59 protein-coding genes, 1 tRNA gene and 1 pseudogene (2 of these 61 running past the window's edge) are annotated in these 56973 nt (G+C 45.7%); 33 read left to right on the top strand and 28 right to left on the bottom strand.

Annotated elements, in window-relative coordinates; genetic code table 11:
- Together J7545_RS22895 and petJ are read left to right on the top strand one after the other, a co-directional pair.
- A protein-coding gene (locus tag J7545_RS22895; RefSeq protein WP_318698435.1) for a ribonuclease J crosses the window boundary here: on the top strand, positions 1-1303 show its 3' portion. 515 nt of this gene lie to the left of the window's left edge; the window shows 1303 of its 1818 coding nt (coding positions 516-1818); its start codon lies off the left edge, out of view; it ends in the stop codon at positions 1301-1303.
- A 107-nt stretch (positions 1304-1410) separates the two neighbouring features.
- Complete coding sequence (gene petJ / locus J7545_RS22900; RefSeq protein ID WP_318720163.1) at positions 1411-1743, top strand: cytochrome c6 PetJ; 333 nt, start codon at positions 1411-1413, stop codon at positions 1741-1743.
- 152 nt (positions 1744-1895) lie between these two features.
- Here the strand turns inward: petJ and J7545_RS22905 are convergent.
- The 4 genes from J7545_RS22905 to J7545_RS22920 form a co-directional block, all read right to left on the bottom strand.
- Positions 1896-1968, bottom strand: a tRNA-Glu gene (locus tag J7545_RS22905).
- Positions 1969-2132: 164 nt separating this feature from the next.
- On the bottom strand, positions 2133-2378 hold the full coding sequence (locus J7545_RS22910) for a hypothetical protein (RefSeq protein WP_318720164.1): 246 nt from the start codon (positions 2376-2378) through the stop codon (positions 2133-2135).
- A gap of 15 nt (positions 2379-2393) precedes the next feature.
- Positions 2394-3869, bottom strand: a complete 1476-nt coding sequence (locus J7545_RS22915; RefSeq protein ID WP_318720165.1) for a DUF4335 domain-containing protein — start codon at positions 3867-3869, stop codon at positions 2394-2396.
- On the bottom strand, positions 3866-4471 hold the full coding sequence (locus tag J7545_RS22920; protein WP_318698431.1) for a DUF3038 domain-containing protein: 606 nt from the start codon (positions 4469-4471) through the stop codon (positions 3866-3868). The genes J7545_RS22915 and J7545_RS22920 overlap by 4 nt, the downstream gene beginning before the upstream one ends.
- Before the next feature lie 327 nt (positions 4472-4798).
- Between J7545_RS22920 and J7545_RS22925 the strand changes: the two genes are divergently transcribed.
- The 3 genes from J7545_RS22925 (at position 4799) to J7545_RS22935 (ending at position 6799) form a co-directional block, all read left to right on the top strand.
- Complete coding sequence (locus J7545_RS22925) at positions 4799-5344, top strand: adenine phosphoribosyltransferase (RefSeq protein ID WP_318720166.1); 546 nt, start codon at positions 4799-4801, stop codon at positions 5342-5344.
- Positions 5345-5457: 113 nt separating this feature from the next.
- Positions 5458-6486, top strand: coding sequence for an ABC transporter permease (locus J7545_RS22930; protein WP_318720167.1), 1029 nt, complete (start codon positions 5458-5460; stop codon positions 6484-6486).
- 22 nt (positions 6487-6508) lie between these two features.
- Positions 6509-6799 carry a hypothetical protein gene (locus J7545_RS22935; protein ID WP_318701064.1) on the top strand — a complete coding sequence of 97 codons (291 nt, stop codon included), beginning with the start codon at positions 6509-6511 and terminating at the stop codon, positions 6797-6799.
- Here J7545_RS22935 and J7545_RS22940 read toward each other — a convergent pair.
- The 4 genes from J7545_RS22940 to J7545_RS22955 all read right to left on the bottom strand — a co-directional run bounded on the left by J7545_RS22940 (position 6796) and on the right by J7545_RS22955 (position 10454).
- Positions 6796-8001 (bottom strand): glutathione S-transferase family protein, encoded by a 1206-nt coding sequence (locus J7545_RS22940; RefSeq protein WP_318720168.1) that lies wholly within the window; start codon positions 7999-8001, stop codon positions 6796-6798. The two genes, J7545_RS22935 and J7545_RS22940, sit on opposite strands and share 4 nt — an antisense overlap.
- 65 nt (positions 8002-8066) lie before the next feature.
- Positions 8067-9002 (bottom strand): formylglycine-generating enzyme family protein, encoded by a 936-nt coding sequence (locus tag J7545_RS22945; protein WP_318720169.1) that lies wholly within the window; start codon positions 9000-9002, stop codon positions 8067-8069.
- 31 nt (positions 9003-9033) lie between these two features.
- Positions 9034-10056, bottom strand: coding sequence for an adenosyl-hopene transferase HpnH (gene hpnH / locus J7545_RS22950; protein ID WP_318720170.1), 1023 nt, complete (start codon positions 10054-10056; stop codon positions 9034-9036).
- Between the two features lie 119 nt (positions 10057-10175).
- Positions 10176-10454 carry a DUF3493 domain-containing protein gene (locus tag J7545_RS22955; protein WP_318720171.1) on the bottom strand — a complete coding sequence of 93 codons (279 nt, stop codon included), beginning with the start codon at positions 10452-10454 and terminating at the stop codon, positions 10176-10178.
- Between the two features lie 97 nt (positions 10455-10551).
- Here J7545_RS22955 and rnhA point away from each other — a divergent pair, with 97 nt between their 5' ends.
- Entirely contained in the window at positions 10552-11412 is an 861-nt protein-coding gene (gene rnhA, locus J7545_RS22960; RefSeq protein ID WP_271944209.1) for a ribonuclease HI, read from the top strand.
- A gap of 77 nt (positions 11413-11489) precedes the next feature.
- Here the strand turns inward: rnhA and J7545_RS22965 are convergent, their stop codons facing one another.
- Positions 11490-11762: a hypothetical protein gene (locus J7545_RS22965; RefSeq protein ID WP_318701070.1), complete on the bottom strand. Its 273-nt coding sequence runs from the start codon at positions 11760-11762 to the stop codon at positions 11490-11492.
- 116 nt (positions 11763-11878) lie between these two features.
- Between J7545_RS22965 and J7545_RS22970 the strand changes: the two genes are divergently transcribed.
- The gene (locus J7545_RS22970) at positions 11879-12808 is read left to right on the top strand and encodes an exopolyphosphatase (RefSeq protein ID WP_318701071.1); all 930 of its coding nucleotides are present in this window, start codon (positions 11879-11881) and stop codon (positions 12806-12808) included.
- 117 nt (positions 12809-12925) lie between these two features.
- On the opposite strand, the gene J7545_RS22975 is transcribed toward J7545_RS22970, so the two are convergent.
- The 3 genes from J7545_RS22975 to J7545_RS22985 all read right to left on the bottom strand — a co-directional run bounded on the left by J7545_RS22975 (position 12926) and on the right by J7545_RS22985 (position 13569).
- On the bottom strand, positions 12926-13054 hold the full coding sequence (locus tag J7545_RS22975; RefSeq protein WP_318720172.1) for a hypothetical protein: 129 nt from the start codon (positions 13052-13054) through the stop codon (positions 12926-12928).
- Positions 13038-13244 carry a hypothetical protein gene (locus J7545_RS22980; RefSeq protein WP_318701072.1) on the bottom strand — a complete coding sequence of 69 codons (207 nt, stop codon included), beginning with the start codon at positions 13242-13244 and terminating at the stop codon, positions 13038-13040. The genes J7545_RS22975 and J7545_RS22980 overlap by 17 nt, the downstream gene beginning before the upstream one ends.
- A 106-nt stretch (positions 13245-13350) precedes the next feature.
- Positions 13351-13569: a hypothetical protein gene (locus tag J7545_RS22985; protein ID WP_318701073.1), complete on the bottom strand. Its 219-nt coding sequence runs from the start codon at positions 13567-13569 to the stop codon at positions 13351-13353.
- A gap of 13 nt (positions 13570-13582) precedes the next feature.
- Between J7545_RS22985 and J7545_RS22990 the strand changes: the two genes are divergently transcribed.
- A complete protein-coding gene (locus J7545_RS22990) occupies positions 13583-13810 on the top strand; it encodes a hypothetical protein (protein ID WP_318701074.1) in 228 nt (75 codons plus the stop codon).
- Positions 13800-14213 carry a putative toxin-antitoxin system toxin component, PIN family gene (locus tag J7545_RS22995; RefSeq protein WP_318701076.1) on the top strand — a complete coding sequence of 138 codons (414 nt, stop codon included), beginning with the start codon at positions 13800-13802 and terminating at the stop codon, positions 14211-14213. Before J7545_RS22990 ends, J7545_RS22995 begins: the two co-directional genes overlap by 11 nt.
- Positions 14214-14244: 31 nt before the next feature.
- Here J7545_RS22995 and J7545_RS23000 read toward each other — a convergent pair whose 3' ends face one another.
- The 4 genes from J7545_RS23000 to J7545_RS23015 form a co-directional block, all read right to left on the bottom strand.
- Positions 14245-15666 carry a hypothetical protein gene (locus J7545_RS23000; protein WP_318720174.1) on the bottom strand — a complete coding sequence of 474 codons (1422 nt, stop codon included), beginning with the start codon at positions 15664-15666 and terminating at the stop codon, positions 14245-14247.
- 60 nt (positions 15667-15726) lie between these two features.
- Positions 15727-18456, bottom strand: coding sequence for an NACHT domain-containing protein (locus J7545_RS23005; RefSeq protein ID WP_413039011.1), 2730 nt, complete (start codon positions 18454-18456; stop codon positions 15727-15729).
- Positions 18457-18647: 191 nt separating this feature from the next.
- Positions 18648-21101, bottom strand: coding sequence for a pentapeptide repeat-containing protein (locus J7545_RS23010; protein ID WP_318720177.1), 2454 nt, complete (start codon positions 21099-21101; stop codon positions 18648-18650).
- A gap of 7 nt (positions 21102-21108) precedes the next feature.
- Positions 21109-22152, bottom strand: a complete 1044-nt coding sequence (locus J7545_RS23015) for a pentapeptide repeat-containing protein (RefSeq protein WP_318700534.1) — start codon at positions 22150-22152, stop codon at positions 21109-21111.
- A gap of 77 nt (positions 22153-22229) precedes the next feature.
- On the opposite strand from J7545_RS23015, the gene J7545_RS23020 reads away from it, so the two are divergent.
- From J7545_RS23020 to J7545_RS23060, 9 genes are all read left to right on the top strand, one after another.
- Positions 22230-22751: an SDR family oxidoreductase gene (locus tag J7545_RS23020; protein ID WP_318700535.1), complete on the top strand. Its 522-nt coding sequence runs from the start codon at positions 22230-22232 to the stop codon at positions 22749-22751.
- Between the two features lie 83 nt (positions 22752-22834).
- Positions 22835-23230, top strand: a complete 396-nt coding sequence (locus J7545_RS23025) for a sugar nucleotide-binding protein (protein WP_413038570.1) — start codon at positions 22835-22837, stop codon at positions 23228-23230.
- Between the two features lie 256 nt (positions 23231-23486).
- On the top strand, positions 23487-24800 hold the full coding sequence (locus J7545_RS23030; protein WP_318720178.1) for a Tudor-knot domain-containing protein: 1314 nt from the start codon (positions 23487-23489) through the stop codon (positions 24798-24800).
- A 50-nt stretch (positions 24801-24850) separates the two neighbouring features.
- On the top strand, positions 24851-25471 hold the full coding sequence (locus tag J7545_RS23035; RefSeq protein ID WP_318720179.1) for a restriction endonuclease subunit R: 621 nt from the start codon (positions 24851-24853) through the stop codon (positions 25469-25471).
- A 148-nt stretch (positions 25472-25619) separates the two neighbouring features.
- Complete coding sequence (locus tag J7545_RS23040) at positions 25620-25946, top strand: DUF6825 family protein (RefSeq protein ID WP_318701257.1); 327 nt, start codon at positions 25620-25622, stop codon at positions 25944-25946.
- Positions 25947-26059: 113 nt separating this feature from the next.
- Complete coding sequence (locus J7545_RS23045) at positions 26060-27745, top strand: ABC1 kinase family protein (RefSeq protein WP_413038573.1); 1686 nt, start codon at positions 26060-26062, stop codon at positions 27743-27745.
- A gap of 107 nt (positions 27746-27852) precedes the next feature.
- Complete coding sequence (locus J7545_RS23050) at positions 27853-28605, top strand: PP2C family protein-serine/threonine phosphatase (RefSeq protein ID WP_318720180.1); 753 nt, start codon at positions 27853-27855, stop codon at positions 28603-28605.
- A 376-nt stretch (positions 28606-28981) separates the two neighbouring features.
- Positions 28982-29161 carry an NblA/ycf18 family protein gene (locus tag J7545_RS23055; RefSeq protein ID WP_271944232.1) on the top strand — a complete coding sequence of 60 codons (180 nt, stop codon included), beginning with the start codon at positions 28982-28984 and terminating at the stop codon, positions 29159-29161.
- Positions 29162-29288: 127 nt separating this feature from the next.
- Positions 29289-30167 carry a universal stress protein gene (locus J7545_RS23060; RefSeq protein ID WP_318697973.1) on the top strand — a complete coding sequence of 293 codons (879 nt, stop codon included), beginning with the start codon at positions 29289-29291 and terminating at the stop codon, positions 30165-30167.
- 53 nt (positions 30168-30220) lie between these two features.
- On the opposite strand, the gene J7545_RS23065 is transcribed toward J7545_RS23060, so the two are convergent.
- The 4 genes from J7545_RS23065 to J7545_RS23080 all read right to left on the bottom strand — a co-directional run bounded on the left by J7545_RS23065 (position 30221) and on the right by J7545_RS23080 (position 34524).
- Positions 30221-31855 (bottom strand): serine/threonine protein kinase, encoded by a 1635-nt coding sequence (locus J7545_RS23065; protein WP_318697972.1) that lies wholly within the window; start codon positions 31853-31855, stop codon positions 30221-30223.
- Between the two features lie 267 nt (positions 31856-32122).
- A complete protein-coding gene (locus tag J7545_RS23070) occupies positions 32123-32575 on the bottom strand; it encodes a hypothetical protein (protein ID WP_318697971.1) in 453 nt (150 codons plus the stop codon).
- A gap of 74 nt (positions 32576-32649) precedes the next feature.
- Positions 32650-33804 (bottom strand): anhydro-N-acetylmuramic acid kinase, encoded by a 1155-nt coding sequence (locus J7545_RS23075; RefSeq protein WP_318697970.1) that lies wholly within the window; start codon positions 33802-33804, stop codon positions 32650-32652.
- A gap of 21 nt (positions 33805-33825) precedes the next feature.
- Positions 33826-34524 (bottom strand): TrkA family potassium uptake protein, encoded by a 699-nt coding sequence (locus J7545_RS23080; protein WP_318697969.1) that lies wholly within the window; start codon positions 34522-34524, stop codon positions 33826-33828.
- Between the two features lie 123 nt (positions 34525-34647).
- Between J7545_RS23080 and J7545_RS23085 the strand changes: the two genes are divergently transcribed.
- On the top strand, positions 34648-35877 hold the full coding sequence (locus J7545_RS23085; protein ID WP_318720181.1) for a nucleotidyltransferase family protein: 1230 nt from the start codon (positions 34648-34650) through the stop codon (positions 35875-35877).
- Here the strand turns inward: J7545_RS23085 and J7545_RS23090 are convergent.
- On the bottom strand, positions 35874-37673 hold the full coding sequence (locus J7545_RS23090; RefSeq protein WP_318697967.1) for an ABC transporter ATP-binding protein: 1800 nt from the start codon (positions 37671-37673) through the stop codon (positions 35874-35876). The genes J7545_RS23085 and J7545_RS23090 overlap by 4 nt on opposite strands.
- A 227-nt stretch (positions 37674-37900) precedes the next feature.
- Here J7545_RS23090 and J7545_RS23095 point away from each other — a divergent pair, with 227 nt between their 5' ends.
- The 11 genes from J7545_RS23095 to J7545_RS23145 all read left to right on the top strand — a co-directional run bounded on the left by J7545_RS23095 (position 37901) and on the right by J7545_RS23145 (position 46120).
- Positions 37901-38839 carry a hypothetical protein gene (locus J7545_RS23095; protein ID WP_318697966.1) on the top strand — a complete coding sequence of 313 codons (939 nt, stop codon included), beginning with the start codon at positions 37901-37903 and terminating at the stop codon, positions 38837-38839.
- A 45-nt stretch (positions 38840-38884) separates the two neighbouring features.
- Positions 38885-39181 (top strand): lasso peptide biosynthesis PqqD family chaperone, encoded by a 297-nt coding sequence (locus J7545_RS23100; protein ID WP_318697965.1) that lies wholly within the window; start codon positions 38885-38887, stop codon positions 39179-39181.
- Positions 39150-39611, top strand: a complete 462-nt coding sequence (locus J7545_RS23105) for a lasso peptide biosynthesis B2 protein (RefSeq protein ID WP_318697964.1) — start codon at positions 39150-39152, stop codon at positions 39609-39611. The genes J7545_RS23100 and J7545_RS23105 overlap by 32 nt, the downstream gene beginning before the upstream one ends.
- 163 nt (positions 39612-39774) lie before the next feature.
- A complete protein-coding gene (locus J7545_RS23110; RefSeq protein ID WP_318697963.1) occupies positions 39775-39972 on the top strand; it encodes a hypothetical protein in 198 nt (65 codons plus the stop codon).
- Between the two features lie 20 nt (positions 39973-39992).
- Positions 39993-40499: a hypothetical protein gene (locus J7545_RS23115; protein ID WP_318697962.1), complete on the top strand. Its 507-nt coding sequence runs from the start codon at positions 39993-39995 to the stop codon at positions 40497-40499.
- 35 nt (positions 40500-40534) lie between these two features.
- Positions 40535-42436: an asparagine synthase-related protein gene (locus J7545_RS23120; RefSeq protein ID WP_318720182.1), complete on the top strand. Its 1902-nt coding sequence runs from the start codon at positions 40535-40537 to the stop codon at positions 42434-42436.
- Between the two features lie 39 nt (positions 42437-42475).
- Positions 42476-42631, top strand: coding sequence for a hypothetical protein (locus J7545_RS23125; protein ID WP_318720183.1), 156 nt, complete (start codon positions 42476-42478; stop codon positions 42629-42631).
- 137 nt (positions 42632-42768) lie between these two features.
- Positions 42769-43101, top strand: a complete 333-nt coding sequence (locus J7545_RS23130; protein WP_318720184.1) for a hypothetical protein — start codon at positions 42769-42771, stop codon at positions 43099-43101.
- Complete coding sequence (locus tag J7545_RS23135; protein WP_318720185.1) at positions 43091-43474, top strand: DUF6516 family protein; 384 nt, start codon at positions 43091-43093, stop codon at positions 43472-43474. The genes J7545_RS23130 and J7545_RS23135 overlap by 11 nt, the downstream gene beginning before the upstream one ends.
- An 18-nt stretch (positions 43475-43492) precedes the next feature.
- The gene (locus tag J7545_RS23140; protein ID WP_318697957.1) at positions 43493-45142 is read left to right on the top strand and encodes a hypothetical protein; all 1650 of its coding nucleotides are present in this window, start codon (positions 43493-43495) and stop codon (positions 45140-45142) included.
- Positions 45143-45166: 24 nt separating this feature from the next.
- A complete protein-coding gene (locus J7545_RS23145) occupies positions 45167-46120 on the top strand; it encodes an NAD-dependent epimerase/dehydratase family protein (protein ID WP_318697956.1) in 954 nt (317 codons plus the stop codon).
- A gap of 236 nt (positions 46121-46356) precedes the next feature.
- On the opposite strand, the gene J7545_RS23150 is transcribed toward J7545_RS23145, so the two are convergent.
- From J7545_RS23150 to petB, 6 genes and pseudogenes are all read right to left on the bottom strand, one after another.
- Positions 46357-47712 carry a TrkH family potassium uptake protein gene (locus J7545_RS23150; protein WP_318697955.1) on the bottom strand — a complete coding sequence of 452 codons (1356 nt, stop codon included), beginning with the start codon at positions 47710-47712 and terminating at the stop codon, positions 46357-46359.
- A gap of 101 nt (positions 47713-47813) precedes the next feature.
- A complete protein-coding gene (locus J7545_RS23155; protein ID WP_413038572.1) occupies positions 47814-49655 on the bottom strand; it encodes an ABC transporter ATP-binding protein in 1842 nt (613 codons plus the stop codon).
- Positions 49656-49741: 86 nt separating this feature from the next.
- Positions 49742-50740 (bottom strand): tetratricopeptide repeat protein, encoded by a 999-nt coding sequence (locus J7545_RS23160; protein ID WP_318697953.1) that lies wholly within the window; start codon positions 50738-50740, stop codon positions 49742-49744.
- Between the two features lie 336 nt (positions 50741-51076).
- Positions 51077-51333: pseudogene (locus J7545_RS23165) on the bottom strand (hypothetical protein); the annotation flags it as partial.
- A 186-nt stretch (positions 51334-51519) separates the two neighbouring features.
- Positions 51520-52002, bottom strand: a complete 483-nt coding sequence (petD, locus tag J7545_RS23170; RefSeq protein ID WP_271944267.1) for a cytochrome b6-f complex subunit IV — start codon at positions 52000-52002, stop codon at positions 51520-51522.
- Positions 52003-52096: 94 nt separating this feature from the next.
- On the bottom strand, positions 52097-52765 hold the full coding sequence (gene petB / locus J7545_RS23175) for a cytochrome b6 (protein ID WP_271944269.1): 669 nt from the start codon (positions 52763-52765) through the stop codon (positions 52097-52099).
- 76 nt (positions 52766-52841) lie between these two features.
- Here petB and ctpA point away from each other — a divergent pair, with 76 nt between their 5' ends.
- The 3 genes from ctpA to J7545_RS23190 all read left to right on the top strand — a co-directional run bounded on the left by ctpA (position 52842) and on the right by J7545_RS23190 (position 56305).
- Entirely contained in the window at positions 52842-54074 is a 1233-nt protein-coding gene (ctpA, locus tag J7545_RS23180) for a carboxyl-terminal processing protease CtpA (protein WP_318697951.1), read from the top strand.
- A 56-nt stretch (positions 54075-54130) separates the two neighbouring features.
- Positions 54131-55084, top strand: coding sequence for a pentapeptide repeat-containing protein (locus tag J7545_RS23185; RefSeq protein WP_318697950.1), 954 nt, complete (start codon positions 54131-54133; stop codon positions 55082-55084).
- Positions 55085-55183: 99 nt separating this feature from the next.
- Entirely contained in the window at positions 55184-56305 is a 1122-nt protein-coding gene (locus J7545_RS23190; RefSeq protein ID WP_318697949.1) for a TRAP transporter substrate-binding protein, read from the top strand.
- Positions 56306-56558: 253 nt separating this feature from the next.
- On the opposite strand, the gene J7545_RS23195 is transcribed toward J7545_RS23190, so the two are convergent.
- A protein-coding gene (locus tag J7545_RS23195; protein ID WP_318697948.1) for an ROK family protein crosses the window boundary here: on the bottom strand, positions 56559-56973 show its 3' portion. The gene runs 494 nt beyond the window's last position; only the last 415 of its 909 coding nucleotides appear in the window; the start codon falls outside the window, past its right edge; its stop codon occupies positions 56559-56561.

A 56973-nucleotide genomic window follows, 5' to 3' on the forward strand; every position in this document is an offset into this window, starting at 1 on the left:
TACTCCTGTGGATGGAGAACTGTTTGACCTACAGAAACTGGCCGAACATGGGGAAAAAGGCGTATTGTGCCTCATGAGTGATTCCACGAACGCTGAAGTGCCCGGATTTACGGCATCAGAAAGTTCAACCATTCCCAACCTCGACCGGGTGTTTTCCCAAGCTGCAGGACGGATTTTAGTCACGACCTTTGCCTCCTCCGTGCATCGGGTGAATATTATCTTGCAACTGGCGCAAAAACATAATCGAGTGGTTTCAGTTTTAGGGCGCTCCATGCTGAATGTCATTGCCCATGCTCGCAACTTGGGATATGTAAAATGTCCCGATGAGCTGCTGCAACCCCTACATGCCATTCGCAACTTGCCAGATGAAAAAGTACTGATCCTGACTACTGGATCTCAGGGGGAACCCTTATCGGCATTAACTCGGATTGCTAAACAAGAACATCGACAAGTTAAAATTCGCCGGGGTGATACGGTGGTCTTCTCTGCTAACCCCATTCCGGGTAATACCATTGCCGTCGTGAACACCATTGACCAATTGATGAAACAAGGGGCGAATGTGGTCTATGGCAAAAATCAAGGTATTCATGTTTCCGGTCATGGCTGTCAAGAAGACCATAAGCTGATGTTAGCTTTAACTCGTCCGAAGTTCTTTATCCCGGTTCATGGGGAACACCGGATGTTGATTAAACACGGGCAAACGGCCAAAAGTATGGGCATTCCCGAAGAAAATATGGTGATTGTCGATAATGGCGATATGATTGAGCTGACCGAGAATTCCATTGAAATTGCCGGTAAAGTATCCTCTGGGGTGGCTTTGGTCGATAATGCGGGTATTCTCCATGAACAAGTTCTCAAAGAACGGCAACAGTTGGCCGAAGATGGGGTGATTACAGTAGCTGCTGGTGTGAATTGGGAAGGAAAATTAGCCAACTGTCCCATGGTGCATTTGCGGGGTGTGGTCACGTCTTTGAAACAACGGTATTTAGAGGATGCGATCGCCCAATCCATACAAACCACCTTAGATAATCGCTGGTCAGAGTTTGTGCGCTCTTTTGGCAAAGGACAGTTGGATGTCAGTTTCCATCGCTTGCAACAAGAGATCGAACACGATTTGAACCGACTTCTGAGAAGAGAATTACGGAGTAATCCGTTACTTGTCTTACTGATGCAAACCCCCGAAGATCCTCCTGGAGATCTCAAACCCCAAGAGAATGGTTCTAAAACTACTCCTCAAACTGATGGTGTACCCCTGAAAAATCGGCGTACCCGTCCCCGGCGATCGGCTCAAGTGGCTTCTTAAGCAAACGTAATCACCTGAAGCAAGAGGGGGTTTTACCAAACTCCCCTTTTGTCTTATAATGATACGGTTTATTCCCGATGCTGTTGGGTTTATTACTGGAGAACACTGTGAAAAAACTGCTATCTTGGATTATTGCGGCGATCGCAATCCTTTCCTTTTCTCTGTCCACACCTGCCCTCGCTGGTGATGCAGGGGCTGGCGCAGGCGTATTTTCTGCCAATTGTGCTGCTTGTCATGCGGGTGGAAAAAACTTGGTTAACCCTACTAAAACTTTGAGTAAAGCCGATTTAGAGAAATATGGAATGAATACTCTAGAGGCAATTGTTACTCAGGTAAGCAAGGGGAAAGCTGCTATGCCTCGTTTCTTGGGTAAATTGAATGACCAGCAAATTGAAGATGTGTCAGCTTATGTTTTAGAGCAAGCTGAAAAAGGCTGGTAACCACTCCCAACAGGGTGTTGATTGAGATCGCATCCTGTTTTTAGAAACTCATTAAAAGAATACATCAATCAGTTTTAGTCTATAACTTGTTTTTAAACACTTATAGGAGTTGAGAAACTAGCTCCTCAACTCCTATAAGTGTTTAATTAATATACCCCCAAGGGAATTCGAATCCCTGTCGCCTCCGTGAAAGGGAGGTGTCCTAGGCCTCTAGACGATGGGGGCTTGATTTACTCACCTTAATTATCTTAACTAAGGTTTTTCGATATGTCAACCCTCAGTAAAAACTTTTTTGAGAATTCGTGAAGATGGGGGGGAAACTGGGGATACAGGGACATGGAAATGAATAATTAGCCCTCTTCTGTCACTTGAAACAAAAATTCTTCTCTTCAGACAAAAGTAAAATGGTCACCCATGAAGATCATTTGACCTTGACGGAAGAAAAAACTCGCTTCTCTGCCAACAGTAGAAGTAAAAATGTAGACTTGGTGACTGGCGACACTATTGTAATACTCTTCCAAGCGCCCATAAGCCTTTAGCCATGTAAGCATCTCCTCTTCTGTAAACCCCTGGAGATACTCTCTAACTGCTTCTCGTTGCCCAACTAGATCGATTAAGTGGAAGTTGTTAGCCATACCAACATCATGGACTCAGTTGACCCCATAATATCCCCGCCAAGGACTCACCTGTAAAATGCCCTCCGGAGTAAACACCACCTTAAACTGGGCTAAAGATTCGTCAGAACTTTCTGGCTCTTCAGAACGGCTGTTTTGGGTGACCTCTAATAAACTCGGTAGAGGAGTCCGATCTAAATAATCAAATGCCGCTTGATTCAGGGCTTCATAATCAGCAATCTCACCGTCTGGTTGCACAGCTACTCGATAATTGAGTTCTATGGGGAAATCGGCTTCCCGAATCCGCACCCGATCGATTTGGTTATAGAGTTCCTGATTCAAATTTTCTAGTAAAAACGGATCGGTAATTTCCGGGCCTAAACTTTGAGATCCGGGCGGAAAGCCATTCCAAGGACTGACCTCAACTACCCCTTTTTGGCGAAAGACAACCTTAAACTCAGCAATCGACTCCGCTTCTGCTCCTCCTTCATCGGTCGGAATATAAGCTAACTCTAACAAGGGAGTCAGTTGGTCATCTTGGGGAATCATACCCTCATCTGTCCCTCGATATCCCAAAATTGCCCCATCTTGCCCTACGGCCACTCGATAGGTTAAATCTCTTTCTAGATCTTCGCGACTTTGCCAAGCCCGGTCAATATCTTCATGCAATCTTCGATTTAAAGTCCCGATTTCTGTTGCATCGGTAATTGAGGGTTGGCGTTCGACTAAAGTATCGATATCTTCAATCGTCGGCCGTGAAGAAGTCCGCCCAGTAGTTAAAGGATTAGCGGTAGTCGAGTCGGAAACCGTCAGGGCTGCCTCTCCATTAGGTTCTCGATCGCTTCGATCGGTATTTGGGGAAGGAGAGGGAGGTTCACCGGAGTCTTCAGACTCGGAGGCACCATGGGGTTCGACTTCCTCCAGGGTCTCCGGCCGTTCAATGTTGGGTACGGGCATCATCAGAAATAAGCCAGCTACAACCGCCAAACCGACGACTCCTAGGGCAGCGGGAGCAGCTCGTTGAGGTCCTGGAATAGTGGCTTGTACATAGCGCTTAGGAGTAGGAGCTAGAGACCAGGAAAGGCTCGGCAAGGTTTGGGTATCGGCAAAAAATTGATCGACGGCTTCTACTAGGTCAAAGAGTTGGACATCACTTAATTTAACTTCTGGAGGGTTGGGAGAGGTCGCAGCCGGATCGGGAGTATTCGTATTAATGCACAGGCGATGGTAATGGCCGTTGAGTTTTTCTAAGTGTATCCATTTTGGCCCGGGAAGATGCTCTTGGGGATAGGACACCCCACTGAGGACTTCTTGGGCATAGTGGCTAACTGCCCACACAAGGCTTTCAAAAAATTCTTTTCCCCCAGTTAATTTTACTCCAGCAATTTGGCATTCCACATTACTTAACATAGAAAGGGGCTGAAAATCTAAGGAACTGCCCTCATTAGCCTCACTCCATCCCCAAAGGGTTAAATTGCAGTTGGGTAAATTGTATTGACGTTCGATACTCATACCACTTCTCCATCAAATAGGCTAATCCACAATCGTTGCATTCCTTTGGTTCCGGTACAAAATAGGAGTTGGCTTAGTAGGGATATACCGAGTTCATTTAAGGCTCGATCGTTTTGGTATGGGGTGAGGGCAGAGCGTTGGAGGTTCATGCGCGAGCGGAAATGGGCCCGGAAGCGATCGAGGTATTCGGAGAGCCGAAAATGGTGTTCTACGGAAAGGTGTCTTTCTTGCAGTTGCTCGTAGGCAACGAGCAGTTGACGGATGAGGACCGTGCGTTTGCGGGCGAGGGTAGCGGCGATCGCCACCAATGCCTTAGCTTCTTCTATACTCAGAGAACGACGCATATGGGCACGGCGAAAGGGATTAGTGCTGCGTAAGCGCCATAGGCTAACACGATTTTGAATGATCTCTTGAAGTTGGAGGGTTTTGGAGGCAGCGAGCATAGCTTCTGATCCCCCTAAATCTAGAGCTTCGAGAGCTAGTAGAATCAGATCGAGATGCCAGCGAGTACGACGGGGACATTCTGGGGAATTGAGAGGGGGATCGACCAAGTTCTCCAGAATTAAGGGAGTGGTATTGAGAGGTGGACTGTTGGTTTGCATAATGTTCTCAAGAAACATTCAAATCGTGTTAGATACTGCCCTTGTGGTGAACTGTTCAACTTCAAGGACGCACGATCAGGATCTCTGATGACGAATGAACTGGGTAAAAGAGGACAGGGGTTAATCAGACCATCAAAGGGGAACACGATCGCTAATACTCATATGAGTCAATCTGGGATGCTAAGTGTATATTACCGGATCGCTCACCCTTTGTTCTAGATTAACCTTTAGAGGCGATCGCTGTCTTCTCCCTTGTTCTAGGAATCAGGTAGGATTGGGAAGCATCGGTTCTGATAACCTGATAATCACAGAAATAGTATTTAGATCATGGATATTCAAGAGATTCGGACTCTGATTCGGGATATTCCCGATTTTCCTAAACCGGGGATTTTGTTTCGCGATATTACCACGCTGTTGAAGCACCCCGAAGGGTTTCGCTCAACGATTGATTTATTGGCTCAACGCTGTGGTGAACTCTCGCCGGACTACATCCTGGGAATGGAGTCACGGGGATTTATCTTTGGCACAGCAGTGGCGTATCAATTGAATTGTGGTTTTATTCCAGTCCGCAAGCCGAAAAAGCTACCCGCTCCGGTTTATCAAGTCAGTTACGATCTCGAATATGGTCAAGATCAGTTGGAGATGCATCAAGATGCCCTGCAAGGGGGCGATAATACTCCGCATCGCTGTCGCGATCGCGTCGTCATCGTTGATGATTTAATTGCTACTGGGGGAACCGCGCAAGCCACTGCAAAACTGGTAGAGCAAGCCGGAGCAGTCTTAGCCGGATTTGTCTTTGTGATTGAATTAGAAGCTCTCGAAGGACGCAAACACCTCCCCAATGTCCCAATTTCTAGCTTAATCCAATACTAATTGGGTAATAGGGAATAGGGAATAGGAGATCTCCCCATCCCCCCATCTCCCGATCTCCCTATCCCCCCATCCCCCTATCTCCCCATCTCCCGATCCCCCTATCTCCCCATCCCATGAACTCTACCCTTTCCTACAATCTCCGGGGACTTTTTGGTAATGAAGTCTTCCTCTACATCAGCAAACGGGTATTACAAGGCTTAATCACCCTTTTATTAGCCTCTGCCTTAAGCTTTACCATTATTCAACTTGCCCCTGGCAACTATATCGATACCCTGCGCCAAAATCCCCAAATTTCCCCCGAAACCCTGGAACAACTCTCCCAACAATTTGGCTTAGATAAACCCGCCTATCAGCAGTATTTTCGCTGGATTTGGAGTATTCTTAGATACGGAGATTTTGGTCAGAGTTTTGTCTATCAGCGCTCTGTTGCCTCCTTGCTCTGGGAGCGCATGGCTAATACCCTATTGTTAGCCATTATATCTCTGGTGATTAACTGGGCGATCGCCCTTCCATTAGGTATTGTCGCTGCCCTCAAACAAAATACCAAACTCGATCAAAGTCTGCGAGTTCTCAGCTACATTGGCCAAGGATTTCCCAGCTTTATTACCGCCCTTGCTTTGCTCTTTTTTGCCCAAAGTGTTTCCCCTCTTTTACCCGTTGGAGACATGACGAGCATCTATTTTTCTGACTTAACTTTAGTGGGCAAAATTCTTGATATTGGTTGGCATATGATCTTACCCGTATTAGCCCTCAGTATTACCGGATTTGCTGGACTCCAGCGCCTCACCAGAGGACAATTTTTAGACGTTTTGCGCCAAGATTATATCCGCACTGCCCGCGCCAAAGGCTTACCGGAAAATCGCGTTATTTATGTTCATGCGCTCCGCAACGCCATTAATCCTCTGATCACTCTTTTAGGTTTTGAATTTGCCACCTTATTAAGTGGTTCTTTTATCACCGAATTTTTCTTTAACTGGCCGGGTTTAGGGCGCTTAATTCTCAGTGCTGTCCAATCCCAGGATTTGTACTTAATTATGGCCAGTCTGATGATGGGGGCAGTGATGCTCATTATTGGCAATTTAATTGCCGATCTGATGTTAAAGTTTGCCGATCCTCGCATTCGTTTAGAAGATCTCAAATAAATTATCCATCCTATGAATGCCTATGGCCTTTCAAACCTATTATCTGATTCGCTCTCAAAATGACGGTCAATATATCACGGCTCGTTTAGGAGATCAAAACTATCTGTTACTCTTCCAACAAGATTTTGAAGCCTACAGTTATCTCAATACCCATGCCCCCGATGTTGCCCATCAATTTGCCGTTGAATCGTTAGTTAGTTCCCAGCTAAACGCTCTACTCAATCGATGGGGCTATCGGGGCATTGGATTAGTTCAAGATCCCTTAATTCCTAGGGTAGAATTTATGGCACGAGAGTCTTCTATTGACGGTTAGCTTGTGGGGTTGAATTGAGTCGGGTCTTGATCTCGACGATCGCGCACCGAAAGGGGAGTCCCTTCGCCATCACCCACTAGCGCTGCGGTACTTTCTAAGGCTTCCCGTAACCGTTTAGCGGCATAAATCGACATATCCCTCGGAACACTAATGCGATCGCGCAAATAACGTAACCCGATATCCGATCCGGATGGTGGGGGACACTTCTCTCCCTTAATCAAGTAGGTTAAAGCACAACGCAGCGCTTCATCAAACAGGCGATCGTCGGCGGGATTCACTTGAATAATATTCTGACGATGCTTCAGCACTCGGTGAAGAGCTTCTTCACGGGAGGTTTCCGGCTCTGGATAGGTTACATCTGGCAATCCCAACCAAGGGCCACTATCCACCCGTTTCTGATTCTCCTGAGTTTCCAGTTCCTCATTTGGGTAACAACCGCCCATTTGTGGGGGTAAGTCATGGGCATGGGTGTGAAAATCGCTTTGGGTTCCTCGGTAGGTAGGGCGAGTTTCCATGGCATCAAACCAGTTGGAAAAATGGGGATTTTCCTTGCGCAGACAATACCCTTTGTAGTAGTACAAACTCGCGTTCATCCGCTCAACATAGGGTGTGAAAATGATATCTACTGTGCCAAAATCCTCGAGGAAATAGGGGCCAGGCATACGGCTCAGAGCCTGTTCTACGTCGGCAACTACGCTAATAAATTTTTCTTTGTGCCGTTGGTCGTCACGGGGCGATCGCCTCGGATAGCACAGCCAACTACACCAGGCCCGAAACAGTAACCGCTCTAGTCTACGCAGGGGAATCACCTGGGAATCCTCTATCCCTGCACCGTTTAGGGGGCCAAATGCCTGTTCTAAGGCGACTAAAATATCATCACTTTCGGTAATCAATTGGCCGTCCAACTCGATCGCCGGAAGCATTCCCGATCGCACTTTTTCTTTATACCACTGTTCTTTTTTGCCGTAGCAGAACATGGTCACCTTGCGGATACGATAAGGAATCTGTTTTTCCTCTAGCCATAACCATACCTTTTGGCAATAGGGACACCAAGCATGATGATCTCGATAGAGTGTAACCCGCACATCCGATTCCGAGTGACCAAATAGGCGTAAATTGGATTGGGCATTGGTCGGGCCATTGACTCGATCGATCGTAAAATGAGTGAGCGATTCTAGTTCTGTCCAGGTTAAGACACTCATGGGCGGATGATAAAAATAACAGGAAGGGTAATCCTATTCAATATAGCGCTGTTGTTTGTCAGCGATCAGAGACCCACGACCCGCACACCAATAGTATTGAGCCTAACTTCTGGTTTCGCTTCCATCGTATTACTACTCGACTCAGGTTGAACTTGGATGCTATTTTTGAACCCAAGCCATGACCATAGACGCGGCCATCTATTCTTTTTAAATTCTTGTTTAATGCCATAACTGGCATAATACAGTGGAGAAGAGCGACGATGGGCACTTCGACAAGCCCAAGGATAAATCATCCAAGACCCCCCACGTATGACGCGATCGCTACCCTTGGTGGGACAATCGAGATTGTTATCAAGATCATTATCATGCCAGATCTCGCTACACCACTCCCATAGGTTTCCATGCATATCGTACAACCCCCATCCATTGGCAGGAAAACTGCCGACGGGTAAGGTTTTATAAAGACATTGACCCTTGGGAGCTTCCCCGTAACTATAGCTGGCATCATAATTAGCCAGCTCGGCAGTCAGGGTTTCACCGCAATGAAATGGGGTCACTGTTCCTGCACGACAAGCATATTCCCATTCAGCTTCGGACGGTAAGCGATAGGATTTTCCAGTGTATTGGCACAGTCGGGCGCAAAATTCCTGACACTCTAACCAGGAAATATTTTCTACAGGTCGGTTTTCTCCTTTGAAACTGGAAGGATTCGGGTTGAGGGAGCGATGTATTGGGGGAAAGGAGGCTACCCGAAACCATTGGGCCTGGGTGACTTGAAATTTACTGATGTAGAATGGGGGGAGGCTGACGGAGTGCTGGAGTTTTTCCTGGTATCCCATGAGAAAGGTTCCACCCGCGATCGCCACCATATCCAAAAAGATGCCTTCTCCCAAATCTTCTCGGTAATACTTTGCGTGCCGAGTTTCCCGCTCAATAATTTCTCCCCGATGGTTCACCGTAACAGTTTCAAACTCAAATAAAGACAGTTGAGGTTCTACCAATGACTCATTACCTATGACCAGGACGTAGAACTTACCGGGCCATACCAAAGAGAGAACCAAAAGAGCGGCCCATATTCTTTGGATCTAAAGCATCAACGGCAGCAGTAGGCTCATAGCCACAATGTACCATGCAATCAGCACATTTCGGATTGCCACTGCGGTGACCATATTGGTCCCAATCTGTATTATCCAGTAATTCTTGGAAGCTTTGATAATAGCCTTCATTAAGCAAATAACAGGGCTTTTGCCAACCTAAAACGCTATAGCTGGGACTTCCCCAAGGGGTACAGTCATAGTCTTTTTCACCCAGGAGAAAATCTAAAAATAGGGGATTATGGTTAAAATTCCAGGCTTTTTGACCGGCATTGAACGGAGCGAGAATTTCCCGAAATAGCGCTCTCGTTTGTTCCCGTTTGAGGAAATGGTCTCGATCGGGGGCCCAGGCATAACTATAACCGGGAGAAATCATCATCCCATCAATGTTTAAGGTGGCAAGAAAGTCAAAGAATTTTTGCATCTCTTGGGGGTCAGCACCCTCAAAGACTGTGGTGTTTGTCGTGACGCGAAATCCTTTGGCTTTAGCCGCGCGAATGGCTTGTAAAGCTATATCAAACACGCCTTCACGGTCTACACAGCGATCGTGTTGTTCCTGTAAGCCATCAAGGTGAACGCTCAACGTTAAATAGGGGGAGGGCTGAAACCGGTTTAAATATTTCTCCAGTAATAATCCATTGGTGCATAAATAAATAAACTTTCTGCGCTCAATTAATCCCTTGACAATTTCCACAATTTGTGGGTGTAAGAGGGGTTCACCTCCAGGAATAGAAACTACGGGCGCACCACATTCTTCGACGGCAGCAAAGCATTCTTCTGGGGTCAGATGTTGTTTAAGAATTTCTTTAGGATGCTGTATTTTTCCACATCCAGAACAGGCTAAATTGCACCGAAATAGGGGTTCAAGCATTAAGATTAGGGGGAATTTTTTCCGTCCTAATAGTCTTTGGGTGACTAAATATTTGCCGACTTCAATGGCTTGTTGCAGGGCAATGGCCATAATCGCTCCTCTTACGGTAACGGGTTATCTGGGGATTTAGTATAGTTGAAAGTTCCTGATTTCTGCAATTTTCCTATTACCCATTACCCATTCCCCATTACCTATTACCGCGCGAAGCGCTATATTTTTCGATTTTCTAGACGAAAGAGCCACACCATGAGGGCAACTACACCAATTTGTAGAGCTAGGTTGCCTAAAGTGGTGCTGATATCTTCTCCTGAAGCGAGTTTAGCGAGGAAAATGAAGGCTCCGATTAAACCGGATGTGGCAAAGGTGGCGTAAATAAATTGACGTAATCCCCGATAAGGTGCTTTGGCTTCAGCTTTGAGGCGAGCATATTTTTCTGGACTCAGGGAAGATTTGCGGCTGCTTTTGGATCGAGGAGAATCGGACGGCATGGGTTTTGACGCTAAAAAGTCTGGGAAAATTCTACCATGGAGATGGCTTAGGGCCAGGAAAACCAGAGTATAGTAGAAAGTCTAGGTTTAAATCGAGATGTTTGAACAATTAATGGAATCTGAACGTAAAGTTAAGAGTGTTTACACCGATGGAGCATGTTTAGGAAATCCCGGGCCAGGAGGATGGGCTGTGCTGGTCAATTTTACGGATGGCTCCATTTATGAAATGGGGGGATCGGAGGCGGATACGACGAATAACCGGATGGAGTTGCAGGGAGCGATCGCCGGATTAAGGTTAGTGGTGGCTTCGGGACAAACCGAAGCTGTGACAGTATTTACGGATAGTGACTATGTGCGTAAGGGAATTACCCAATGGATTCGAGGCTGGAAAAATAAAGGCTGGAAAACGTCCCAAGGGAAACCCGTACAAAATCAGGATTTGTGGGAAAGTTTAGATCAGTTAAATTCTAAGATGGTGTTGTGGGAATATGTGCCAGCTCATACTGGCGATCGCGATAATGAACGTTGTGATGAGATCGCTAAAGCCTTTGCCACAGGTCGCTCTCCCGCCTTAAAACAAGCTTTAGAAACCCAAAAGCGATCGAGTCTTTCCCCCCTAAATGGGCAGAACGCGCTACAATCCACGGATGTTGCTTTAAACGGTAGCATGACAGATGTAAATGCCCCTTCCAATCCTACGTCCTCCGAAAACACGGAGAATTTACCCCGTGATGTACGGGTTGGACAACTGCGAAACCTAATCGAAACCTTACGCATTGCTGACGAAATTGCCAGTCACGCTTATTTAATTACTAGCTCGGAGTTGGCAGACTTAATGGATGTCAACGCTAGTGCGGTTACCAGTCGCGGCGATCACTGGGTTTGGCGAAACTGGGTGGTTTCCAGGGTTCGACGTGAGGGAAATCAAATCCTATGGCAACTTGAGAGAGTGGATTAGATTCTGAGGCCATGTCTCAATGAAGATGCCCTTGACAAGGGGCCTCCAGCCCCTTGCCTCCCCTCTGTCGTATCCCCCTAACCCCTTATCCCCCCATCCGGCGGTGAGTCAACTACTTCGTAGCTCGTAACATCGATTGCATCAATGGCTTCCGTGGGTTCCGATGAGACGGTTTCTGGTTGAGGAATCTGCTTTTGAGTCCATTGACGTACTTGCTCAAAATTAGAGGCAATAGCCAATAGCCCCCCCGCAACAATAAAGACAGGAAGGGGAACCGATAGTGCTTTGAGCTGTTGAAAGATTTCAGCTAACACTAATAGAAGAACAAAACAGCTAATCCAGAGTCTCATGGGTTTCTGATTGGGTTGATAGCACAGCTATTGACTATACTATACTCGACTATACTTGATGATTATCCCAGAGTCCCTGGTGGATGAAAGCTTGTTGTTGAATGAAGAGGTTGATCATGGTTGATGCACAATACCGGTTAGTTACTCGCAGTGATTTTGATGGGTTGGTCTGTGGGGTTCTCCTCAAAGAGCTAAATTTGATTGATGAGATTAAGTTTGTCCATCCTAAAGATATGCAGGATGGCAAAGTCGAGATTAGCGATCGCGATATTACCACCAATTTACCCTATGTTCCAGGAGCGCACTTGGTTTTCGATCACCATTTGAGTGAAACCATACGCAATACCTCTAAACCGGAGAATTATATTATCGATCCCGATGCCCCTTCGGCCTCACGAGTGGTCTATAACTATTATGGCGGAAAAGACAAGTTTACTGATATTTCTGAAGAGATGATGACGGCAGTGGATAAAGCCGACTCTGCCCAGTTTTCTGCCTCAGAAATTCTCGATCCTACCGATTGGGTTCTGCTCAATTTTATCATGGATGCCCGCACCGGTTTAGGCAGATTTAAGGAGTTTAGAATCTCCAATTATCAATTGATGATGGAGTTAATTGATTATTGTAAATCCCATACTATTGAGGAAATTTTAGCCCTGCCCGATGTGCAAGAGCGCGTCAACCTGTACCAACATCAGCAGGAACAATTTAAGCAACAATTAAAACGTTGTTCCCAAGCTTATGGTAAATTAGTAGCGATCGATTTGCGTAAAGAAGAAACCATTTATGCCGGAAATCGATTTATGATTTATGCCCAGCATCCTGACTGTAATATTTCCATGCATATTATGTGGGGATTGAAACAGCAAAATACAGTATTTGCGGTGGGTAAATCCATTCTGAATAAAACCTCTACAGTCAATATTGGCGAGTTGATGCTACAACATGGAGGGGGAGGCCATGCGAATGCTGGGACTTGTCAAATTGATAATGATAAGGCAGAACAAATCAAGACCGAATTGATTGATAAACTTCAGAATACCTAATATCACATCCGAATAATCAGTTACAGTATGTCATTGCGAAGGTCGCACCAGCGGAATGAAGCAATCGCAAAATCTCCCAATCTTGGCGATTGCTTCCCTGCCGTCGCAATGACAATTCTAACCCAAAATTTCCCTTTCGGTCGGTCTAAATATTTCTAAAGCGGCTTTATGTTGAGGGGCTTTCGTATTAGCAACATAGGCGAGAATGTTGGTATCCAGATAAATGCGTTTAGACTCTGTTGCCATAAAGCATCGTCCGATTAAAGGGCTGGAGGATTTCGCTATCAAAAAGTAACGGAGTTGGATCAAACTGCGATCGCGTTTCTTTGGTTGATGGTTGCTGCTGTTGATTGAGGGTTTTAAATGTCTCTATCATCACAGCAATTTGCTGAATTTGCTCCGGTGTGAGTCCAGTCGTATCAAGAGTTTGAGTCATATTAGAATCGGGAACTAGGATTTGCCTATATTTTAGCTGTTTCAGAAACCGGGTTTCTATCAAAATCTCTGGTTTGTAGCTGAAATTGTCGCAGAAACCCGGTTTCTTAAATCTCCTCTAACCAGGTTTCAATAGCAGATAACAGATTGAGTTGATTCGGCGGAAAGCCTTTTAATGGCGCGTCTAGGGGGTCGTCCGTGAGGAAGGCGGCGATCGCCCCCGTAAGTTTTTCGCAGAAGGCGATGATTTCTGAGGTGGGGGGTTGAGTAGGCTGTTTGAGGGGGTGATGTGGTGCTATAATTTTGTTAAAGGATAAATTCCCCATTAAAAAGAAAACTATGGCTAGTATTATTCTTCAAGTTGATGAGGATATAAAATCAGCATTTGAACAGGCTAACCCTGAAATTCAAAAACAGTTAAGCGATATTGTTCAATTGTTTTTACGAGAGAGGCTATACAGCAAGAGTTTGACTGAGGTGATGGCAGAAATTTCAGATAAAGCACAACAAAGAGGCTTAACACCAGAAATTTTACAAGATATTTTAGCGGATGCTAATGAGGAATAGATTTGTCATCGATACAAATGTTTTAATCAGTGCTTTGCTCTTTAAATCCTCAGTTCCGTTTCGAGCGATCGCATTGGCAGAAAAGCAAGGAATCATTTTATATTCTGAAGCCACATTAAAAGAATTAGAGCGAGTTCTGAATCGTTCCAAGTTTGACAAGTATCTTTCTCAAGAAGAAAGACAAGTATTTTTGCTTAAATTTATCGGTTCATCCCAGTTAGTGAATATTACAGAAAAAATCTCTGTTTGTCGAGATGAAAAGGATAATAAGTTTTTAGAACTGGCTGTTAGTGGCAATGCCAATCTCATTCTTACAGGCGATTTAGATTTATTGGTGTTAAATCCTTTCCAATCCATAGAAATTCTGACTCCAGAGCAGTTTATTGATAGATTTGCTGAATAAATGAGGGTCAGAAACCCGGTTTCTTAAATCCTCAAATCTCCTCTAGCCAGATTTCGATCGCAGATAACAGATTCGGTTGATTGGGGGGAAAGCCTTTTAACGGCGCTTCTAGGGGTTCGTCGGTGAGGAAGGCAACGGCAATGACTCCCGTGAGTTTTTCGCAGAAGGTGATGAGTGCCGGGGTGGGATGTTGGCAGTCGGTGAGGAGGAGGGCGCGGTGAGGGAGGAGGTGGCGGCGTTGCAGTTGTTTCAGGTGGCGGCGCAGTTCGGCGGGAGTGGAGGGTTTTGGGGGGTCTTGGTCGGGACAGGTGGTGTCCCAGATGAGTTCGCTGAGAGTGAGGGCGATTTCACTTTCGCGGGTTTCTTTGGCGAGGGGTTGGGCGTTGAGGATGAGGATGGGTTGGTTTTGTAGGGTTTGGGCGAGGTTGATAGGGGCGAAGGTTGTTTCGCTGTTATGGGGGGTTTGGTCGGTGATTTCGGGATGGGGTGTGGTGGGGGGATTGTGCCATGCACGGTAAAAGTCGGGATAGGGGAGGTTTTCGGCACAGTGCCAGAAAAGTTCATAACGTTGAACAGAGCGAAGATCGTAATAGGAATCGTCATTGAAGACTGCATATTGATCTTCGTTAATTGGAATATCAGGAAACGCTTTAAGAGCAGATACTACCTCTTCTCGTAAGATATTAGTAGTGATACAGTTTCGTAAACGCCTACTAGCATCATGTTGTATCATCCTACTCTCAGCAGTTTGAAGAAGATCAATTAAACCTGGAATAGTTTCAGATAGCAGAGCATTTTGTTCCTGTAAATCAGAATGAAGCATCTGTTCATCATCTTGAGAGCTGTTTTCTGTTTTTAGGTGAAGAGATAAATCATTTCCTGGGTCAATACAACCTAAATAGGCTCTAGCTAAAACTTGATCTTTCAATCTAGCTCTATTTTCTAATACAGAAATAGCCTTTAGATTTCCTGGATCGACTTTTCCCAAGATATAAGCAGCAAAAGTAACGTCCTGTTTTTTAAATTCTATAGATAGCCCTACATTGCTTCTCGTATGGTTTGGTGATTTTTTTAGGCTAATTATTTCCTGCTCTATATCATGAATGATGTCATTTAATATCTCTTTTGATTTTGATGCCAAATTCATTGGATCGATTATAGATAAACCGTAGGCCGCACCTATACGGGCATAGATACTGTCAGCTTTTTGTGCTATGTGATGCAAACTATTGATGATTTCATTTTTTTGATTGCTAAAACTAAATTCATCTAGCATTTCTGCCGCTTCTTGACCTTTTTTACCATTGTAGGATTTTTCAATCAGGTCTAAGACAGTTTCTTTTATATTTACATTACTTGGGTCGAGATCTACTAGACAATATACAATATCTAGTCTTGCCTTCTCAATCTCAGGAGTTTGAGTTTCTGTTTGCTTCCAAAGAATTTGCAACACATCATTTAAAATATCCTCTACTACTTTCTTATTCTTTCTATGGATTCGTGCTATTTTTTTTTAAACATAACCATAACCATTCTCAACAAAAAGCCAGGTAGCACCTGAATTTTTGTCAATCAAGCCACGCATACAGTCAAAGACTGGGTTGGGATCGACTTCAAGTAGGGTGATATATTTTGAATTTCGCCGTAGGGGGTCAATATAATTTTGCCATTGTTTCGTTTTCTCATTAAAATACCCAAATGCCCATTTTACTATCTGCTCTACCATAGTACCGGCAAGAGAAGAATTCTTAAATTCAGTCATTCCAGTAGCAGCAAGACAGTAGGCTTGATATTCATAAAATCCTATATTGATATCTGCAAAGTTCCACTCTCCACAGCCATCATCAAAGTGTATTAATTTCTGAATAAATTCCTGTTTTACCGCTTTTATATCCTCTTTAGTTTTGACAATATCTTCACGCCCCAACCACAACAAAATCACCTGCTTCCATTGCTTCTCAAAAATCCGATACCGCTTCCCCTCCACCGGACAATCCACATGATCCTTCGGTAAAAAATCATCCCAATCCTCCACCGCCAACGCCGCAAAATACTCCTGAAACGTCGCATGATAAAACGCATAAACCGGATCTTCCGGTTCATCTGCATCAACTCCCACCTCATTCAACCAACCCAACCGTAACGCCGTATCTAACAGAGAATTCTCATCGGGTTGCCCCAAATATTCACACACCAACCGATGAGTTAACCGAAACTTTGTCCCCTCCCCATCAAGGGATGTTTTTGCTAACTCTCCTAACGCTGCATTTAAACATTTTCTTTTCTCACTCTTCACCCTCAACTCTGGCGCAGACTCTTTTTTATTCCACTTATAAATATAGTTGACAAACTTTTCATACAACTTAGCCGTGGTATCGGGAAAATTTCCCTTTCTTCCTTGCCAAGTGGAACATAACAACGTTAACCGCAGGGGATTGCGGCATAAATCCTTAATCCGTTCCTTCCCCGCAACTTGCAACTCTGACCACAAAGATTCTGCCAACTCGACAGCCTCTCCTGACTCAACCAACCCCGGAAACCACCTGCGGATAAACTCCTGCACTTGTTCATCCTGAAACGGTTGGGTGAGATAGGTTTGAAACCCCTGTAACTGGCTGGGGTTCGCTTGCCACAAATTCAAGCGACAAGTGACAATCATCCGCGCATCCGTCACCCAACCTCGGAATTTTAAAGCCTGTTGGTCGCTCTGGCTCATCTCATCCAAACCATCCAACAGTAACCAGACTGCACCCCCCTTAAATTTCTGCTCCCAGTCCGCTTTAATTTCTTCTCTGGACTTGCCTAATGCCTCTTTGAGCCATTTTTCTTCTAAATACTCTCCCAGGGCTTGATTCCCCAATTCTGCCAAGTCCACCCAAATCACTAAATCATCGGTTTGTTGCAATAACCAAAAGGCTAATTTCTGGAGTAAGGTGGTTTTCCCTGCCCCCGGTTCGCCAATAATGGCCATCTGTTTCTCGGTGCGTTTCCCGATGATTTCGTCGAGAAATTCTCGATAAGCAAACCGTTTCTCTACTTCCTGCCGAGCGAACAAGTCTGAACCCCGTTCTGGGTCAATATCTTGGCGGTGTTTTTCGTTCTCACTCCGTTTCGGTTTCACCAGCGCCAAATCGACAAATAAATCCTCATCGATTAAATTGCGATTCCCATAAACCTGACCTAAGACCGTATTGCTGGTTAATTGCATCTTTCGTTCCAGCATCTGACGGCAGATATCTTGCCATTCATCAGTAGATAGCGATCGCTCCTCCGATGGATATTGCATTGCCGCCAACCCCTGCCGCATCTCCTGACGAAATTCCTTCACCTCTTGGTGCAACTCCTTGAGGCGTTCCTCTAGAGTTTGTAACAATCCGGTGATAGTGGTTTCCATCACTCCCAACTGCTGACAGACTTGGGCAAAACCAGAATTGATGTTATCGGCAATATCGCTAAAAAATGCCTGCTGCTGCGTAATACTTCCCTGTAACTGGGTTTCCATTTGCTGGAATTGTTGCAGAATTTGACTTAATTCCGCAGTATCAACTCCTGCTGAGTCAGTTCGCAGTTGGTTGAGTTGCGCTTGCATTCCCGTAAGTAACTGCAAAGTTAACCCTGCAAAGGCTTTCCCATCCTTAGCAAAGTCTTCCTTGAGGGTTTCTCGTAAGGCTTTAGGGAACGTGGTATGGAGTTTCTGGGCGACTTCTTCCCGCACTTCTGAGGCAATAGGAAACCCACCCCCTTTACACGCTGCCATATTGAGACGGATAAAAATATCGCCCCATTCTGTAGCAGTGAGGTTGCCCTGTTGGGTGAGTTGATATTCTTCCGGAGTGAGGAATTTGTCGAGTTTGGCTTCTCGAAGTTGGGGATAGCGTTTCTGAGCAAGTTCCCGTTGGGCAATTTCCACCCAGTTATCCTTAGCTTGGGCGGCGATTTTTTCTATATATTGGCGGATTTTACCGCGCTGTTGTTTGGCAGCGAGGGTGATGACTGCGGCTATGGCTTTTCCCACTGCCCGCGTTAAGTCTTCATTGTCTAAGGATACCCGATCGCCATCTTTTCCCTCCGTTAAGGTATCAATCGCGTTAGCTGTATTCCCTGCTGCAACACTCGCTAAAGTAGCTGCCAACACAGTTCCCCAAGTAATCCCTTCCCCAGCAAGCAATAGGGGAAATACGGTGCTGCCAACCACACAGCCGCCACCAATGGTTAATTTTAGGAGAGAGAACCTGACATCCATCATCATTCCCTGAATGCTGTCATTATTCTAGCTGAGGTAGAATTATCATTGGGACGGTGATTATCAAGATGATCCAGATTGCTTCACTGCACTGCGTTCCGTTCGCAATGACTTCTTCTCCCCTTCTCCCTTCGACTTCGCTCAGGGCAGCGCCTGCGGGATAAGGGATTGGGGATGAGGGCAACCGTTGATTAAAATTGCGCTCCGTCTAAGTTGGCATCGCTTAAGTCGGCATGGGTTAAATCTGCTCCCTCTAATTGAGCCTCCGATAAGTTGGCTCCCATGAGTTTCGCTTGCCTTAAATTCGCTCCTCGGAGGTTGGTTTGGCTTAAGTTAGCGAAGATAAACTTCGTGCCTTGCAGTTGGGCATTTTCTAAGTTGGCTTGCTGGAATTCGGTGCGGATAAAGTTGGCTTGGGAAAGGTTAATTCCGGGGAGTTGAGCGCCTTTTAAGTTCATGCCTTGGAAGTTTCGATCGCCGGCAGTGTAGCGATCGATTACTTCGCTGATGTCGGTGATAGAAAGGGAACGCTGAGACTGTTGGGGTAGGGTAAACGTGAGGGAATTTTGAGGTTTTAGAAGTTGATGAAATTCTTGATAAAGAGAATAGTTTCCCACTCCACTAATTGTAACCCAAGCTCTAGTTCGGGTTAAGGCAATAAAGAGGTGATTTCTCAGGGATAAATTGCTCTCGTCTTGGGCAATACGATCGAGGGCGATCGCGTAAACCATATCCGCCTCATTTCCCTTGGCTTTCTCAATCGATGAAACTGTCACACAACCATCACGCCAAAACTCATTTTTAGAGCCAGAATCCTGCTTTTGTCCGGGAAGATAGACATCAATGTCTTGTCTTAACAGTGCCTCAACCACCATCGGCTCCAGTTGGCGCGTCTGAATTCGAGTTCCCAAAAGAATGACTAAAATATCCCGACTTGGTTTTAGTCCATCCTGGCGTAAGTTTTGCCTTAAAAGATCGCCCAGATTCGCTAAGTCTTCCTGGCGAGACTCATAGGAGTGAAACTCAATCAGCGCTCCTGAGGCTAATTGACTGACTGGATTGAGATCGGTATCGAACGGACGAGTGAGGGCAATGGAATTTCCGGGTAATAGTTCTCCTTCTACTTCAAATCCTAGGGCTTGCCAATCCGATTTTTGGCACAACTGAGTTAAACATCCTTGGGGGCGAAAAATACCCATCACTATGCCATAGGCAACTCTTAAAACTTGTGCCGGAGTTCGATAGGATTTACAGAGGATTTCGGTTTTGGCAATATTCCCCAGATGAACCCCATTTAAAAGATGTCCTAACTTCGCACCAAATAAATCGATAACAGTTGTCATCTGTTGGGGATCGAGATGTTGATATTCATCCATTGTCCAAATTAAACGCCGTTGCTCTGGATGTAAGGGATTGCAAGAGTGCAGGGATTGGTAAGCCAACCAGTAGAAGGGTTGCTTTTGTTCAAATTTCATGCTATCCTTAACTAGGAAATCCTGACCTTCATCCATGAAAACTGCATCAAAAATTTGAGGTATCTTTCCTCGATGTAGAAGGTCAATACAGACCTCGGATAACGCTTCATGGGGGGCAGATTGTAAGGTATCGGCAACAGTTCTGGGAGAGACTCCAGACAGACGACATAAAAAGCGATAAAACCCGGGTTGTCCTTTGGCTCCCCAACCGTGGAAAACGCGCAAATTGCGATCGCGGGAAGAATAGCCAACTTGCCCATCGCTAAAATGGCGCAACCAGCGATCGAGTTGCTCGGTAATGGTTTGGTAAAGACTGCGGCTAAAGAAGACAATTGCAATTTTCCAATCCGGATGTTTCAAGTGCATGTGAGCCGCTTTTTGGCAGAGAATCACGGTTTTCCCCGATCCAGCAATCCCGCGAATCCTTTGTACTCCAGGCGGAATCGTTTTGGCGAGAGTTTCCTGGGCTAAATCCAGTTGAGAAAACTGTTGCCTGGCTTCGGCTAAAATTTCGGCGCGACTAGGAGAAGGATATAAGCGCCATCGGCTACTGGGATTAGGTTGAAAAATGGGAGTACCACTCATTAAGGACAGCAAAAGTTGCCATTGCTGTTGGCTTAGGGAGGTGCCTGGAGTTAGGGGACTGATCTTTTTAACGCGATCGCAAAATTGGGCAATGGCAGTTAAGCGCAGATGGTTTTCAAACAGAATAGGAGGAGCCGAAATGAGGCGATCGAATTGCTTCTCGTGCCACTGTTCTTGGGTAATATAAGGTAGGGCAACGATCGCCCGACTCATCAGACAAGACGTTAACCCGGGTTCCCTTTCGCACAATCTCAGAATCGCCCAAACCTGCTGCTCGGCTTGTTGATAGGGCGATCCGGTTTTCTGGTAAAATCCTTGATAGTGCCAACGATGGCCGGTAATTTGGGCGATTTGGTGAATCCGTAAAGACTTCACCTCAATCACAATAATTCCCAATTGGCGATCGAGAATCAGAATATCCGGCTCTTTGCGGTGTTTTCCTTGGGGAGAAAACAGGGGATAGCGCCAATAGGCAAGACAGGATCTTTCACCAAACGCCTCCTGAACCCTTTCCCATACTCGAAACTCACCGCGCTCTCCTCCGTTTCCAGTAAATTCAGTGGTAATAAACTGCCCTTTCCCCATGGCTCACTTACTCCACAATTGCTCCTTTATCGCGCAAATGTTGTTTCAGGGCTGCCGACAATTTCGGATTATCCTTAAAATAGGCTTGATTGACATGAGCTTTATCAATATTCGCCTGTTTTAATAGCGTTCCCGTCAACTGAGCTTCCTCTAAATTGACATCAGTTAAATCCGAATTGGATAAATCCGCATTCGATAAATTGGCGCGGGATAAATTGGCGCGTTGCAAATACGCCCCAGATAAATTTGCCTCTTCCAAATTGGCATCACTCAGATCGGCACGGGGCAAAACAGTGCGTAAATCTGCCCCTTGTAAATTAGCGTACTGTAAATTAGCATCGCGCAAATTGGCATTACTTAAAATTGCCTTTTCCAGGTTGGCATGGCTTAACTGAGCATGGGATAAATCCGCTAAACTCAAATCTGCACCGCTCAAATTCACGTTGCTTAAATCTGCGCCAGCTAAATTAGCATAATGAAAATTCACCTCGGCTAAATTGGCTCCAGCAAAATCAGACAAGGGATTTAAACCCACCTGTTGGGCAATATCTAACATATCTTGGGTTTGGGTTTGCCGTAATTGGTTGGCGATCGCCCATTGCTCCTGCAAACAGCGCTCTGCTTCTTCCCAATCTTGCATCGCTTGATACACTTGACGCAAATTGAGTAATGCCTGTCCTTGCCGTCCTAAATTCCCCCATTTCCGAGTGAGAAGTAACCCTTGTTGATAAGAGTTCAGTGCTTGAGGAAAATCTTGCAAACGACTATAAGCATTACCCAAATTATTCAGGGCATTCTGTTGTCCTGGGCGATCGCCAATCTCTTGTGCTAAACTCAAATGCTGCTTATAGTAAGCGATCGCCTCTTCAAGATTCCCCAAAGCCTCACTTACAGCCCCCAAATTCCCTAAAGCCGCCCCTTGGTGATGGAGATTACCCTCGGTATGGTAGAGCGATAATGCCTGCTCCCACAGGGTTTTTGCCCCCTGCAAATTCCCCCCTTGATACTCCTGAATTCCCTGCTTAAATAGCACGTCAGCATCCTGAGACATATAATAATCAGAATAAACTCAATCAAATTGACAATAATCAGATCGAAGACCTACTTTTATTACTGTAGACAACTCCGATGAAAAAACTACTGATCGTGGGCGCAAGTGGCTTCTTAGGTTGGAATCTCTGCCAAGTTGCTCAATCTCATTGGCAGGTTTACGGCACCTATCACACCCATGCCCTCAGCTTACCCCAGATTCGCCTCACTGCCCTGAATCTCCTGGACTTTTCCGCCCTAGAGCGCCTGTTTACCGACATTCAACCTGATGCCATTATTCATACCGCCGCTCAATCAAGCCCCAATTATTGCCAAACTCATCCCCAGGAAACCGATGAGATTAATATTCACGCTGCCGTAGAAATTGCCCGATTAAGCGCCCAACGCCATATTCCCTGCGTATTTACCTCCACCGATCTCGTCTTTGATGGCACGGCTGCCCCCTACGGAGAAGCCGATCGCCCTTCCCCCATTAACCATTATGGACAGCAAAAAGTGAGGGCAGAACAGGCAATGCGTCAGGAATACAGCGCTTTGCGCTGTGATGGGGGGATAGGGGGAGCAAACAACAGACTTGGTAGAAGCTCTGAGCTGTTCTAGATATTGTTAAAAACCGTCATTAATGTACATCATAGCAGAGGAAACTGCTGTATCCCCAGGTTACCATTTGCCGGATGCCCCTAATGTTTGGCACAGCGCCTGCCCAGAGTAGCAGTTTTATCCAACCCTTTATTAGAGTATTGAGATCGCACCAACCCCTCGCCCTCTTCACCGACGAATGGCGTACCCCTGTCAGCGCCACCACTGCCGCCCAAGGACTCCTTCTCGCCCTCAACCATCCAGGGGAACTATTTCATCTGGGAGGAAAAGAGCGTATTTCCCGCTATCAATTTGGGCAACTGATGGCAGAATCACTACACTTACCCACAGAATTAATCCAACCTGCCCGCCAACAGGATGTGCCCATGGCAGCGCCCCGCCCCCAAGATGTTTCCCTAGACAGCTCTAAAGCCTTTTCCCTGGGCTACAATCCCCCTTCCTTGCAGACACAATTACAGGCGCTCCAGGGGCAAGTTTAGGGATTCAGAAACTCCTCTAATACTAGAGAGGCAATGTTTCTATTTCGGGTTTAGTCTTGAGACTTTCAAAGCTGAACCATAAGCTGACTTTCTCATGAGACTGCTTGCAGAAGTCAGGAAATAGGAACCCGATTTCTGCCCCATTCACCCTCTTCTCCCACAGTTTCCATAGAAATCTCGTTTATTGCCATCTGCCCCGATCCAAACCCAGCAATGGCGCTAAACTATCAACAGGGTTAATCATGAGGAAAAAATCATGGCAAAGTCAATTATTCAGCTTGTCGATGAGCTGCCCGAAGATAACATTACTGTCAAAGTTTTAAAAGCTCTCGATTTTGTCGCGCCGGGAGAATGGAATAATTTGATCGGATTTGATGCTACCATCGCCCATTTTACCGGAGAAACTGACCCTAAAACCCTTCAACGTATCCGCGATCGCGCCGCGGCTCTCTATCTCGATCCCACCAAAGGCTATCAAGGGGCTGTCCAACTCTATCAGGCCATTGATAAAGCCGATGTCGCCATGGGCACAGCCGCCTTAGCCAATAAGGTGAGTGAAAAGTTAAGTTTTCTCTCTTTTCTGGGCAACCTTACCCCCAAAGCCGAGACCACCCAAACCATTGATTTATTACTCAAGATTGCCGTCGAAGTGATTGCTTTTTGCAAACTCAATGGCATTCCCCAACCGAATCCCCAACTCTTTGCTAATTCTCTGGCTAAAAACTATCACAACGCTGGCTTAATCCGCATGGTTGCCTTAGTGTGTATTGATGGACTGTTACCCTTGGGGCCAAATTTCTTAACCAAAATCCATGTGATTATTCAAGGTATTAATCCAGGGAACATTGCCGGTAATCCTGTGTTTTCGGGCATTAAAGACCAGATACCGGGTAAGACAATCGGCGATCGCCTTGGATTTGTGAATCAATGTTTTAGCGCCATCGAAGGTTGGATGAATCAGTTGATTGCTAAAACTGGCATTACTCCAGAAGGCATTTTCAATCATTTGGGTAACTTTATTCAAATGGCGGATGATAATCTGGATTTTGTCGCTGCCTTTTTAGATCAAACCACCAATTACTACGAGCATACGGGTATCCAAACCGTTGCCCAGCGCTTGATTTTAGAAGCCTATAAATCTCTGCAAGCAGACGGAGAAGTGCTTCGTAATGAAGATCCAGACCATGAGGATTTCCGTGGCGAAAGAGCAATCGAGTTTTCCATCGGAGATACGGTTGAAGTTTGGGATAAAAAAGAAGAAGATTGGTATGAAGCAACCATCCGCAAAGTTAAAGTCAAAAAAGATAAACCTCGGTACTATGTTCATTATGTTGGCTATGGGGCATCCGAGGATGAATGGATCAAAGAAAAGAATGTTCGCGCCGGTAATTTTGAAGAGGCTGATGATAATGGGTATGCTGTCGGTCAAAAGGTTAAAGTCTGGGATGACGAGGATGAGGAATGGTATACCGCCAGAATTCAAAAAATTGACGGCAATCAATATCGAGTCCATTATCTCGATGAAGATGATTTTGATGATGAATGGGTTGATTTAGACGAAATTTGTTAAGCAAAAAAGGTTTTCCCCATTCCCCATTCCCTATTCCCTATTCCCTAATTATGCCTACCACCGTACCCGCGCAAACCATTACCCTCAGAGAACTGATCGATCGCTTTGGCCTAACCTTAACCGAAGACGAGGAGTTCTTTCCAGAATGGCAAGAAAATTTACCCGAAATTTCCCAGAGCGATCGCCAACTCCTCGATAAAGTTAAAGCCGGTTATATCAACCTACTCAACCACCCTCCCTTACTCGAAAACGTAGTCAGGATGGCGATTTTAGACCCCATTCTATTTATCGGTAACTTCTATATCGCCCCCTTCTATGTCAAAAGTGAAGAACCGATAGAGATTAGCGCAGAAGACGAGGGTGTAATCATAAAAGGTAGAATTGATACCTTGATTTTGAAAGAACAATTTTGGATTGTGGCGATCGAATCCAAAAAAGCCTCCTTTTCCATCGAAGAAGCGCTCCCCCAGATCCTCGTTTATATGCTCGCCAGCCCTCACCCCGCACGTCCCTGTTTTGGCATGATTGCCACAGGAGGCAGCTTTATTTTTGTCAAGCTAGTCCGGGGAGACATCAACCGATATGCCTTATCAAAAGGCTTCTTAGTTCGTAACCCTGGAAATGAATTATACGAAGTGCTACGAATCTTAAAACGCCTAAGCCAGTTATAGCTCTAGGTAATAGGCATTGATAATGCATTACTTCCCTATCTCCCTATCCCCCTATCCTCCATCTAACAATTCTGCCCGATCTTCTGTATTCTGAAAGGAAGCAACGTTATTATAATTTTTGTAAACAAACTCTAATCCCAATCCTTCCATGAGTAACAGCCCTCTCCATGCCTTCTTTGTCGGTCGTGCCCTATCCGAGGCGATCGCCGAAGAAGTAGAATACACCCTAACTCATGCCCTCAGCAACTTCGGTAAAGCTGATGCAGAACAACAAGAACGGCTCAAAAACTTCCCGCAAATGGTCTTAGATCGAGCTGCAGCCGCAGAATCAGCCGCCCGCACGGGAAACCCCTCCCCCGCTTCCCCAGTAGCCAATCCTCCAGCGCGCGACCTCCAAGAAACACTTGATGATTTGCGGGCCGAAATTGCCCAACTGCGCTCTGAACTGCAAAAATATCGCTCCCGTTCCACCTAAACCTCAATCCCAGACTTTCCTTAACCCAATCCATTCATGACCCACTGATGACCTCTGTATCTGCGCTCTCCGACGTATCTAACGATCCATCAGCCCTTTCCCCCTCCAGTACCCTGGAACAAGGCTATAGCAGTAAATCCTATCGCTGGAATCGTCCCAAATATTCCCGAAACCGCCGTTTTGTCGATATCTGGAGTTTCTTCTGGCTCTTCCTAGGATCTGCGTGGCTCAATGGTAAAGCCTGGAGTTACCGAGGCGGTATGACCGAGGAAAAAATCCAAAAAAGACGGCGACAGCAAGCGATTTGGATTCGGGATACCTTCCTAGATCTAGGGCCTACCTTTATTAAACTCGGCCAACTCTTCTCCACCCGTGCGGACCTATTTCCCATCGAATATGTAGAAGAACTCTCCAAACTCCAAGACCGCGTACCCGCCTTTAGCTATGAAAAAGCGGAAAGCATTATCAAGGAAGACCTAGGAAAGTCCGTTCAAGACCTCTATAGCAGTTTTGACCCCATCCCCATGGCGGCTGCTAGTTTAGGCCAGGTTCACCGGGCCCAACTCCATAGCGGTGAAGAAGTCGTGGTGAAAGTCCAACGACCCGGTCTCAGGCAATTATTTACCATTGATTTAGAGATTCTCAAAGGCATTGCCCACTATTTCCAAAATCATCCTGACTGGGGAAAGGGACGGGACTGGCTCGGCATCTATGAGGAATGTTGCCGCATTTTATGGGAAGAAATTGATTATCTCAATGAAGGGCGCAATGCAGATACCTTTCGGCGCAACTTCCGCCAAGAAAATTGGGTGAAAGTGCCCAGAGTCTATTGGCGCTATACCTCTCCCCGTGTCTTAACTCTTGAATATGCTCCAGGGATCAAAATAAGTCAGTACGATGCCCTAGAAGCAGCCGGATTAGACCGTAAAAATTTGGCTCATTTGGGGGCAAAAGCCTATTTAATGCAAATTCTCTACAGCGGGTTTTTCCATGCTGACCCCCATCCAGGGAATATTGCCGTCAGTGCTGAAGGGTCACTCATTTTTTATGATTTTGGCATGATGGGCCAAATTCAAGCAGTGACCCGTGAAAAACTTTTAGATACCTTTTTTGGAATTGCCCAAAAAGATGGCAATCGGGTGATGAATTCGTTGATTGCGTTGGGCGCACTGGCTCCCACAGGAGATATGGGGCCGGTGAGGCGATCGATTCAATACATGTTGGATCATTTTATGGATCAACCTTTTGAAACTCAGTCTGTGAGTGAAATTAGTGACGATCTTTATGAGATTGCCTACGATCAACCGTTCCGGTTTCCGGCAACGTTTACGTTTGTGATGCGTGCCTTTTCTACCTTAGAAGGGGTAGGGAAAGGTCTTGACCCAGAATTTAACTTTATGGAAGTAGCGAAACCCTTTGCAACAGAGCTTATGAATACTGGAAACGGATCGGCAGGAAATAATTTGTTGGGGGAACTCAGTCGCCAAGCCACTCAGATGAGTAATACGGCTTTGGGGTTGCCCCGTCGTTTAGAGGATGCTTTGGATAAGTTGGAGCAGGGTGATATCCGGGTGCGGGTCAGAGCGACAGAGAGCGATCGCATCCTCAGACGGATCAGTAGTATGAGTTTGGTGAACACCTATGGTATCCTAATTAGCGGCTTGACTATTGCTGCAGCAATTTTGATTAGTGCGGATAAACTAGGATTGGCCGTAGTCGTTGCTGTATTGGCGATCGCCTTAGCAGTTATGTTGTTCCGTCTGATACGGCGAATTAATCGTTTTGATCGAATGCCTTAGTCCAAAGTGACCCACCAGAGGTTACAATTAAACCACCAGAGGTTACAATTAGAGGGGAGAAATCTCTTCATAGCCATCCCTTAGTTACTGTTTTGGTCAGAAAACTTATGAAACGCATCTTCACGGGTCTAACTGATACGGGGCTAGTCCGTTTTGTCAACCAAGATGCCTTCTATTATGACCCGGAAGGTCGATTTTTTATTGTTGCCGATGGTATGGGTGGCCATGCTGGTGGAGAAGAAGCCAGTAAATTAGCCACCAAAACCATTGAAGAGTATTTATTAGCTCATTGGGACTCGGAGAAGTCTTCCGGTGAGTTATTGAAGGCAGCTCTCTTGAAAGCCAATGATGCAATTGTTGAAGACCAGCGCCAATATCCTGAACGCTCCGATATGGGAACCACAGCAGTAGTAGTTTTGTTCCGTGAATCTCAAGATCAGAACGTGGAGGAATCTTGGGTGGCTCACATTGGTGACTCTCGTCTCTATCGGCTGCGCGGCCATAATCTGGAACAGATGACTGTCGATCATACTTGGGTTGCTAAGGCGATGGCTTCCGGAGTCCTCGATCAAGAACAGGGGCGTACCCATCCCTGGAGGCATGTGTTATCCCAATGCTTGGGACGCGAAGATACCCAAGATGAGGATATTGATGTAGATTTGATCGAGTTACAAGGAGGCGATCGCCTCTTGCTCTGTAGCGACGGTTTAACCGAAGAACTCCCCGACGGAAGCATCGCTTCTACCCTCAAATCTATTCGAGCCTGTAAGTCTGCTGGAGAGAAATTAATCCAATTGGCTAAGGAAAAAGGGGGACGAGACAATATCACGGTGATTATTGTTGCCATGGACAGTGACTAGGCAGTGAATGGAAAGTAGGCAACAGGCAATAGGCAATAGGCAATAGGCAGTAGGCAGTAGGCAATTTCCCCGTATCTCCCCACTTCCATCCCAACATCTCTAGACAAAAAACTAGAGATTTGTTCGTCATGAGCATTTTTAGCTTTGTAAACTTGCTAAAACATCCTCAAGAAAAGCCAATGTGGTCAATCTGTCAAACATTTGTTATATTTTGTAATATTACTAGACGTGCTTAGGTATGAGGACATGGGACAGAGAGGAAATAGCCCAAACATCTTTAGAGACAAATGTCTCCATGCTATTACCCATCACAACCCATGACCAACCTACGTCGCACTATTCTCAGTCCTACTGAACCCAAATGGAGGAGTCTTTGATGAACGAACCCATGCAACTCACCCTAGAACAAGAATTTAATCTTCGATCTTTTCAAACCCAAGTCGAAAAAATGAGTCGCGAGCAAGCACAAGAATTCCTCGTTAAGCTGTATGAACAAATGATGTTACGAGAAACCATGTATCAACAATTTATCAAACACGAGTGGGGTTTAGATTAAATTAAGCACACCTTATCGTATCTATTGAGAACTAGAAGCTCAAGATTTGTTGGGTTGTGGGTCTAACTTCCACTTTAGAGTGTTAGGGTAAGAGTAGATTCACCCCTCAGTATTACACTTACCCCTTATGTTCAAGCGTGCTTTAATCTCCACCGATTTATCCGATGGATTATACCGTCTAGTCAATTCAGTTCCCGCTCTAGCTCAAAGTGGTTTAGAGCAAGTTGTATTTACCCATTGTGTAGCCTTAGAAGGAATAATTCCCAAAGCAGATAATGAAAAGATTGAATGGGCAAGATCTCGCTTATCTGTCCTGCGTCCAAATATCCCCGATAGCTTGGAAGTCAAAGGTGAAGTTGTTTCCTCAGTGAAACCCCATGAAACTATTCTAGATGTAGCAAAAAAACATCATTCCGATGTGATTATCATGGGAGCGAATATCCATACGTTCATGGATGAACAAGTTTTTGGCAGTACCAGTCGGAGTTTAGCCGAACATACGGAGATTCCGATCATGGTTTTACGACCCCAACTAATTTCTACCTATACGTCTGAAGAATTAAACCTGCGGTGTCGTTATCTATTTCGATATTTAATGCTAACCTATGATGGCAGTCCCAGCGCCCAATACTTGTTAAAACGAGTTAAAGATTATGCCCAAAACCGGCCCGCTAACTCCCTAGAAAAAGTACTGCTTGTTTGGGTTGTTGAAGAAGGTAGTCGCCGAGAATATAAAGATGTCAATTATGAATTAGAAAAAGCGAACACTGAACTCCAGAAAGTGAAGGAAGATTTATCGAGTCTCGATTTAGAGGTCGAAGTTGAAGTGCGTCAAGGGGAAGTTATTCCCCAGATTTTTGAGTCTGCCTTGATGCATGATATTAGTGCGATCGCGGTTTCGTCGAGTCGAAAAAATAAAATTCTAGAATGGTCTTCACCGAGTATCAGTAACAAAATCTTGCGGCGCAGTTGGCATCCAATTCTTTACTTCTCTCCTAGTCACTAGAGTTCAAAACCACATTTTAGCTCTCCTAACTTAATGAGTTCCTTGCTATATCACTAAAAAGAAGAATCCGGGACTCCAGCTTCCAATTTCATCAGGATTTGGGGTTGGAGTTTTTCAAATTCTTTTTGCAGAAGTTCTTTACTACGAGTGGGTTGACCTCCAGCAATAGAATCACTGCCTGTAGCCCAATCTTGTAGCCTTTTCCGTTGCGAAAGGTTAACACTAATGCTGATGACATCTGCACAACGGCCGGGTTCTTCTAAGGGAAAAAATAATAAGCAGTAACGTCCTGTATGTGCTAATAGATTAGCTAGATGCTTACCCTTATTGCTTTTGAGATCCATATAATACCTCAACCATCTTGGCCCTTGTTTAGGATCGTACAAAACGGTGAGCCACAAAATCATGGGATGGGGAGAAACAGAATACAAAAAGTTCTTATAGGTTTTATTATACAATCGGCTAATTTGTCGTTGTTCAATTTCCTGTTTCTTAAGCATTGCCCACAATGTCACCACAGATTCTTTGGTCTGGGTTTGCAAGACTTGCGGAAAGACAATTTGAGCTAGGGGCTTGCCTTTGGGCCAAGTTTGTTCCCAACAGACCATATCAATGGCAGGTTTTGCCTCAATCAGTTGTAGTTTCCCAGGGGCTTTTGTCGGGCTTGATCCTGGAGAAACTTGGGTTGGAGGGGTTGTTTTTGCAGAGGGGGGAGAATTAATGGAAACTGGGGAAGATTTTTTTTGAGCGGGTTCAGAAGCAGGCGAGGATTTACTGCCGTTTTCCGCAGGAGTTGGGGAGGCATGGAGATTTTTTTCTAACTGCTCTAGGGTTTTAACAATGTCTCCTGCACTTTGGGGACGTTCTTTGGGCTTTTTGGCTAAACATCGGAAGATTAAGTGTTTTAGCTCTGAAGGGAGTTTGAGGTAAGGAGCAACGGATTCAAAGGAGCGGGGGGTTTGAAAATGATGTGTTTTATACCAGGCTCCAAAGGTATGGGTTTCCGCTGTCAAGGGCATATGGCTGGTGAGCATTTGGAACATCATCACCCCTAAGCTGTAGAGGTCAGAACTGCTGGTGAGTTCTTTGCCTTCCATTTGTTCGGGGGAGGAATAGGCTAAAGTGCCCATAAAACAGTTGGTTTGTCCGGCGGTCTCTTCTTGGAGGAGTTTAGCAATCCCAAAATCGAGAACTTTCACCAGTTCTCCAAAACTGGAATCTTGGGTAACGAGGATATTACTGGGTTTGATGTCTCGATGGACGATGGGAACGGTTTTACCATCTTTTTGAATGCCTTCATGGGCACATTGTAAGCCAAGAGCAATTTGTCGGGTTAGACTTAGGAAACGCTCTAGGTTAATGTTGTCTTCGCGGATCACATCGCTGAGGCTGTCTCCTTGAAGATATTCCATGACGTAAAAGGGGATTTCGTCGGTTACCCCATAGTCCATGACGCGGACAATGTGGAGGCTATGTTGTCCGAGGAGGGCACAGGTGGTGGCTTCTCGCTCGAAGCGATCGCGCATTTTTTTATTCAGCAGGGCTTGAGAGAGAAATTTAACCGCGACCAATACTCCGCCGACTCTCGCATCTTTGGCCAGGTAGACTTTCCCCATTGCTCCCTTACCAAGTAGTTCGACAAGCTCATAGCGATTAAATAGAATGCGGCCAATATTGGGGTCACTCATTGGATGTTACACCAGAATACTGGAATCAACTGGAATTCTTCCTATTGTTAACGACGGTATGGGGTAAGGAGAGCAAATGCACCTCATCCAAATTCTGCTAGTCCTCTTGCGTTTTACCGTCCGATCCAAACTATGAATGACTAGCTCAGATAGAGGCTATCCATTCTAGAGGATGGTTTGGATATTTAATTGTAAGGGTTTCCATGATCGGTACAGTTGATCATTATCCTTTCATTGTAGCTTGAAGAGAGCAGGGGTTTACGCACTTTAGCTTTCTGTTTGCCTCTCTAGGCGAGCTTCCATGGCACTGGTTAAGTAATGTCCTGCCATCACTGCGCTAGAGAGATGATAGGTGTCGTAGTCAATGCGATAGAGGGTTTCAAAACTACTGCGACGTTCTTTATCTCCAAGAACCCAATAGCGCTGAATGATGGAGTCTGGAGCTACCCAACCTTCTCCTTCGGCTTTTTTTCCGAGGAGACTGTGTTGGAGAACGAAGGTATATCGGCGTTCGCCACTGTCGAGGCGGCCTTTATATTGAAAGGATATGGGGTCGCGATCGCCGTTGCTAAAGGTCAGTTTCATGACCATGGTAAACCAGTTATCGGTAGACCACCGTACTAAGCTTGCTCCTCGGATGGCGATCGGTAGACCATCTTTCTCTAGCCAGTTTCCTTCCAGAGTCCAGCGTCCAGGTTCCATTAAGAATGTATGAGCCACTTCGATCGCCTCTAAATTCTTGTCTCAGATTGTTTCGAGTCTTAAGCAACGGTGCTTAATGATCTAGTTAGCGATCATAACATTGTTGTCCGATGGCTTCCAACTGGGTGTAGGTGTCCCAGAATTTGACTAGAGTTGGCCCCCGTGACTTGGGGAAGATTACCGGGAATACCGAGATGATGCCAATAGCCTAAGACGGCAAAGGCGATCGCTTCTTTAAATTCGGCATTTAAGCCCATCTCTTCCGTCGTCAGGACTTGAATGGGGCTTAGGTGGTGTTGAATGCGCTCTTTGAGGTACCGGTTACGACTGCCACCCCCACACAGTAGGATGCGATCGGGCATCTGAGGCAGAAATTGGTGATAGTTTTGCTTAACAGAAACGGCGGTAAATTCTGTGAGAGTAGCTAACACATCAGCATTGGAGAGGTCATAAGCTTGGCACTCTTGCCAACAGCGCTGCCAGAATTCCAACCCAAAATATTCCCTTCCCGTAGATTTGGGAGGAGGTTGCTGAAAATAGGGGTCTTGCATCCATTGGTCTACTAAGGGTTGGCAGGGGGTTCCATTGGCTGCCCAAGCGCCGTTGAGATCTAGCCGTTGAGCGCCCTGGGTTAACTGCTCAACGGCTAGATCCAGCAGGCTATTTCCCGGGCCGGTATCCCATCCCCGGACTCGATCTAGATGCTGATGACTGTTGGCCGGAAGATACGTTAGATTGCCAATGCCACCTAGATTTTGGATACATTGGCTTTGGGTGGGATGGCTGAGGATGCAGGCATCTATGGGGGAAACGAGGGGGGCCCCATGTCCACCTGCGGCGATATCCGCTTGGCGAAAATTACTGATGGTAGGGATACGGGTATTGTAGGCGATCGCCTCTCCGCGTCCGAGTTGCAGGCTATAACCGAGTTGTCCATTGGGGGGACGGTGAAAGACGGTTTGCCCATGAGAGGCTATCCGTTGAGCTGGAGGATGACCCTGTTGTACCTTGAGAGCTGCTTGGCTAAAGGCTTGTGCTATTTTGTCGTCAACAGCAGCAAGTTGGGGAAGGGAGAGAGATGCGCCAGCGGCGATCGCCAATATTTCCCTCTGCAACTCCTCCGGATAAGCATAGGTTTCCCCAGCAATTAAATCCACCTTTAACTCATATCCCTCTCCAGAAATCTCCACCAGCGCCGCATCAATTCCATCTGCTGATGTTCCACTAATCAAGCCAATAATATACATCCTGTGACAACCTTTTTTCTGCTAGATCGGCAACCGATTAATCGCCTTATTATCCCCAATTAACACCATGGAATCCCCCTTTTCCATCCGTTGATTTGGCCTGGGATTTACCTCCAATTTATTCCCCTGATGATTAATCGCAATCATCGTCAACCCATACTCGTTCCTTAAATCCAACTCTAACAGAGTTTTACCCGCAAACTCTTCAGGCACTAACAATTCTACCATACTATTATCTGGATCGAGTTCTACCCGCTCTAAAATATTCGGCTTCGTCAGAGAAATCGCTAAATTACAACCCATCTCATATTCGGGGAACACCACCCAATCGGCTCCCACCTTATTAAGCAGTTTCTCATGAATTTTAGAAGAAGCTTTTGCCACCACAAATTTGACCCCAGCCTCTTTCAAGTTCAACGTCGTAATCACACTCTCTTCCACATAATTTCCAATACTCACAATTACTGTATCAAACTCAAACACCCCTGCCTGTTTCAGCGCCATCGGATCGGTAGAGTCTAACTGCAAAACATGGGTAGCAATCTGACTATTAATCACTTGATTCACTTGCTGTTCGCTCGAATCAATTCCCATGACTTCATAGCCCATATTATACAGGGTTGCAGAAACTGCTCGCCCAAACCGTCCTAACCCAATCACCGCAAACTGTTGATTATTTTGACGCAGGCGACGAAACCACCCGAATGACTCTTTTTTCACTGCACGATCTCCCCTGAATTAAACTCTAAATTTAAATTCTAATGTATAATGCTAAAAAAGTTAACAGCACTTGTTCGATTCAATACTATTCAAGAGTAGCCATCAAACTTTCCCGCTTAACTCATGATGAAAGAAAAAGAAAAACAATCCTTGGACTTGCCAATATCCAGCCTCACTAAACCTTATTCGCCTGAAAATAAATTGCTGTTGTCCTGTATTCGTTATCAACTTAATTCAGCAACAGCTTCTGATATTAGAGATTTACTGAGAAGAGATGTACATTGGGATATTCTGGTTTCAAATGCAGTTCGACAGAATGTATTTACGCTAGTCTATAAAACCTTGAAAATAAATCATTCAAAAATCATTCCTTCATCTGTATTTGAGAGGATGGAAATCGAAGCTCAAAAACGGATGACGTATAATTTATTTTTAACTCATAAACTTTTTCAAGTGCTTAACTTATTTGCAGAACATAATATCCAAGCTATTCCTTTTAAGGGGCCAATATGGGCACAATTAGCCTATGGTAATATGGGATTGAGAGAGTTTTCTGACTTGGATATCTTAGTGCGTCCTCAAGATTTTTCTAAAGCAAAAGATGTACTCATTGAGCAAGGATATTATGACAAAAACTTTGGTGCCAATGAAAAGAGTCTTGGAGAGGCTCAAATGGTATTACCCGATCGCCGAACGAACATCGACGTACACTATAAGTTAACGCCACGAGATTTTTATCTACAGGTCGAGACGGAATCATTTTTTGAAGGCTTGCAAACTTTATCTCTTTTGGGCAAAAAAATAGCAACATTTTCTCCAGAAAACTCTCTCGCAATTAGTTATCTCCAGGGCACAAAAGATAGTTGGAATTCATTGAAAAGAATCTGTGATTTTGGAAGATTAATTCAGACTTATCCGGAGGCAAATTGGCAAGAAGTTATCGCTCGATGCCAAACAGATGAGAACGATCGCGTATTTTTTCTGGGAGTTGCAATTGCCCAAACCTATCTACAAATCTCCCTTCCAGAGATACTTTCAGAAAAGCTAAAGCAGTTTCCAGAAGTGGTGAAAATTGCCAGACAACATGAAGAGTATATGTATCATAAAAACATGGAATATAGCTATATCTTCTATATTGTTAGTTTGTGGGAGAAAAGAGAAACCAGCTTATGGAGTAAGCTACAATATTTTTTGAAGATTGCTTTTCGTGTAAATGCAAGCGATCGAGAGGTTCTTTTTCTGCCCAGCTTCTTGTTTTTTCTCTATTATCCCCTAAGAATGATCAGGTTGATCAAAAGCTATAAAATCAGCCAAGAAAAAATATCGTCTCTCTGGAATTTATTCAAAGGTTAATCTGATTGATAATACTGGGATTGAATAGAAAATAAACGTGCATAAGTTCCACCTAGCTGTAATAACTCTTTGTGGCAACCCGTTTCTACAATTCTACCATTGGCTAAAACAAAGATGCGATCGACCATCTTAACGGTAGACAAGCGATGGCTGATCAGAATAGCCGTTTTTCCTTCAATCAGTTGACGGAATTTTTCAAACACTTCATATTCTGCTTCAGGATCGAGTGCGCTGGTGGGTTCGTCCAGAATTAGCAGTTGAGCATGACGCAAAAAGGCGCGGGCGATCGATATTTTTTGCCATTCCCCAATGCTCAATTCTTCTCCTTCATGAAATTGGGTTCCTAACATGGTATCATAGCTTTTAGGGAGTCCAGAAATTGCCTTTTCTGCTCCTGATTTTTGGGCGGCTTTGATAATCTCAGCATCATTGTCCATGTGGGCAATATTTCCCAAACCAATATTTTCTCGAACTGTTAAACTGTAGCGGACATAATCTTGAAATACCACACTGATTTGTCGCCGCCAATCGAAAAGATTGAGTTGCTGTAGGTCAATACCATCTATGGTGATCCGTCCTTGAGTCGGATCGTAGAGGCGACATAATAATTTAATTAAGGTGGTTTTTCCGGCTCCATTTTCTCCGACTAAGGCAACTGTTTCTCCTGCGGGAATGGTGAGATTAATGCCTTGGAGTAAGGGGCGGCTGCTGTGGGGATATTGAAAAGAAACATTTTCAAATTTTAACCCCTGTTGGATAGTCTGGGGAACCCATTGAGGATGGATCGGATTAGCAATCGTTGGTTTTAAGTCTAGGAATTCGTAAAGATGAGAGAGAAATAAACTATTTTCGTATAAACTAGCCAAACTAGACAGAAGTTGCCCTAAAAATGCTTGTCCCCGTTGAAAACCTTGGTAATACATGACTAAACTGCCTAGGGTGATCTGTCCTTGAAGGGTTTGATAGGCGATCGAACTAAATACGGCAAAAATAGCGACAATTCCACTGAGTTGAGTTAAAAAATCGGCGATCGCCCGTTTCCGAGCTAAAGCCAGCTTTTCCTGGCGAATGTCCTGGCGTAGAGTTCGATAACGCTGGCGGAATAGATCTCCGAGATCGAAGAGCCGGACTTCCTTGGCGTAGGCATTCATTGTAAGCATCCAATGGAAGTACCAAGCCATACGTTCTTTCCCTGTCCAGGTTTTTTGCTGTCGATACAGTATTTTGCTCTGCTGTAAACGAACGAGTAACACGGGAACTGCTGCGGCTAATAAGACGGTACTCATTGACCAATGGAGGGAAAGCAGCAATCCGGCGATCGCCACCAGGGAGATCCCACTTTGAGCTAACTGTACCAAGCTATTGAGGATATTTTGCGGTCGATAGCTGGCTTCTTGTTGAGCGCGGTGCAGGGAATTATAAAAACTCGCATTTTCGTAATATTCTAGGTCAAGCTCAATCGATTTGCTATGCAAAATATCATTGACAGAATCAGTAACAATTTGGGATTGAGCTTGGGTAGCATACCCAGATAAAGACCGTAAGAGATTAGTTATCAGTGTCGCGATCCCCACCAGAAACACGATCTTCAGGACATCATAAAAAGCAGACATACCATTGCCAATACCGGCAGTCACAGTATCGATGAGTAACTTCATTAAATAGAGGGAGGCTAAAGGCAATACACCTTGTAAGAACACAAGAGTAATTGTGCAAGATGTCCAAAATGGTGTAGTTTGCCACACTAAACCGATGGCTCTTTTCAGATTTTTGAGCAGTTGCAGTTTATCTTTCAAAATGGGGAATAATTGAACAGGTACTTGAATGGGTGACCGAGAACGATATCTCTAAACCAGTATATCTGAGCGGTTTATCCATCTTATGGATTGGGCTAAAATTGACCGATGGCGATGGCTCTGTTGTTTGAGAAAATGGGGAGGTTAGGTCAAAATGGATGGCTTAGAAACCTAGTTATTTGAAAAAACCGGGTTTCTAAGCCATCGTATTCAACGAGCGGATTGCTATGAAGGAATTTAACACCCTGTATCGATATACGGCTTGTGGCTTGAATATTGCCTCTGAGCTTGTCTGTCCTGAATTGCGCCCCTACTCTGGCAACGGCTCGGATTTTGATATCCGCATTTCTATTGGCTCTGTGAGCGATCGCCTCATAGAACCGGTCTATGAGGACTGGTTCAGTCAAATCAAACCAGGAGCTTATCTGCTAAAAGTGGATGAGATTGCCAAATATTTAGTGGTTGATGGCAAAGAGATTATCATCGATCCTGCTGCCGGTTGTCCTGAAGAACTCATACGTCTCTATCTTTTCTCCCAAGGTTTTGGCTCCTTGCTGCATCAACGGGGTCGTTTAATCCTCCATGCCAGCGCTGTTGAGAGCGATCGCGGTGCTATCATATTTCTGGGTCGTTCGGGTGCAGGCAAATCCACCTTAGCGGCTGGGTTCCTAAAAGCCGGTTATCGGATTTTAGCTGATGACTTATGTGTAATGGACTGTTCTCCAGACCAAGAGCCGCAAGTTTTTCCCGCCTTAGCTCAAATTCGCTTGTGGAATGACACCTTGCAACAGCTAGACTACGATCGCCAGACCATGCAACGAGTGTGGCACAAAGAAGACAAATATACGAAATATTTGCCAGAGTTGCTGGCCAGCCATCCCAGCAAATTGTATCGCATCTATTGGCTCGACTCTGGTGATGTGCCCGGTGTTGCAGTGATATCTTTAACCAAAGTGGAACAGTTTCAGGCATTGATGAAGAATGTATTCCGAGTAGAATTTATTCAAGGTTTGGGTGTGAGAGAAAAAGTTTTCCGACAAATTTCTCAAGTCCTCAGCTCTAGCAAGGTAAAACGAGTGGTTCGACCGCAAAGTTATTTTTCGCTCGGCCAAGTGATCGAATGTCTGGAAGAAGATATGGCTATGCTAGAAACCGGGTTTCTTTGAGAAACCGGGTTTCTTTGGAGTTTGAATAAAAATAAGGGGAATCTTATGGGATCGAATCAAACCATTACTCTGACTCAAAAACTCGTTCGCAACCCAGATATTTTGGCCTCCAATCTGGAGGACGAACTGGTAATGATGAACATAGAGAGCGATAGTTACTACGGTACGAACCCAGTCGGAACGCGCATCTGGGAGCTACTGGAGCAACCTGTAACTGTTTCCGAACTCTGTGGTCTCCTGCAAGAGGAGTTTGACGTAGACGATCAAACCTGTCAGCAAGATGTATTGCCTTTTATCCAGAAGATCGTCGATGAAAAGCTGGTTAGCATTATTGAAGAATAAAGCCACTCTATTTTGGCAGCAACCGAGCCAAAGAAAACTGGCTTTTCTAGAAGCGTTTCTCTGGCTCGGTTTAGCACGAGGCTGTGTGCTGCTTTTTCCCTTCCGGTGGATCGCCCCCTATTTGGGAGGTCTCAACCAAGAAACCTCAGAAGAGGGCATTCAGGAAGCAAAACAGGGGGTAGTTGGGCAGATCGCTTGGGCGATCGCCACCAGCCGCCGCTATACCCCCTGGCGCAGCAACTGTTTGGCGCAGGCGATCGCCGGTAAGATGATGTTGCGGCGGCGCAAGATTGCCAGTACCCTCTATCTGGGACTGAAAAAAAATGCCGACCAACTCGAAGCCCATGCTTGGCTCAGAGTCGGCCAAGAAATCATCACTGGCGGCGCAATTGAATCTCAATTTAAGGTTATTTCTTTTTTCGGTGGCTAGTGCTATTTCTGAAGATGCGCTTTATTGCCTTCTACCGACGTTGTAGGGGCGTTTCATCTCGCGAAGCGAAACGGCCGGAAAGCCCCTACAAATGGTATAAGTCCTGTAAATATTAGAATAGAGAGATTTAACGGTACTAGCGAACAAGGCATGAAAACAAATCTTGGTTAAGAAAAGAGATATCGAGCAAGTAAACGCAGTCGCTCGCGAATTCAAGATGAATGACGAATTTAGAAGAGATTTTGGAGACTTTATAGAAGAAGAAAAAACCGCAGGTAACGGCGGAACTAAAAACGAACGAGGGGACTTCACCTATTCGGAGCTACGACAAAAAGCTCGCGAATTTTTAGGCATAGACTAACCCAAAAAGGATATTTAGCAATGGCAAGCAACTTAATTAACAAGGTGACGAGGGTGACAACGGCTAAGGATCTAGAACCACTCCAAGAGATAATCAATAGGGCGATCGGCCAAGTCTGCTGGAGAGCCAGCCTGAGTTATGGCGACGAATTGAGCCTTCATATGGGCAAAAGAATTCCTTATGCTCAAAAGTCTATGTCAGGCAAAGAAAAAGGAGAATGGATACTCGGAACGAGAGCAACAGCCTGGAGCCTGGACTGCGCGGGCGAAATGATTGCCACTTCTGATGAAGAGGGAGCCAGTCTGAGACAAAAAATTCAGGTGCTAGAAAAAGCCCGGATCGCAGCCTTAGAAACCAGCTATTCCGAATTAGGACTGGCGATAATGTTTGACAATAGATGTAAACTGACACTTTTCCCCAAACCGGAAGAAGATACCCGTTTGCCTTACTGGGAATGGTTTGCTCCTTCCAGAATGCTTCTTAAGGTTGGGCCGGGCGCAGTTTGGTCTTACGAATTAATAGCGTAAGTCCTGTACTACAATTTCTTGGGAGATGGCAAACATTGAGCGGAATCTACGGCATTTTTTATAAAGACGGTACAGCAGTCACCTCAGAAACCATCGAGCCGATGCGAAGAGCCATGGCACTTTGGGGCAAGGACGGTCAAGGTTCTTGGTGTGAAAATTCAGTGGGGTTAGGTCATTTGATGTTACACTCCACTCCCGAATCTCTCTACGAAAAATTGCCCATTGCCCATCCCCAAAATCCTAATTGGATGATTACCGCTGATGCCCGCATCGATAATCGGCAGGAACTCTTGGCAGCCCTAAACGTGCCACCTGCCGAGGGTCGAACCCTGCCCGACAGTATGCTAATTTTATTGGCTTACGAAAAATGGGGGCGAGAGTGTGTAAGTCGGCTAATCGGCGAATTTGCTTTTGCCCTCTGGGATCGAAAAGAGCAGATCCTCTTTTGCGGTCGAGACCATATGGGCTTCAAGCCCTTTTATTACTACGAAGATAACCGCTGCTTTATCTTTGCTTCCGATATCGAGGGGTTGCTGGCTCGCTCGGAGGTTCCGCACCGCCCCAACGAACCTTTGCTGGCCGCTTATTTGCAGGAAGACACCTATTTTCCAGAAAAACGCCAGACCTTTTTGGCCGATATTGTCAAATTGCCGCCAGCTCATCAATTGACGGTGACGGTTAAAACCAGCCAACTGACTCAATACTGGTCTCTCAATAATGTAAGGGAGGTGCGTCTCCCTTCGGATGAAGCTTATGCAGAGCAGTTGCGCGAGCTACTTTTTGAGGCGGTACAGTGCCGAATTTGCACTCCCTTCCCGGTAGGCTGCCACCTCAGTGGTGGGTTAGATTCCTCTAGTGTAACGGCGATCGCCGCCCAATTACTCCGCCAGCAAGGTAAAACTCCCACCGCCTATTCCTGGTCTCCACCGCCCCCAGCTACAGGTGAATGCCCCGATGACGAGCGCCGGTTAATCCAGGCCGTTTGTCAACAAGAAGGCATTGAATGCCAATATATCGACTTAAAGGTGGAGGATGTTGTCAGAACTTATCTGCGAGACTTCAGCCGCGACCCAGCAGAGATGATGTTTCGCGAGCAACTCGTCCAGAAGCAAGCCGCCCAAAATGACGTTCGCATTATGCTTTCGGGCTGGGGTGGAGACGAAGCGATTACGGGTCATGGCTGGGGATTTTGGTCGGAGCTATTTTTGCGGGGACGCTGGAGGAAACTACATCGAGAAATTCGTTGCTTGTCCCAACAGGAGGGCGCTAATCTATTGTACGCTCTCAGATTAGATGCTCGTGTCGCCTACAAGAAAGTCTTACTGCCCCTGATTCCCGAAGCGATCTGGTCTTGGCGGTACGGCCGGAACAGTAGAAGCAGTTGCTACCCCATAACCTGCATCAATCCCAGCTTTGCCCAGCAGCATGAAGATGCAGTTTTGGCTATGCGCGGGCCATCCTTGCAGGAGAGTCCGGGGGTGCAAGAAAATCAGTGGCGTTGGCTCAATAACGGCCATTTGACCAAACGGATCGAAGCCTGGGCGGTCAATGGCGATCGCCAGGGACTCCTCTATTCCTACCCCCTGCTAGACCGGCGCATCCTTGAGTTTTGTCTCGGTACGCCGCCGGAGCAGTTTGTACAGCAAAAGTGGGGACGATTCTTGATGCGTAGGGCAGTTGAGGGTATACTGCCAGCCGCAGTACAATGGAATCGGTCTAAACGAGAAGCTGCGGCTTTTGCTGTCCTCGATCGCGTATGGCCGCCAGCTCTACCTGTTTTGAGCGATCGCCTTGGCTTGCAGGAGGGCGATCTTCCAGCAGCTAAATATGTAGACTTAAAGAAGTTAGAGGAGGTGATATCGCAAACCAAAGAAATGAAACGGGATGTAGAAGTCCTGTTGATTACCCTAGCCTGTGCCAATTGCTTTAGAATTTAATCAGTTTCGTCACTTTATCTGAAAAAGGAGTGCAATACCATGAATACAAATCCAAACAACCAGCCGCAACCGGCAAAAAAAATCTGGCTTGCCCCCGAGCTGAATAAAATTGCGGTACGAGAAACAGAAAGCGGCCCTTTGGGTGTAAGCGTTGAAAGTCTTGCCTGCTCAGACCCCGTGCCTACACCTTCTTAATGCAGGATTGCCTCAATGGGTAGGGTTTGATCTATTAGAAACCCGGTTTCTTGAAGAAACCGGGTTTCTAGACCCGGTTTCTAGACCCCAATTGCGATCAGAGCCATTGTTTTTCGAGCGGAGTGAAGGTAAATCAGATGCTAGAAACAAGCGATAGAGTAGTTACACAAAAACGCGATAAGGCAGAACTCAAGATTAGATGTAGCGATCCAGAAGCGCTCAAGATATTCATAGAGAGAACCATGGCAGAACGATTGCGTTCTCTCTCAGATGGGATTGGGCAAACTGAAGACCGCTTGCAGGAATTTGAGGCCAAGTATCAGCAATCTACTGAGGAGTTTCTGCGTCGTTTCAATAACGACGAGCTACAGCATACCTTTGACTTTGATGAGTGGATTGGCGAATCTCGGATGCTAAAGCGCTTGCGAGCAAAGGCAGAGCAATTGAAAGGTATTGAGTTTGTCGATTGAGAATTATTTTAAGCAAATTCGCGTCACAATTGAAAGATATCCCGGAGTGCAGTCGTTCGAGTTCTTTTCCCAAAAGCGGACTGAGTATGAGGGTTTTGTTCGTGGCAATATACTTTTTAAGGATGGCTCGATTCTCCACTGGCGCGAGTATGTAGATGTTGAATATGGCATAGAGCGCGATATGTATTCATACCAGTATATGGATGCTTCAAAACATCTGATTTTTCGCTATGATAATGCCGAACATCATCACAAGCTTAATTTAGCTAACTTTCCCCATCACAAGCATGAGGGTAGCGAGGATAATATCGTTTCTGCAAATGCTCCAATTTTGGAGGATGTGTTGAGGGAGATTGAAATACTGTTGCCATAGCGTAAGGAATTACTAATATTGCTTAACCCCAACCCACCAGCCCAAGCAGCAGAATACAACCGCATAGCGGCTTCCTTTCTTCGGCATCCACCAGACCCCAAACTCAGCGCCTTAGCTGTTGCTTGGTATCGGCGGTCTCTTGAGGTCGAACCCAACTGGCTCAAAACCCATCTGGCTTTAGCACAAGCCTATCACCAGATCGGTCAATTGCCACAAGCATGGGATTGCTGCGATAAAGCAGAGAACATCGAACCAGAGTCTCTCATACCTGCCTATTATCGCTGCATGTTGCAACTGCCCATTCTCTATCGGCAGAAGGAAGAGGTATCCCAGAGTCGTCAGCAGTACCAGCAACAATTGATAGCCTTGGGCGAGAAAATCGACCGAGCTATACCAGAGGCGATCGCCGCCCTAGCATACGCAGTTGGCCGCATTGCGCCCTTTTATCTCGCTTACCAGGGCCAGGACGATCTAGACTTAATGGGCCTTTACGGGCAGCTTATTACCCAGATTATGGCCGCTCGCTATCCCCAGTGGGCGCAGTCTCTGCCAAGCGTTGCCCCAAAGCCAAATGAAGCCATCCGAGTCGGTATTGTCTCGGGACATTTTTATCGCCATTCGATCTGGAAAGATATTCTCAAAGGCTGGATCGCTCAACTCGATCGCCAGAAATTTCACCTCATTGGCTACGCGCTCAACAAAACGCAGGATGAAGAAACCGAATTCGCCCGGAATGGTTTGGCAAAATTCGTTACTGGCTCTCATACGACTGAGGAATGGGGCAAACTTATCCAAGCAGACTATCCTCATATCCTGCTCTATCCTGAAGTCAGCATGACTACCAAGGCCATTCAGCTTTCAGCCTTGCGACTGGCTCCAGTGCAAGCTACCACTTGGGCGACTTATGTCACCAGCGGTTTACCGACTATCGATTATTTTTTAACTGGAGCGCTCATCGAACCCAAGCGCGCGGAAGAACAGTACCTAGAAAAACTGGTTCGACTGCCCAATCTCGGCATGTACTACACTCCGCTCCAGGAAACTCTGGCATCGGAGCAACGGAACGACTTTGGCTTGCGCCCATCAGCTATCGTCTACTTTTGTGCTCAGTCTCTGTTTAAATATTTGCCACAATACGATTGGCTTTACCCATACATTGCCCGAGCGGTGGGCGATTGTCAGTTTATCTTTATGAAGCACAAAACCTCAGAAGCACAGACGAAAATATTGAGCAAACGATTGCAGAATGCCTTTGCTGCTGAGGGTCTCGACCTAGAACAATACGTCGTCATGCAGCCGGCTGTATCTAATGCTGGCTACTCTCGCCTCAACGATCTCGCCGATATTTTTCTTGACAGCATTGGCGTAGCTGGCACCACCACAACTCTAGAAGCGATCGCCCACAATCTCCCCATCGTTACTCTAACTGGGGAATTTTTGCGCGGGCGCGTGAGCAGTGGTATTCTGCAAAAGATGGAAGTTACCGAAACTATTGCCACCTCCCCGGAAGATTATGTGGCGATCGCCATTCGTCTCGGTACAGATGCCGCTTTCCGAGAGCAGGTGAGGGCGCGAATAGCGGCAAACAAACATAAGATTTATGCCGATACGGCCTGCATTGAAGGCTTAGAAGACTTTCTGGAACATGCCGTCAGAGGTGAGAATTAGTTGTGATATCAATAATACAGAGTAATGGCGATCGCAATTGAAGGGAAGCGCATTCTCCTAACCGGAGTCAGCGGTTTTTTGGGACGGGTAGTCTGCCAGCAACTGAGAAAGCATGGCGGATATGTGACGGGTATGGATAGAAATCCACCGCAAGCAATAGAGCAAGCCGCCGAACCTACTTTGATGTTGCCTCAGCACTTTATCCAACTGGATCTGACTAGCCCGAATCTGTCGGAGCTATTGGCTCGCCAGCACTTTGACACTATTTTCCACCTAGCCGGATTTGTTTATTCTGCCCATTCCGTCAAAACTCCAGCTCTGGATTTTAACCAAAATTTGGTAGCAACCTTTAACCTGCTTGAAGACCTCCGCAGCAGTGGATTTTCCGGTCGCTTGGTCTATGCTTCAACGGCAGCCGTCTATGGGGAACCCCGACAAGTTCCCATAGACGAAGAGACAGCGACTCGACCGATTTCTCCTTACGGCGCAAGCAAGTTGGCTGCCGAAGAATACATTCGCGTCTTCTCCCAATGCTACGGCTTTCAAAGCGCGATCGCCCGCCTCTTTTCTCTCTACGGGCCGAGGCAAAGAAAACAAGTTGTATTTGACATTCTGTGTAAAACTCTACTCTCCGACGAGGCGATCGAGCTGTTTGGCGATGGCTGCGAAATGCGCGATTTCGTTCACGTCAGTGATGCTGCTCGCGCTTTGGTATTGCTGGCGAACCAAGCCGAAATCGATGCGCCAATATTCAATGTTTGCTCTGCTAAAGGAATGACTATCCGCGACCTAGCCATCCTAATCGTTACCTTAGCCGATCGCAATCCCGATCGCATTGTGTTTACGGGCGATCGTAGAAGCGGCGATCCCATCCACTGGATTGGTTGCAATAAAAAATTACTCGGTACTGGCTTTTCCTTCGAGCGATCGCTCTCAGATGGACTATTAGAAACTTTAACATGGTTTCGTGGGGAGTAATAGTGAATTCCATTAATAATGAGACACTGTTCATCGAATTCACTATAATATCAACTCCTTAGATATTTTCTCCCCTTTTCTTATATCAAGTCCGGTTAAACACTTGTCATTGCGACCGGAGGAAAGCAATCGCTAAAACTACCGAGCTAAAAGAGATTGCTTCACTCCACTGCGTTCCGTTCGCAATGACATATTATAACTGATCCAACGGACTTGATATTACTTCCAGAAGCTAGTCATCCAATTAATAAATCCTCTTCAGAATAACGAATAACCTTGGGCTTGGTATTTTGATAAAATGAAGCCATGAGTAATAAAATACCCACTCTACCGATATACATAATCAAGATAATCACTAGCTTAGAAAATTGAGACAAACTATCCGTAATTCCCGTGGATAATCCGACGGTGCTAAAGGCGGAAACTACCTCAAAAAAGATGGCTAAAAACTCAATTTCGCCAGAACCAATACTGACTAAAACTGTGCCGCAAATGATCGCAAACAGAGACGCAATAATTACTCCTACGGCCTTAATGAGTAAAAGATTGGGAATTTGGCGTTTATAACATAGAACTTCCTCTCGCTCTTGCAACGCGGCTCTAGTCGCACTGAGCAAAATTCTAAAGGTTGTGGTTTTAATTCCTCCCCCGGTACTGCCTGGACTAGCGCCAATGAACATTAAGGGAATGGTAATAAATAAGGAGGTGGTGGTCATTTGACCAATATCAATGCTATTAAATCCAGCAGTTCTCGTGGTTACGGATTGGAACCAAGCCGCTAAACATTTTTGCCATAAATTCAGCGATTCTAAGGTTGCCGGATTAGAAAATTCCGTCTGCAAAAATGCTAAGAAACCAAGAACAAAAAGGACGATATTGGTGCTGGTAACAATCTTAAAATGGAGAGAAAAAGTAAATCCTTGATTGCGTTTAACTACGCGCCGATAAAACCAAGTGTAGAGTTCCATGATGACTTGATAACCAATGCCCCCAATGATAATTAAGGCAGTAACGATCGCCACTAATGGGGTAGAAGTAGCGTAGGACGAGAGGCTATCACTAAACAAGCTAAATCCGGCATTGTTGAAAGCGCTAATGCTGTGGAAAATGGCTAACCATAGTCCTTGAGCATTGCCATAATCAGGTTGAAACACCCTGATTAATAAGAAAATTCCGGTAATCTCAAAAATTAAGGTCATGCCAATAATCGATCGCACCAACTGACCCACTCCTTCCATACCTTGAGTATCCAGGGATTGTTGAATGGCGAGTTTATCTCTCAATCCTAATTGTCGTCCCAACAGGAGCAGTAAAAAGGTGGTGGCAGTCATGTAGCCTAAACCACCGACTTGAAAGAGTAAGCATAGGAACAACTGCCCCCAAAAGGAATAGAATTGACCGACATCGACGATGGATAATCCGGTGACGCAGACGGAGGAGGTGGCAGTAAATAGGGCCTTCATCACATAATCCAGGGGCCCGTTAATGGTGGCGAATCCTTCTGGGGTAATGGCAAACGGTAACATTAACAATACTGTACCGATCGCAATGACGGCTAAAAAACCCAGACAAATGGTACGCGCAACACTCATGGGTTGTAGCGCTTCGCGCTAGGGAATAGGGAAAATCCCCCTGCTTTTTTAATGGGGTTTGGGGATATCGGAACGTGCTTCATAAAGCAAGGAGAGTGGAGTTAACGAGGTTGTCTCTGACGCTGTTTAATTTCCTCTAATGTCCCTGTGGGAATGGCCGCAATCAGTTGGCGGGTGTATTCTTGGGTGGGATAGTTGTAAATCTGCTCGGAGAAGCCAATTTCTTCTACTTTACCGCGATTCATGACCATGATGCGATCGCTCATAAACTTGACCACACTCAAATCATGGGAAATGAAAATATAGGTCAACTTAAACTCTTCTTGTAGCTCTTTCAATAGGTTCAAAACCTGAGCTTGCACCGACACATCCAACGCAGACACGGACTCATCACAAATAATAAACTTAGGATTCAGAGCCAGAGCGCGGGCAATACAGACTCGTTGGCGCTGTCCTCCGGAAAACTCATGGGGATAGCGGCTCATCCAACTCGGATCGAGACCGACTCTTTCTAGAAGATAACGTACGCGGTCGCGTCGTTCAGATCCAGATTCTAATTCCTGATGAATCACCAACGGTTCCATGACTGCATCACCAATGGACATCCTCGGATCTAGAGAGCTATAGGGGTCTTGAAACACAATCTGCATCTGTCGGCGAAAATAACGCAAGGCCTTGATACTTAAAGTTTGCAGTTGTTCGCCTTCAAAGGCAATCATGCCACCCATGGAGGGAACCAACTGGAGGAGTGTCCGTGCTAAGGTGGTTTTACCACAACCTGATTCTCCCACCAATCCCAATGTTTCCCCTGGATAGACTTGAAAGGATACTCCATTGACGGCCATGGTGTAGCGCTGAGTTTGTCCCCAAATCCCTTTACTGGGAAAACCTACCTTTAAGTCTTTCACCACCATTAGAGGAGATTGTTCATAGAGTTTTTCTAGGCGCTCTTCGATATCTTGGGGTTGAACTTCGGCCGTTTTGTCCAAAGTAACTATAGATTCTTGTTCGAGAAAATCGGCTACTGTGGGCAAATATTTTAAGTGTAAATCGGGTTGGGGGCGACAGGCTAACAGGCCTTGGGTGTAGGGATGTTGAGGACGGGAAAAAATATCGAGAACTGAGCCAGATTCCACGATTTTTCCTTGATACATGACCACGACGCTATCGGCAATTTCAGCAATAACGCCCAAGTCATGGGTAATAAAAATCAGGGACATGCCCCTGGCTTTTTGCAAATCGCGCAACAGATTGAGGATGGTCGCTTGCACGGTCACATCTAAGGCTGTGGTGGGTTCATCGGCAATCAGGAGGGTAGGATTGCAAGAAATGGCCATGGCAATCATGACCCGTTGCAGTTGGCCGCCAGAGAGTTCATGGGGATAGCGATCGAGGATGGCTTGTTTTTGACGATTGATCGAAGATTGCTGTTGGCGATCGCTCGTTACTTCTGGAAATTCCTCTGATATCTGTTGTTGTAAAATTTCATCCTTGGGTAGTAATTGCACTTCTTGCAAGAGGGCGATCGCCTGTCGTCTTGCTTCTGAAGGGGAAATTGATTGATGAAATCGTAGCGCTTCAACCAATTGAAATCCAATGGTATACACCGGATTTAAGGAACTCATCGGTTCCTGAAAAATCATCGAGATTTGACTCCCTCGATACTGTTGCATCTTTTGTGGAGAAAGGTCGCGTAAATTCAGGCGATCCTGTTCAGGGGGATGAAACCAAATTTCTCCACTCGCTATATTTCCTGGAGGTTGAGGAACCAGATCCATAATGGCTAGGGAAGTCACCGATTTTCCCGAGCCAGATTCTCCCACAATGCCTAGGGTTTGTCCTCGTTTAACCGAGAAAGTAATCCGATCGACCGCTTGAATCACTTTCTCATCCGTTTGGAATTGAACAGTGAGGTTACAAACATCTAATACCGAGTCATTCATGGAGATGGGGCTGCAATTAGGGTGATTTTCCAGTAAAGCCGCAAACTTACTGGTAAATACGGGCATTTTATCAAAATCCCTAGGGATTAGCTGGGATTAATGGCCCGTTGATTGGCTGCGATCGCTTCTGCATAGCGACCTAATTTTTGCAGAGCGACCCCTTTGTTAATCCAAGCATCCTGAAAATCGGGTTGCAGATCGGTGACTTGGTTCCAACTCTCTAGAGCATCTTCCCATCGATTTAGAGCGGCTAAGACAATACCTCGATGAAACCAGGCTTGTACATCATCAGCTTGCAGTGCCAGGGTTTGGTCAAAACAAGCGAGCGCCTCTTCAAACCGATTGAGTTTGACCCCTAAAACAATCCCTTTATTATGCCAAGTTTCGAGATCTTTTGGATTGAGTTCTATTGCTCTGTCCCAATTGGCGATCGCTTGTTCATAGTCTTCGAGATCAAAGAATACATTACCGCGATTGGCCCAAGCTAGATCGGCATCCGGGTTTAATTCTAGGGCATGGTCATAGGCTAAAATTGCCTCTTGATGTTGGCCTAAGTTCATCAGCGCATTTCCGCGATTAATGGCAGCGCGATAATGATTAGGGTCAAGTTCCAGAGTGCGATCGAAGGCTTCTAGGGCTTTTTGATCCTCTTCATCGAGTAATTGTTTACCGCGATCGAACCAAACTTGAGGATTATCCTCATCTAAAGAAATGGGTGGGTGTAGCTGTTCGCCAATCTCTTTCGCTACTTCTCCCAATTCACCACAACCCACTTCCCCTAACCGGATCAGGCGCTCTGCCAATTTTTCATTGGGTTCTGAATTTTGGGTGACCTTCTGGCCAAAGCGTTTTAACCAGGCTATCCATTGATCTTCTGAATACTCCTGCTGTAGGTTTTCCCAGTCTTTGAGAACTTGGCTTTTCCCTTGATGAATTCCCTCTAGAAAAGACATAAACCGCATTTCATAGTCGGTATCTGTTGGCCAAGTCGTCGCAGTATCCGCTGAGGAGCTAGGGGACGAAGACCATAAACCCTTGAACCACTGCCAAAGTTGCTCTAACCAGTGCTGAATTTTTCTGAACATCTCCCCCTCCTCTTGTTTTGTTACTGTTCCATTTAAAATTGATTAGGATCGATACTGAGTTCTCTGAGTTTAGCAAATGCGTGGTTTAGCCCATGCGGGATCGCACTCTTGCTGCATCTGATCTCGCTTCACCACCACCTCCTCTGGGTCTTGAAACGGTTCCCCATTCTGAGTTAGGAAAGATAAGCTTAATTTTACTTGAAGATTGTAGAGAGCACAAAACGATACTCATGATCAAACTTGGGGATCATTCTACAGTATGACAGTATGAATGTTCTTAGTTTATCAATAATATCACAGAGATCGAAGTCTTTAATCTGCAATAAGCGCTCGCGACATTATAGGAGTGGCCTTAATGGTGTAGGTGGGTTCGCTCTCCTCCTGATAAGCGACCATAGGTAAAATCGATCGGGAAAAACCATTAGAAAGTATGGAGCTTTCGGAAATGTACCATGGGCAAAAATATTGCGGCGCAATTGTGCTACCCACTGAGGAGAGGTATGGGTTTTGCGTTTGACTTCTACGACAAGAGTGAGTTGACCGTTACGGTTCTCGACTGCCAAGTCCCAACCCGAATTAAGTTGAATTCCCATAATAGAGTGATTGAATGAACCAGCGATTTATTTTTTAATTGATATAAGCACCGGCAGGAGAGCTAAAGATCGAGCGATCGCCTCCCTTACCGGTGCTTAGAAAATTATGATTCTAATCTGCTCTATAGCAATGCTGTTTGGGTCTTAACAGGGGTTGAACTTCCGATTACCCATTACCAGCGCTCTTTAGAATAATCCCAAGGTCAGAGATTTATCGATGGGTAAAGCCGCTCCAATACCTAACCAGAGAGTAACCAGGGTTCCAAACAAGAAAACCGCAGTCGCGACGGGACGGCGGAAAGGATTTTGGAATTTGTTCACATTTTCGATAAAAGGAACCAGGATTAAGCCTAGGGGAATGGAAGCCATCATCAGAACGCCCAACAGTTTATTGGGAACTGTTCTCAGAATTTGGAATACAGGATAGAAGTACCACTCTGGCAGAATTTCCAGAGGAGTGGCAAAGGGATCGGCAGGTTCGCCGATAAAGGCAGGATCGAGTACCGCTAGGGCAACGATGCAGCCGAGGGTTCCCACAATTACGACCGGGAAAGTATACAACAGGTCATTGGGCCAGGCAGGTTCACCATAGTAATTATGGCCCATGCCTTGGGCGAGTTTTTCCCGGAGTTTGGGATCGGATAAGGCCGGTGGCTTTTGAATGGACATGGTTCAATCAATATAATGAATGGAACAATTATATAGAGGGAGTCGGCAGTGAAGCAGTCGGGATTTATCTCCCTATTTCCTAACGCTACGCACTTTACAAGGGGCCAGAGATTCCTTGCTTACGAATCATTAAGAAGTGAGCCAACATAAAGACGGCGATCGACCAAGGAAGGACGAAGATGTGTAGGCTATAGAAGCGGGTTAAGGTGGCTTGACCTACACTTTCACCGCCTCGCATTAGTTCAACTACAAGGTCTCCAACCACAGGAACAGCAGCAGGAACGCCACTTACAATTTTAACGGCCCAATATCCGACCTGATCCCAAGGCAGAGAATACCCGGTAACTCCGAAGGTTACGGTGATGACCGCTAGAACAACTCCGGTAACCCAAGTTAGCTCGCGGGGTTTTTTGAAGCCTCCGGTAAGGTACACTCGGAAGATGTGCAGAATCATCATCAGTACCATCATACTGGCAGACCAACGGTGGATGGAGCGGATTAACCATCCAAAGCTGACTTCATTCATGATGTATTGAATGGAGGTGAAGGCTTCAGCTACTGTGGGTTTGTAGTAGAAGGTCATGGCGAATCCAGTGGCAAACTGGATGAGGAAGCACACGAGGGTAATTCCACCGAGACAGTAGAAGATATTAACGTGAGGAGGGACGTATTTACTGGTGATGTCGTCGGAGATGCCTTGGATCTCCAGACGTTCTTGAAACCATTGAAAGGTTTTTGACTCTCTTACCTGCTTGGTAAACATGCGGTTAACGATCCTATGAAAGATTAATGCGCTCTTATAGAAATGTAACATAGCCAAAGTAATGATAAAACAGGTGATGGTAAAGCGAATTTTTTGGGTGGCGTGTTTTTTGGTGTTGTATGTGGCGATCGCCCTTGGGGGTTGGATCTCTCCAGCCTATGCTCTGACACAGGAACAGAAGCTCTACAACGAGGTGTGGCGCATTGTCAATCGGTCTTATTTAGATGAGACCTTTAATCATCAAAATTGGTGGTTTGTGCGCCAGAAAGCCCTGAAAAAGCCGCTCAAGAGTCGCGAAGAGACCTATGTGGCCATTGACCAAATGCTGAAGAGTTTGGGCGATCCCTTTACCCGATTTTTGCCTCCCCAGTCCTATCGCAGCTTGCAGGTGACGACTTCAGGAGAGTTGAGTGGGGTAGGGTTGCAGATTGCTTTAGATGCTCAAACCGGTCTGCTGACGGTGATTGCACCGATCGCCGGATCGCCAGCAGAAACCGCAGGACTTCAACCGCGCGATCGCATTATGGCTATTGATGGTATTCCGACTCGCGAGTTAACCATTGAAGAGGCAGCTAACCGGATGCGGGGACCGACTGGAACAGTAGTCACCTTAACCATTGAACGAGACCGCACAGAACAGCACAGGGTGGAGATTACCCGCGATCGTATTACGCTCAATCCCGTGATTTCGGACCTGCGATCGCTTGAGTCTGACTCTGGCTCCATTCCGATTGGCTATCTGCGCTTAACCCAGTTTAATGCCTATGCCTCCCAAGAACTGAGCCAGGCGATCGCTCATTTAGAAGAGCAAGGAGCCGCAGCATATATTCTGGATTTACGCAATAATCCAGGCGGATTATTAACCGCTGGCATTGAAATTGCTCGCCAATGGATCGATCGGGGTACGATTGTTTATGTGGTCAACCGTCAAGGGGTTTTGGAGAGCTTTGAGGCGACTGGAGGCGCACTAACCAACGATCCGCTGGTAGTTTTGGTCAATCATGGAACAGCCAGTGCTAGTGAAATTCTAGCGGGGGCACTCCAGGATAACCATCGCGCTCAATTACTGGGAGAAAAGACGTTTGGTAAGGGATTAATTCAATCCCTGTTTGATTTATCAGATGGCTCTGGGTTAGCCGTAACCATTGCCAAGTATGAAACCCCCGATCATCATGATATTAATCAGTTAGGCATTGAACCCGATCAAATCGTTCCTGCCCAGGCGATCGCCCGTCATCAAATCGCCACCGCTTCTGACTCCCAATATCAAGCTGCGCTAGAAGTGCTAGCCCAACAAACCCAAAGTTAAACTCTAAACTAGAGTCGATCGTGCGTACATCATCTGAAAAGTTTGGGTGCTTATCCATGGATAAACAAACCCTTTTAGACCTTTATCGTGGCGGGCAACGGGATTTTCGAGGTCTTGATTTAGCTGGGATTGATCTCAGTTACACCGATTTAAGTGGCATTGATTTAAGTCAGAGTAATCTGACCCGTGCCAATTTATTTTATGTGAATTTTTCCCATGCTAATCTTAGCCACACTAATCTTTCTTATGCAGATTTAAGTTGCGCTAATTTGTTTTTGGCGTTGCTCAGTGGCTCGAATTTAACGTTAGCCAATCTGAGTAGCGCTTCTTTATTTAATATTAATCTCAGCCATGCAGATTTGAGTGGGGCCAATCTGATTTTTGCTAATTTAGTACAAGCAGATTTGAATGGAACGTGTTTGCTTCAAGCTTCTTTAGCTCAGGCCAATTTAAGTGGGGCTAATTTAAGTGGCGCAGATTTAAGTCGAGCCAATGTGAGTGGGGCCAATCTCATTAAAGCCGATTTAAGTGACACGAATTTAAATCAGACCAATTTAGGCCGTTGTAATGCCGCCTATGCTATTTTTCGGGGTTCAGATTTGAGTGCAACGAATTTAACCGATACCCATTTGGTTCATGCAGAAGGCTTAGAGCAATCGTTAAATGAATCAGAAATCAGCCCCTATCAGTGGCAAGGATTACAGTTTTTTTCCCAAGTCGAATTAGACATTGCCCAAGCCCTACATCAACAAAAGGTCTTGTTTTATCCCCATGTGCGAACCATTTTAGAGGGAAAACCAGAGTCTCAACCTTATTTTCTGGTCATCGATGGTGGTAAATGTGGCATTCTTCAAATTGAAGAACAATCCTGCACTCTCGATCTTAAGCGCGATCGCCTGCTACAGCAATCTGGCATTGTTCTCATTGACTCCTACGTCATCGAACAATGCCAAAATAACCCCCAAGAAGTTGTCCAAGACTTTCTCGAGAGTCTCAGAACTCTAGATTAACCCTCATTAAGTGAAACCACCTCAACACTTCTATTGTAGTGACCCAGTTTCAGAGGTATGATTGACTCTTCAATCTGCTTTTTAATATGAACTTAACCTATGAAACGCCGTAAATTGTTAGCCTATACCACAACAGGAGCAGCTACTACCTTAGCCCTAGCAGCCTGTAGTGCCCAAACCACCACTTCACAAAACACTAGCACCCGTCCCACCAATAGCGCCCTCCCTAATATCCGCTGGAAAATGGCCACCAGTTGGCCAACCTCCCTCGATACCCTCTATGGGTCAGCTAAAATGGTTGCCGATAAAGTCGAAGCCATGACCGATGGGCGATTTATTATCGAAGTCTTTGCTGGTGGAGAAATTGTCCCTGGACTGCAAGTCTTGGATGCCGTGCAAGCGGGAACCGTTGAATGTGGCCATAGTGCCAGTTATTACTACATCGGTAAAAATCCAGCCCTCGTATTTGGAACCACCGTTCCCTTTGGCCTCAATGCCCAACAGCAAAATGCTTGGCTCTACTATGGTGGTGGTCAAGAAATGATGAATAAGCTCTATACAGATTTTAATGTAATTGCCTTTCCTGCCGGCAATAGTGGCGTACAAATGGGCGGCTGGTTTAAGCGTCAGGTGAATACCGTCGCCGACTTAAACGGTTTGAAAATGAGAATCCCTGGATTTGGGGGTAAAGTCCTAGCCAGTTTAGGGGTTAATGTACAGGTATTACCTGGAGGAGAAATCTTCCTCGCTTTAGAGCGGGGGGCTATTGATGCAGCCGAATGGGTTGGCCCCTATGATGATGAAAAATTGGGCTTGAATAAGGCCGCCCAATATTATTATTATCCCGGTTGGTGGGAACCCGGTTCGACCTTTGAGTTACAGGTGAATATAGACCAGTGGAATCAATTGCCCAAAGAATATCAGGATGTTCTCAGGAGTGCGGCGGCTGATGCCAATATTCATTGTTTAGCTCGCTATGATACCCTCAATCCCCAAGCTCTCAAACGGCTTAAAGATGGGGGAACCCAATTACAACCCTTCAGCCCAGAAATTTTAACTGCTTGTCGCCAAGCAACTCAGGAGTTGCTTGCACAACAAGCCAGTGAAGAGCCTTCTTTTAAGGAAGTTTATGACTCTTGGAAACAGTTCCAAGCAGATATTTTTAGTTGGCACGCAGTGAGTGAGTTAGGTTACTCGAGTTTTGCCATTGGTCAGTCCTAATGAATAGACTTCTTGCATAAGTCAGGCAATAGGAAATAGACATCAGAATCCAGGATTTTTGGATTACGATTCATTGTCTGCTCAATCAGGCAAGAGTTCTAATACTTAGAGTAGATTTAAATAACTGTGAGAAAGGCGTTGTAGGGGCACATTTTTTTGCCCCTACTCATGACTCATACAGCACTTTGCTTGCGTTATGAAACACAAGCTTGAATCCTCTCTCTCCATTTACCACAACCCTATTCCCTATTCCCTATTCCCCAGCGCAAAGCGCTGTATAATGTTGCCAGGCTAGTTTAGCTGCGCCCACCATTCCCGCTTGATTGCCTAATTCAGCGACTAAAACCTGGAGTCCTTCGCGCGAAGTCGGTAGAACCCGCTGTTCAATTTCTGCTAGGGTAGCAGGGAGGAAGTAAGGGGCACTTTGACTAATTCCACCACCAAGAATAACTGCTTCTGGGGTTAAAATATAGATCAAATTGGCGATTCCTGCCCCTAAACGGTGACCGTAGTTTTCCCAAAAATCTAAGGCTTGTCGGTTCCCACTTTCGGCAAGGTGGCCAAGTTCTTGCGGTTCAAGATGCCCTTGACGGCGGATAGCAGGAATAGACACTTGTTGTTCTAAGGAGCCTCGGTTACCACTGTTGCAAGGATGACCGTAGAGGTCA

The organism is Roseofilum sp. SBFL (genome assembly GCF_017746885.1).
Lineage (GTDB): Bacteria > Cyanobacteriota > Cyanobacteriia > Cyanobacteriales > Desertifilaceae > Roseofilum.

What these genes read in the sequence shown, in the direction of transcription:
- J7545_RS22970 (WP_318701071.1), top strand. Translation starts at nt 11,879, where the DNA reads ATGGTTGATGCACAATACCGGTTAGTTACTCGCAGTGATTTTGATGGG.
- J7545_RS22980 (WP_318701072.1), bottom strand. Translation starts at nt 13,244, where the DNA reads ATGACTCAAACTCTTGATACGACTGGACTCACACCGGAGCAAATTCAG.
- petB (WP_271944269.1), bottom strand. Translation starts at nt 52,765, where the DNA reads ATGTTTACCAAGCAGGTAAGAGAGTCAAAAACCTTTCAATGGTTTCAA.
- J7545_RS23010 (WP_318720177.1), bottom strand. Translation starts at nt 21,101, where the DNA reads ATGGGGAAAGGGCAGTTTATTACCACTGAATTTACTGGAAACGGAGGA.
- J7545_RS23050 (WP_318720180.1), top strand. Translation starts at nt 27,853, where the DNA reads ATGAAACGCATCTTCACGGGTCTAACTGATACGGGGCTAGTCCGTTTT.
- J7545_RS23035 (WP_318720179.1), top strand. Translation starts at nt 24,851, where the DNA reads ATGCCTACCACCGTACCCGCGCAAACCATTACCCTCAGAGAACTGATC.
- hpnH (WP_318720170.1), bottom strand. Translation starts at nt 10,056, where the DNA reads ATGGCCATTGCCCTGCAACAAGCCATTGAAGTCGGCAAATATTTAGTC.
- J7545_RS23190 (WP_318697949.1), top strand. Translation starts at nt 55,184, where the DNA reads ATGAAACGCCGTAAATTGTTAGCCTATACCACAACAGGAGCAGCTACT.
- J7545_RS22995 (WP_318701076.1), top strand. Translation starts at nt 13,800, where the DNA reads ATGAGGAATAGATTTGTCATCGATACAAATGTTTTAATCAGTGCTTTG.
- J7545_RS23030 (WP_318720178.1), top strand. Translation starts at nt 23,487, where the DNA reads ATGGCAAAGTCAATTATTCAGCTTGTCGATGAGCTGCCCGAAGATAAC.
- J7545_RS23160 (WP_318697953.1), bottom strand. Translation starts at nt 50,740, where the DNA reads ATGTTCAGAAAAATTCAGCACTGGTTAGAGCAACTTTGGCAGTGGTTC.
- J7545_RS23125 (WP_318720183.1), top strand. Translation starts at nt 42,476, where the DNA reads ATGAATACAAATCCAAACAACCAGCCGCAACCGGCAAAAAAAATCTGG.
- J7545_RS23020 (WP_318700535.1), top strand. Translation starts at nt 22,230, where the DNA reads ATGAAAAAACTACTGATCGTGGGCGCAAGTGGCTTCTTAGGTTGGAAT.
- J7545_RS22965 (WP_318701070.1), bottom strand. Translation starts at nt 11,762, where the DNA reads ATGAGACTCTGGATTAGCTGTTTTGTTCTTCTATTAGTGTTAGCTGAA.
- J7545_RS23065 (WP_318697972.1), bottom strand. Translation starts at nt 31,855, where the DNA reads ATGAGTGACCCCAATATTGGCCGCATTCTATTTAATCGCTATGAGCTT.
- J7545_RS23025 (WP_413038570.1), top strand. Translation starts at nt 22,835, where the DNA reads ATGTTTGGCACAGCGCCTGCCCAGAGTAGCAGTTTTATCCAACCCTTT.
- J7545_RS22920 (WP_318698431.1), bottom strand. Translation starts at nt 4,471, where the DNA reads ATGCAAACCAACAGTCCACCTCTCAATACCACTCCCTTAATTCTGGAG.
- J7545_RS23105 (WP_318697964.1), top strand. Translation starts at nt 39,150, where the DNA reads ATGAAAAGCTGGTTAGCATTATTGAAGAATAAAGCCACTCTATTTTGG.
- J7545_RS23085 (WP_318720181.1), top strand. Translation starts at nt 34,648, where the DNA reads ATGATGAAAGAAAAAGAAAAACAATCCTTGGACTTGCCAATATCCAGC.
- J7545_RS23040 (WP_318701257.1), top strand. Translation starts at nt 25,620, where the DNA reads ATGAGTAACAGCCCTCTCCATGCCTTCTTTGTCGGTCGTGCCCTATCC.
- J7545_RS23005 (WP_413039011.1), bottom strand. Translation starts at nt 18,456, where the DNA reads ATGGATGTCAGGTTCTCTCTCCTAAAATTAACCATTGGTGGCGGCTGT.
- J7545_RS23055 (WP_271944232.1), top strand. Translation starts at nt 28,982, where the DNA reads ATGAACGAACCCATGCAACTCACCCTAGAACAAGAATTTAATCTTCGA.
- J7545_RS23060 (WP_318697973.1), top strand. Translation starts at nt 29,289, where the DNA reads ATGTTCAAGCGTGCTTTAATCTCCACCGATTTATCCGATGGATTATAC.
- rnhA (WP_271944209.1), top strand. Translation starts at nt 10,552, where the DNA reads ATGTTTGAACAATTAATGGAATCTGAACGTAAAGTTAAGAGTGTTTAC.
- J7545_RS23100 (WP_318697965.1), top strand. Translation starts at nt 38,885, where the DNA reads ATGGGATCGAATCAAACCATTACTCTGACTCAAAAACTCGTTCGCAAC.
- petD (WP_271944267.1), bottom strand. Translation starts at nt 52,002, where the DNA reads ATGTCCATTCAAAAGCCACCGGCCTTATCCGATCCCAAACTCCGGGAA.
- J7545_RS22935 (WP_318701064.1), top strand. Translation starts at nt 6,509, where the DNA reads ATGGCCTTTCAAACCTATTATCTGATTCGCTCTCAAAATGACGGTCAA.
- J7545_RS22930 (WP_318720167.1), top strand. Translation starts at nt 5,458, where the DNA reads ATGAACTCTACCCTTTCCTACAATCTCCGGGGACTTTTTGGTAATGAA.
- J7545_RS23155 (WP_413038572.1), bottom strand. Translation starts at nt 49,655, where the DNA reads ATGAATGACTCGGTATTAGATGTTTGTAACCTCACTGTTCAATTCCAA.
- J7545_RS22915 (WP_318720165.1), bottom strand. Translation starts at nt 3,869, where the DNA reads ATGAGTATCGAACGTCAATACAATTTACCCAACTGCAATTTAACCCTT.
- J7545_RS23130 (WP_318720184.1), top strand. Translation starts at nt 42,769, where the DNA reads ATGCTAGAAACAAGCGATAGAGTAGTTACACAAAAACGCGATAAGGCA.
- J7545_RS22975 (WP_318720172.1), bottom strand. Translation starts at nt 13,054, where the DNA reads ATGGCAACAGAGTCTAAACGCATTTATCTGGATACCAACATTCTCGCC.
- J7545_RS23075 (WP_318697970.1), bottom strand. Translation starts at nt 33,804, where the DNA reads ATGTATATTATTGGCTTGATTAGTGGAACATCAGCAGATGGAATTGAT.
- J7545_RS23185 (WP_318697950.1), top strand. Translation starts at nt 54,131, where the DNA reads ATGGATAAACAAACCCTTTTAGACCTTTATCGTGGCGGGCAACGGGAT.
- J7545_RS23115 (WP_318697962.1), top strand. Translation starts at nt 39,993, where the DNA reads ATGGCAAGCAACTTAATTAACAAGGTGACGAGGGTGACAACGGCTAAG.
- J7545_RS22990 (WP_318701074.1), top strand. Translation starts at nt 13,583, where the DNA reads ATGGCTAGTATTATTCTTCAAGTTGATGAGGATATAAAATCAGCATTT.
- J7545_RS23095 (WP_318697966.1), top strand. Translation starts at nt 37,901, where the DNA reads ATGAAGGAATTTAACACCCTGTATCGATATACGGCTTGTGGCTTGAAT.
- J7545_RS22940 (WP_318720168.1), bottom strand. Translation starts at nt 8,001, where the DNA reads ATGAGTGTCTTAACCTGGACAGAACTAGAATCGCTCACTCATTTTACG.
- J7545_RS22910 (WP_318720164.1), bottom strand. Translation starts at nt 2,378, where the DNA reads ATGGCTAACAACTTCCACTTAATCGATCTAGTTGGGCAACGAGAAGCA.
- J7545_RS23150 (WP_318697955.1), bottom strand. Translation starts at nt 47,712, where the DNA reads ATGAGTGTTGCGCGTACCATTTGTCTGGGTTTTTTAGCCGTCATTGCG.
- J7545_RS22925 (WP_318720166.1), top strand. Translation starts at nt 4,799, where the DNA reads ATGGATATTCAAGAGATTCGGACTCTGATTCGGGATATTCCCGATTTT.
- ctpA (WP_318697951.1), top strand. Translation starts at nt 52,842, where the DNA reads ATGGTAAAGCGAATTTTTTGGGTGGCGTGTTTTTTGGTGTTGTATGTG.
- J7545_RS22955 (WP_318720171.1), bottom strand. Translation starts at nt 10,454, where the DNA reads ATGCCGTCCGATTCTCCTCGATCCAAAAGCAGCCGCAAATCTTCCCTG.
- J7545_RS22985 (WP_318701073.1), bottom strand. Translation starts at nt 13,569, where the DNA reads ATGGGGAATTTATCCTTTAACAAAATTATAGCACCACATCACCCCCTC.
- J7545_RS23145 (WP_318697956.1), top strand. Translation starts at nt 45,167, where the DNA reads ATGGCGATCGCAATTGAAGGGAAGCGCATTCTCCTAACCGGAGTCAGC.
- J7545_RS23015 (WP_318700534.1), bottom strand. Translation starts at nt 22,152, where the DNA reads ATGTCTCAGGATGCTGACGTGCTATTTAAGCAGGGAATTCAGGAGTAT.